This window comes from Rhodococcus sp. TAF43, from assembly GCF_052113525.1.
GTDB lineage: Bacteria > Actinomycetota > Actinomycetes > Mycobacteriales > Mycobacteriaceae > Prescottella.
The window spans coordinates 1-50,029 of sequence record NZ_JBFRDL010000037.1; the positions used below are offsets into that span (position 1 = coordinate 1).

Genomic DNA, 50,029 nt, shown 5'->3' on the forward strand with positions numbered 1-50,029 from the left:
GTCATCCTCTATCGCGAATCCGCCACCTTCCGGCGTACCGTCTTCTGGTGCGCAACGTTCCGGTCGACGATCTCGACACCACCGATCGCGCCGTCCTCGCCATCGGCACCGACTACCCGCCGCGCCACCTGCTGGATTGGCACCGGCACCGCCGCGCCCAGTTCCTCTTCGGCGCCTCCGGCGTCATGCAGGTCGAAACCGATTGCGGCACATGGACCGTACCGCCGGACCGAGCGGTATTGATTCCTCCCCGCACCCGGCATCGCGTCACGATGCTCGACGTCAGTACGCGCAGCCTCTACATCGAGCCTGGGGCGGCGCCCTGGTTTCCCCGGGCGTGCCGAGTCGTCGACGTACGTCCACTCCTGCGGGAACTGCTCCTCGCCGCGGTCGACGTCCCCCTCCGGTACGACCACTTCGGCCGTGACGGCGCACTGATGACCTTGCTCTTGCACGAGATCGCCGACACCGCGCCGCTGCCGCTGGAACTACCGTTACCCGGACACCCCGAACTTCGCGCACTGTGCCAGGCGTTCCTCGACGCCCCCGACATCCACGACCGGAACCAGGCGTGGGCCCACACATTGCACGTCAGCACCCGAACCCTCGATCGGATGTTCTCCTCCGAGACCGGGATGAGTTCGGCGAGTTGGCGTCGACGCGCCTGCGTCCTCGCCGCACTCCCCGAACTGGTAACGGGACGCCCCGTCGCAGCTGTCGCGGCCCGCCTCGGTTACGCCAGCCCGGCGTCGTTCACGGCAATGTTCACCAAGCTGCTCGGCACACCACCGAGCAGCTTCTCTCCCCGATGACGCACTCGCTCGTCAGCGCACACCGGTAGATTGGAACGCGAACGCCACCCGCGAATCATCGATCGCCAGGGAGTTCGCATGTACCACGTTCCCGACATGCAGGGCCGGTACGTCATCGTCACCGGCGCCAACAGCGGCACCGGTAAGGAGGCCACCCGACGGCTGGCCGCGGCGGGCGCCCATGTCGTAATGGCCTGCCGCACTCCGCGCAAGGGCGAGGCCGCGTGCGCGGAGATCATGCACGACCTTCCGCACGCGCAACTGGAGATCCGCCGGATCGACCTGGCCGATCTCGGATCCGTCCGCGAATTTGCCGCCGGTTTCCTCGACGACGGACGCCCCCTCGACCTCCTGGTCAACAACGCCGGGGTCATGTCGCCGCCCGAGCGGTTCGAGACCGTCGACGGATTCGAGCTGCAGTTCGGCACCAACTTCCTGGGCCCGTTCGCCCTGACCAATCTCCTGCTGCCACTGCTGCTCGACGCGCCGGCCCCCCGGGTGGCCACGATGACCAGCGGCACGGCGCACTACGGACGAATCAACTTCCGGGACCTGCACTCCGCACACCGGTACAGCCCGGCGTTGAGTTACGCGCAGTCCAAGCTTGCCGACATGCTGATGGCGCAGTACCTCGCCGGCGTCGCGGTCGAGCGCGGATGGAATCTGCTCAGCACGTATGCGCATCCCGGCTACACCCGCACCAACCTGCAGACCGCGGGCGCGAGCCTGGGCCGGGACCGGGCGCGGCACGGTGTGTTCTCGGGCAGCGACCGCACGATCCTGCCGTCCCAGGATGTCCAGCAGGGCGCCGAACCCCTCCTGTTCGCCGCGACCAGTCCCGATGCCGCCCAGGGCGGGTACTACGGGCCCGGCGGACGAATGGGACTGATCGGCCCGACCCGCCGACTCGACCAGCCCCGCAGCTCGCGTGGCGTCGACCTCGCACCGTCACTGTGGGCGGTGGCCGAAAAGCTCACCGACACAACCCTTCCGTACTAGGGACAATCGACCGGGGGCATCAAGATCAGGAAGCACCTGGCACTCCTCGAGGCCGCCGGCATGGTGGTGAGCGAGAAGCGCGGTCGGGTCCGGTTCTGCCGACTGGGCACCAATCCACTTCGGCAGGAACTCGATTGGATGCTCGGATACCACCGCGAGGTCGAGGCGCGACTGGACCGTCTCGAGGCATTCCTGGAGAACGACGACCCCAACCGAACGGAGAAGGATCGATGACCAGCCAGACATCCGCCACGACTGTCACCAGCCCGGGCGACCGTGGCCTGCACATCGAACGCACGCTGAATGCGCCCCGGGATCGCGTGTGGGCCGCGTACACCGAACCCGAGCTGCTCGCGCAGTGGTGGGGCCGCGGCAACAGGCTCGACATCGAGAAGTGGGAACTCGAGCGGGGCGGGCACTGGCGCTTCGTCGAGCACCACGAGGGCGGGAGCTCCGGCTTCGAGGGGCGCTTCCGCGAGGTCACTCCGAAGGACCGCATCGTGTGGTCGTTCGAATGGGACGGGATGCCTACTCACGTATCCGTCGAGACCATCGATTTCGTCGACCTCGGCGACGGCCGCACGAAGTTGGTGCTGGACTCGATCTTCCTCACGGCGGAGGACCGGGACGGAATGATCGAGTCCGGCATGGAACAGGGCCTCAACGAGAGCTTCGCGGCCCTCGACGCGATGCTCGCCCGCACCGCGTAACGAAATTCATTTGGACGATCGTCCAAATGAATTTCGGGAAAACGCCGTATCCGAGGCGACCCGTGGCCTATATTTCGTTTCGATCACAATCGCTCGACGAAACCTTGGTCAGGGGAGAGTCCGCCATGAACCTCAATCTCATCTCACTGTTCCCGCTGATCGGAACGATCGGGAACCTGCTGAACTTCGGCAGCACCATCGAGTTCAGCTGATCCGATAGTCGACGAACACCCCGGGACGATCCCGGGGTGTTCGTCGTTTCGAGCGGGCTCCCGGCGGCCTGACCGCCATCCGCCGGGTCATCCCAGCGGCAGGTACGTGGGCAGCGTTCGTCCACGGATCAGATCGCCGGGGAGCTCGATGCGTTCGGGTGGACTGTCACCGGTCAATCGGCGTAGAACCTGCCGGGCCGTGGCTGCGGTTATCTGCTCGATCGGCTGCCTCCAGGTGGTCAGCCCCAGAACGGGGCTGGCGAGTTGTCCGATCCCGTCGTATCCGGTGAGAGCAATGTCGTCCGGCACCCGGACGCCGAGCGCAGTGAGTTGTTCCCACGTACTCAGCAGGGTGGGGTCGTTGGGACACATGATGACCGAGACGTCGTCGAGGCAGCGGGCAAGAATATCCGGCTCGGGATGGTCACCCGCGGCCGCCCGAGGGATCGCGACGGTGTCGATGCCCGCCTCGGTCAGGGCCCGCTGCATCCGGGTCGATCGTTGGTGCAGTGTCGTCGAATGCTCCGCGGCCACATGCAGCACCCCGACAGCGCGGTGGCCGGCATGTGCGATCAGCCCCGCCAGGACCTCCGCTCCACGACCGTCGTCGCAGACCGACCCGATCGACGGCGAGGTGCTCGCGCGCCCCATCAGGACGGTCGGGAGGCGCTGAGCCACCGGAACGATCTGCGCCTCGGGCATCCGTCCGGAGGCGATGACGAGGGCTTCGGGCCGCAGTCCGAGCAGTCCGGCCAGCACATCGCCGGGCGTGGTACCGGCCGATGCCGTACCGACCGCGAGGGAGAATCCCGCCTCCTCGAGATGTTCCTGGAGGTGAGCGATCATCTCCCCGTAGAACGACAGCCGCACGGATCGGACGAACACTCCGATGATCTTGGTGTTCTTCGCTTTCAATGCTTGGGCGCGTACATCTTTGATATAGCCGAGCCGGGCCGCGACCGCCTCGACATGCTGCCTGGCATCGTCGGAGACGCCGGGCTGCGCCAGCAGCGCACGGCTGGCCGCCGACTTCGACACCCCCGCTGCGGCCGCGACATCCGCAATGGTGATGCGGTCAGCCATGTCCGGTGCCCGATGCGCCCCGGTCCGCCGGCGTGTAGTCGACGCTCAGTCCGAGATGATCACTCGGCCAGGCGCCCTCACCGTCCGGTTCGCCGATCACCTCGGCGCAAACCACTTCCATTCCGGACGAATGGAACTGGTAGTCGAGGGTGTAGTCGAGCGCCCGCGCCGCCGGGCCGTCCGAACGGAGGTGCGCGGGCGTGTCGCCGACCAGTGGGTTCCTGGCGAGCACCGTCGCCCGGGCGGCCGCGGTGGCGCCGTTCCCGCTGTCCCGAAGCCGGTCCTCGATGATCGCGGCGTACTCGGGGCTGTCGGGGACGAGGTTGAAGTCCCCTCCCAGGATCTCGTGATCCACCGGTTCCATCTTCCGATGCAGGAGATCACCGATCTCGGCCAGCTGCCGCAGCCGCACCGCAGTGGTGGCTTCGATTGCGCCGAAGTCGATTCGAATCCCCGAATCTCGGGCGAACCGCCTGCCGGTCTCGGTCATCTGCCATGCCGACGGGGTGTGGCGCAGATGGGTCGAGCCGACTCTGATCCGCGTCGAGTCCACCTCGAGCACCGCGGTGGTGAGGTAGTAGTTGCGGCCGTCGTCCCCGGCAAGACAATCGACGCGGACCTCCGACGGCTCCCGTGTGGACAGCACGGCGGGGACGCTGACGAGGTCGGCGGCGTCGTCCGGGACGGCGGCGACGTGCATGCCCAGCTCCGCCGCGAGGTCCTCGGCGTGCCGTGGGTTCGATTCCTGCAGGAGGACGACATCCGGGCGGCGGGTCGCCACGGCTGCCGCCAGCAGCCCGACCCGCTGATGGCGGTTCGTGTGCAGGACGTTCCAGGTCACCACGCGCAGTGTGCTCATCGTCAGGACTCTCTCTCTGTGTCGAAACCGGCGTACGAACTCGATGGGTCGAACCGGAGGTAGGTACGGTCGTCGGGGGTCTCGGCGCCCGGTCGGAGCGGCTTGCCCATGGCTGCCAGCTCGCCGATGCAGGCCGGGTCGTGTGCAATGGCGGCGAACAGTTCGCGTTCGGCGCACGCGAGCGTGGCCGCCGGCCCCGGATACCCGTCGCTCGCGAAGACCACGGTTGCGGCGCCGGCGACCGGGAACACCTCGATATGGCAGTCGGGGACGGCACTGCCGTCGAGCACTCCGTAGCCGAAGGCGGCGTCCCGGTTGGCGAGGTGGTGTTGCAGTTCGAGTAACGGCCGGCTCGCCGCCAACCCCGGGTCCTGATCGCGCAGCGCGTCGAGAGACTCGCCGGCCGCCGCATGGGCCGCAACGACTGCCGCTCTGAACAAGGTCATAGCCTGATCCACGCGTTTCTCGCCCGGGACTACCCGGTCGCCGATGCGCAGGTGGATATCGCCGATCCTCCATATCTCGCGGCGCGCCCGCGAGTAGACCGCGGCGACGGCACCGGACGGGCCGGCGTGATCGGGCCGGATGTGTGTGAGCGCCTGACTGATCGTGTCGACGGCACGGCGGGCCGACACGTTCGGCTCCAGCCGGGCGATCTCCCTGGCGACGGTCTCGGCGTAGAGCCGACCGCTCGGGGCCTGTCCCCTGTCGCGCAGCGGGCTCGACATTCCGTCGACGACGGCGGCGAAGTGTTCGGTGACGACGAGAGCGTCCTCGCACGCCGACACGGCACTCTTCGGCGCGATGAACCATTCCTGCGCGTAGGCGTTCTCCCCGGAAAGCTCCACGAGGGCGCAGGGTTCGGCACTCTGAACCCCTCCGACGCAGGGGGTGGGTGCGGGACTCACGGGCACGGGAGGACAGCTCCTGTTCGTCTGGATAGTTGGTGGATCATCGTCGGCCGACCCCACGTCTGGATGCCCGCAGCGCCATGCGATCGGCGAACAGCACGACCACGATCGAGAGCGCCGTGATGGTGACGACGTAGGCGGTGGTCAGGCCCACCAGGTTCGGATCCTGTTCGGCAGCCAGCGTTCCGAGCGTGACACCGAGCGGCTTGTTGTTGATGTTGTAGAGCATCACCGAGACGGTGTACTCGGAGAGGGTGTCGTTGAACCCCAACGCTGCGACCTGCAGGAGCACTGGCGTCAACGCCGGCAGGATCACCGTCAGGAACCTTCTCGTCGGGCTTGCGCCGAGCGACCGGGCCGCGTCGTCGAGCGATGGATCGAGACCGGCGTAGGTGGCGGTGACGAAGCGCGACACCACCGGTAGGAGCAGGACGGTATACGCCAGCGGCAGGATCCAGTACGTGCCGACCAGGACCTGACCGCCGACGAGCGCACTCCCCGCACCGAAGGCGATGAGGAACCCCAACGCGACGAGGATTCCGGGGAGAAAGTACGGCAGGAACATCGTGAGCTGGATGACGTCACCGACGAACCTTCGTCGCGACCGATACGAGAGGTGCGCAGCGACTGTTCCGATGACGAGCGCCAGCGGGATGGCGAGTACGGCGAGTGTGAGTGAATTGACCAGTGGCTCATAGGCGGTCGGGTTCGTGAGCATCCGGACGTAGTGCTCGACCGTGAGCTCGGGACTGATCTCGCCGCGACGGATCGCCTCCACCGGAGCCAGCGACAGCAGCGCCGTCACCACCAGCGGGGCCAGATTGACGATCGCCAGCAGGTACGCGGCCCCATAGGCGAGGAACTTCGTACCCCGACCGCGTAGCCGAATCGGCTCGAACGGCCGCGGCGTCTTGCTCGACATCACGGCACCGCTGCGGCGCTCCTGACGCAGCGCCCACACCAGCAGCACCGTCGTCGCCGCGCCGAGGAGCAGTCCGAGCAGCGCGGCCATGTCCATGCGCCCCAGCCCCGACAGGGACTGGATCATCGGGGCGATCATGGTCAACTCGGCCCCACCGAGGATGGTCGGCGCCGCGAACGATGTGAGAGTCGAGATGAAGGCCATCAGCACCGACGCCAGGATCGTCGGCTTCAGCACCGGAAGCACCACCCGGAACAGAGCCGGAAGCGGCCGCATTCCCAGCGACCGGGCCGCCTCGACCATCGAGAAGTCGACACGCCGGATCGCCGGCCGCAGGAACAGGAAGTGGTACCCGGTCATGGTGAAGGTATGCACGAAGATCACCGCGCCCATCCCGGAGAACCAGTCATCGGGCAGGCCCGGGATCACTGCTTGCAGAGTTCGGGTAATGAGCCCGTTCTCGCCGTACACCATCGCGTATCCGGTCACTGCCGCGATGGATCCGAACACCAGCGGCACCGCGTAGGCGACTGTGAGAAAACCCCTTCCACGGATCGCGAAGGCTTCGAGGAAGAACACCTGAGCAATCCCGACCACGTTCGCCGTGACCGTCGAGATCACCGCGATCACCAGAGTGTCGCGCACGGCACCCACGACCCGGCCCGAGTCGATCAACCTCGACGCGACCTGTCCGACGGATCCGTGGTCCGAGCGCAGTACCGCATCGATCACGCTGAGATTCGGAAAGAACAGGAACGTCACGACGAACCACCCGAACGCGGCGACCGCAGCGGCGAACAACAGTCGCTTCACACGGCGGGTGAGGCCACCGGACCGCGAGGTCGTCGTCGCGGTCGGCGTCGCCGTCGTCCCGGTCATGCCGACAGCTCGATCAGATCGGGCAGGTCGAAACCGCACCGCACTTCGTCACCGACGTGGAGAACCGCGTTGCGGTCCGAGCCGGCGAGCATCGTCAGTCCCTGCCCGCCGATCTCGACGCGGTAGCGCGTCGTCGAGCCGAGGAACGCGGCGTCGGTGACGGTGCCGCCGGCCACGCAGTCGAGCCCGGCTCCGTCGGCAAGCCGCAGCCGCTCGGGACGTAGCGCCAGCTGACCTCCCCGGGCCACGCCGAACAATGCCCTGGTCCCGGATTCGAGCACGTCGATCGAGCCCACGAACTCGCCGACGTAGCGGTTGACCGGCGAGTGGTAGACCGCGTGCGGGCTGTCGACCTGCTCGATGCGGCCGGAGTTCATCACCGCCACCCGGTCTGCCAGCGCCAACGCCTCTTCCTGGTCGTGGGTGACGTACACGGTCGTCACACCCAGCTCGCGGTGCAGGCGCTTGATCTCATCGCGCAACGTGACCCGCAGCCGTGCATCGAGATTCGACAGGGGCTCGTCCATCAGCATCACCGACGGCTTCGTTGCCAGGACCCTGGCGATCGCGACCCGCTGCTGCTGACCCCCCGACAGTTCACTCGGCGTCGCGTTCGCGAACGCGTCCAGTCCCGTCAGTTCAAGGACTTCCGAGGTGCGCGAGACGACCTCGGATCTGGGCAGCCTGTGCACCTTCAACCCGAACTGCACGTTCTGCACCACCGTCAGGTGCGGAAACAGCGCGTAGCTCTGGAACACGAAGCCGATTCCGCGCCGCTCCGGTTCGACCGCGGTGACGTCGCGACCGTCGACGACGATGGAGCCCGACGAGATCGGGACGAATCCCCCGAGGGCCCGGAGCAGCGTCGATTTACCGCACCCGGACGGCCCCAGAAGCGCCACGAACTCGCCACTGCCGACCTCGAGGTCGAGCGGGGGGATCACTGTCTTGTCGCCGTACCGGACCTGTACACCCTTGATACCGATCATCGTCGGACACTCACTCCCCGTTGCACCGGCACCGCTCAGCCGCCGAGAATGTCGAGCTGGATCCGCTCGAGCCACGACGACATTCGCGGCGCCACGACGCCCCAGTCGATGTCCTGCTTGCCGATCTCCGCCAGTGCCGCCTCGGCCTCCGGTAGCTGCGCCAGCGCCTGCGGATTCACCGGGGTGTCGCTGCCGGYCGTCTTCACGAAGTCCGCCTGGACCTCGGCCGACCCGAACCAATCGATGAAGCGCTTCGCCGCATCTGCGCGATCGCTGCCGGCCACCAGACCGATGCCGGTCGACACGAAGGGCGAACCACCCTCGGCATCGACCACACGCAGATCCAGCCCGTTGTCCTTCGCGCCGGTCTCGATGCCGCCGAGCCAGTTCACGACCACCGGCTGTTCTCCGGAGGTGACCCGGTTCCAGTCGAATTTCTGGCCCGATGCGACCGGTACCGCATTCCGCAGAATCCGAGTCAGCAGGTCCCAGCCCGCATCCGTGACCTCACCCGATTCGCGGTCGGTGTGGGGCCACAAGATCCCCGCGACCGCAGCCTGCCCGGTCTGACTCGTCACGCTCGGGAACACGAACTTGTTCGCGAACCGCTCGTCCGCCAGATCCTCCCACTTGCGTGGCGCCTGCGCCGCGTCGAGAGCTGCCGGATTGTACGCCATCACGATCGGAGTCTGAGAGAACAGGGTGAAGGCCCCGGTGCCCGAGTCGAACTCGCCGGGCACCAGATCTCGCCAGACGGGCGAGTAGTCGGCCAGCACACCGGCAGCCCCGATCTGGTTCAGCTGTGCCTCGCCGAGCCCGAGAACGACGTCGGCCTGGGCATTGTTCTTCTCCGCGAGCAGCCGCTCGGTCAGCTCGCCGCCGCCACCGGAGACGAACGAAACATCGAGACCGAGAGCATCTTTGGCGTGAGACGCAATGTACTCACCTCGCGGCCCCTCGCCCTGCGGCGAATAGACCAGGATCGAATCCGCGCTCGATTCCCCTCCACCACCCGACGAACACCCAGCAAGTGCGAGCACACCCGCCAAGGCAGCTGCACCCACTGCCAACACCGACCGCTTCACCATCACACGACCTCACTCTCGGGGACCTCGTTCCGAAAGTGATCGTCAATGGTCGAACCGACACGGCGGTGGCGCGATCGGCACCGCTGAGTGAACAGACGGGAACGTTCCCGGGATCGTTCCCGGGAACGATCCCGGGCCCCTGGTCGACGAACCTTCTAGGTGCCCTTCAGGTTGAGGATCTGCCGCAACTCGTGGCGGATCTCGACGAGATCACGGGCGTCGTCCATGACGACGTCGATGTCCTTGTAGGCGTCGGGGATCTCGTCGATCCATTCGGCGCCGTGCCGGTACTCGATCCCCTGCATGCGCTCGGCCAGGTCCGCCACGGTGAACCGCTTCCGGGCCTGTGTGCGGGAGAACCTGCGGCCGGCGCCGTGCGGGGCGGAGCACAGTCCGGGCTTGCTGCCCTTCCCCCGGACCACGTAGGAGCGGGTGCCCATGGAACCCGGGATGACGGCGTCCACTCCTTCGTGGGCGTTGACCGCGCCCTTGCGAGTGAGCCACACCTTCTCGCCGTAGTGCTCCTCCTGCTCGGTGTAGTTGTGGTGACTGTTTATCCGCTCAGCCTCGACCACCCCCTCACCGATCCACTCCCCCAGTACCGCGCTGTAGCGGTCCATCATCTCGGCCCGGTTCAGGAGCGCGAACCGCTGCGCCCACCGCAGTTCCCGGATGTACGCCCAGAACTCGGGCGCACCCTCCGCGAGGTAGGCGAGGTCCCGGTTGGGCAGCTCGATGTGCCATGTCCGGCACAGCTTCTGGGCGATCGCGATGTGCTTCTGTGCGATCTTGTTGCCCACTCCTCGGCTCCCGGAATGCAGGAACATCCACACCCGATCCTGTTCGTCGAGGCACAGCTCGATGAAGTGGTTGCCGCCACCGAGGGACCCCAACTGCTCACGCCACTTCGGGGAGTGCGACAGGTCCACGCCGTCCTTCGCCGCGCGCTCCTCGAGTTCCGCGATCTTCGGCTCCGCGAACCATTCCCCGAGGGATGCCGTGAGGTTGTAGTTGCCCGGGGACAACGGAATTGCATCCTCGAGCCGCAGGCGGAGTGCATGGAGCGTCCGGCCGCGGGCGCCGGCTCGTTCGATGTCACCGGCGTCGAACTGGGTTCGGGCAGCGATCATTCCGCAGCCGATATCGACGCCGACCGCCGCCGGGATCACCGCGCCGCGGGTCGGGATCACCGTTCCGACCGCGGATCCCTTGCCGCTGTGCGCGTCCGGCATCAGCGCCACGTGCGGGTACACGAACGGCATGGACGCGGTTTCCCGCGCCTGTGCAAGGGCGGTGTCGTCGACGTGGCTGGCAAAGTTCAACAGGTTGTGGCCGTGCTCGGTGGGGGTCACTGTCCTACTCCGGTCGTGGACGATCGCGCGGGGATCGCCCGCGGCGTCGTCCGAATGATTGGTAGTCCCACCGTAGAGCGATTTCGGGACCGGGCAAGCGAATATCCGCGCGACGGCGTTCAATGGATCGGGACCGGCGAGCGCATCCACAGGACGGTGGTAGGCATGACAGGACACGACGACTGGTCTCGCGATCACGGAGCCGCCGCCCTGCGACGCCACGCTCCCGAGGTTGCGTCCACGCTCGACCGTCTGGTCGCCCTCGTCCCACCCATCGGCGACGGCTCCGTCGTCGCGCGGGCCCGCGAGGTGTGCGGGCGGACGCTGTCACTCCCGCCGCTGCCCGCGCCGCCCGTGACCTCCGCACCCGCGAACGCCGACGGGACCACCCAGGTGCCGCTCGAGTTCGCCGAGCAGTTCAGCGCCGACGTGTCCATGATCGACGACGCCATGCGGGGCGCGCTCGCGTCGGCGCTCGGCGACCGGACCGGCACCTTCGTGCAGTCGCTCTACGTCGCCGACTGGGTGCCGCGCGTCCGCGCCGGACTCGACGCGCTGTTCGAGGGCGCCGACGCCGACTGGGGCATCCCGATCGAGTGGGCCACCGAGGGTGAACCGTGGCCGCTGATCCAGCGCACGCTGGTCGACGTCGCCCGGCTCCGCGAACTCGACCCGGTGACCACCGAGGTCGTGCGCCTGTACCAGGCCCGCCAGCACAACTGCCGGCTGTGCAAGTCCCTGCGCAACCGCACCGCACTGCTGGCGGGCGGCGACGAAGCCGTCTACGCCGAGATCGACGACTACCGCAGCGGCGGGCTGTCCCCGCGCCACAAGGCGGGGCTGGGCCTCGCCGAGGGGCTGACCTGGCAGCCCGGCCATCTCGATCCGCAGGCGATCGCGGCTGTGCGCGAACACTTCTCACCCGCCGAGGCGGTGGAGTTGGTGCTCGACACGATGCGCAACTCGTGCAACAAGATCGCGGTGTCGACGGGGACCGATCAGGCCAACATCACCGACGGTGTCGAGATCTACGACGTCAACCCCGACGGCTCGGTGGACTTCGGCCTGGCGCTGCCCGGCTGAGAGACCGGTTACCGCACGGCGCTGACCGGCCATTGCCATGCCCCGCGCGCGGGAGGAAGGTGGGGTAAGGAATGGGGCCGGTGGCGCCCCCGGGCGCCACCTCGAGCAGAAAGAGGTGGATCGTGTACGCACGTTCTACAACTATCCAGGCGCATCCCTCGTTCATCGACGCCGGCATCAAGCACGTCCGCGACACCGTGATGCCGGAACTCGCCGACATCGAAGGCTGCGCCGGACTGTCGCTGCTGGTCGACCGGGACTCCGGGCGCTGCATCGCCACCAGTTCGTGGATGGACGAGGACGCTCTCCGCCAGAGCGAGGGGCCCGTCATGCAGCTTCGCGATCGGGCCGCCGAGGTCTTCCACGGCACCTGGCACRTCGAGCGGTGGGACATCGAGGTCCTGCACCGCGATCATCCGTCCCACCACGGCGCGTGCGTCCGCGCGGCCTGGTTCAAGGTGGAGCCGGGCACGATGGCGCGCGCTGTCGACGTCTACAAGCTGGCGGCATTGCCCGCGCTGGGCGAGGTCGACGGGTTCTGCAGCGCGAGTCTGATGGCCGACCATGCGGCCGGACGCGCGGTGTCCTCGGTGACCTTCGACAGCGTCGAGCAGATGGCGGCCAGCCGCGAGCAGGGCGAGACCATCCGGAACGCAACCCTGAGTGAGGCCCGAGCCGAGGTGCTGGAGGTGTGCGAGTTCGAGCTCGCGATCGCCCACCTGCACGTGCCCGAGATGGTGTGATCACCGAGTCCGCGGATCCGCGCGCCACGTGAAGTGGCGCCCGGTCCTCGGCCGTGCACCGATCACGCGACCTGCAGCACCCCCTGCCGCGACAGGATCGGACGCACCCCCTCACCGAACCAGTACGCCTCCTCGATGTGCGGCTGACCGGACAGCACGAAGTGCTCGACGCCCACCGCCGCGTACTCCTGGATCAGCGACGCCACCTCCGCGTGGCTGCCGACGAGAGCGGTTCCGGCGCCGCCGCGGACCAGCCCGTACCCGGCCCACAGCCCCGGGTACACCTCGAGGTTGCGCAGATCGGCACTCAGGCCGAGCTGACGTCGTTGGCCTTCGGACTCGCTCTGCGCCAGGCGGTTCCGTGCCAGCTCGATCTGCGCGGGATTCATTCGCTCGACCAGCTTGTGTGCTTCGGCCCACGCCTCCTCCGAGGTGTCGCGGGCGATCACGTGCGCGCGGATCCCGAAGCTCAGGGTCCGTCCGTGCAGCGCGGCGCGGCGGCGGACGTCGTCGATCAGGGCGCCCACCCTCGCAGGCGGCTCGGTCCAGGTGAGGTAGGTGTCGACGTGCCGGGCGGCGACGTCCAGGGCAGGCTCGCTGGCCCCACCGAAGAAGATCCCCGGCGCCGGCGACGGCGTGGGGAGTGCCGCCGCACCCTCGACTGTGTAGTGGGTACCCGCGAAGTCGAACGGCGTCCCACTCCACGCACCGCGGACGATCTCGAGGAACTCCCCCGTCCGCTGGTAGCGCTCCGCCTTGGTGAGGAAGTCGCCGAACCGGCGCTGCTCCTCCGCGTCACCGCCCGTGACGATGTTGAGCAGCAACCGACCGCCGGACAACTGCTGGAACGCCGCGGCCTGCTGCGCGGCCAGCGTCGGGGTGATCAACCCGGGCCGGAACGCGACGAGGAACTTGAGCGTGCGGGTCTCCCGGATGAGCGCCGCGGTCGTGATCCACGCATCAGAGCACCACGTGCCGGTCGGCGTGAGCACCGCTTCGAAACCCAACTGCTCCGCAGTCCTGGCGACCAGGGACAGGTAGTCGAGCGACGGCGGACGAAACGCAGACGCGCGCCCCGCGGCCTCCTGCGGGTCGAGCGCGCCGATCACCTCCCGCCCGTCCCCGGAGGTGGGCAGGTACCAATGGAAATGCAGAGTCATGCGGGAATCCCTTCGAGAACGCCGAGATGAGTGAGAACTGTGCTGCGCAGGCCGACCACGTCGGGGTCGGCACGCAGCCGAGGGCGGGGCGCCGAGACCGCGACGTCGTGGGCGATCCGGCCGCCGTCGAGGACGAGCACCCGGTCCGCGAGCAGCACCGCCTCCTCCACGTCGTGGGTGACGAGCAGGACCGCGAAGCCGCGCCGCTTCCACAACCGGATCAGTAACTCGTAGGCGGTGATTCGGGTCAGCGCGTCCAGCGCACCGAACGGTTCGTCGAGGAGCAGCAGCTCGGGCTCGCGGACGAGGGCCCGAGCCAACGACACCCGCTGGGCCTCGCCGCCGGAGAGCGTCAGCGGCCACGCGTCGACACGGTGCGCGAGGTTCACCTCCGCGAGGGCATCGACCGCGCGCTGCCTGCCGTCGGCACCCGGCAGTCCGAGCGAGACGTTGCGGTGCACCCGTTTCCACGGAAGCAACCGCGGCTCCTGGAACGCGACGGCCACCGAACCGTCGACGTCGATGCTGCCGTCGTGTCCGAGGTCGAGCCCGGCGACGGTCCTCAGCAGCGTCGACTTGCCCGAGCCGCTGCGTCCTACGAGCGCGACGATCTCGCCGCGGCGCAGGGTCAGGTCGATGCCGTCGAGGACGACGTCGGAGCCGAAAATGCGTCGCACGCCGCGGGCGGTGACGACGGCGTCGCTCACGCCCCCTGGTACGTCTTGCGCCATGTCAGGAGCCTCCCTTCGAGGGCCCGCACGATCGCGTCGGTTGCGAGACCGAGGAACGCGTACACGAGCAGGCCGAAGATGACGATGTCGATGCGGAAGTAGATGCGGGCGTTGTTGACGAGATACCCGAGCCCGGCGTCCGCGTTGATCTGTTCGGCGACGATCAGCGCCAGCCACGCGACGCCGAGGGACAGCCGCAGCCCGGTGAGCGCCTGCGGCAGTGACCCGGGCAGAACCACATGGACCGCGAGCTGGAACCTGCTGAGCCCCAGCGTCTCCGCGGCCTCGATCAGCTTGCCGTCGATGCTCCGGATGCCGGCGAACAGGTTGAGATACAGCGGGAACATCACCCCGAGCGCCACCAGGAGCACCTTGGGCTCCTCGCCGATCCCGAACCAGATGATGAACAGCGGGATCAGCCCGAGGAACGGCACCGTCCGCAGCATCTGGATGGGCGGATCGATGGCGAGTTCGACGATCCGGGAGAACCCGGCGAGCACGCCGAGCACGACGGCGAGCGCAACCCCGAGCACGACACCGAGGAGCACCCGCTGCACCGACACGGCGAGTGCGTCCTCCAGGCTGCCGTCCGACCACAGTTCCGCGGCCGCCGAGATCACCTGCGCCGGCGAGGCAATCGTCTTGTCCGACACCACTCCGGCGCTGCTGAGTACCTGCCACAGCACCAGCAGTACCAGCGGGGAGATCAGTCGCAGCAGCGGCGTCCACGAACGGCGTCGGCGCGGCGGCGTCGGCGCGGCGGTATCCGCTGCGGCGACGGTCACGACATTCTGCGTCAGGACCGCGGTCATTTCCCGCCCTCCTCGATCTGCGGGTTGAACCGGGCGTCGAAGTACTCACCGGCGACGGGAGCTTGCTTCAGCAGTCCCGCCGAGGCGAACAGGTCGATCAGCTTCTGCTGCTTCGCGATGCGCTGGTCGTCGATCGGAACGTAGGAGCCCTTCGACGTGTCGAACGACGCCGCCGCAACGTCCTGCGGGAGCTTGGTCAGCTTCGCGAAGATCGGCACCCACGCCTCCGGGTGCGCGTCGGCCCACACCTGGGCGCGGGACAACCGCTGGAAGAAGTCGGCCAGCGCCGCCGACTTCGCCGGGTCCGCCAAGGCCTCCGACGCGGCCGAGAAGTAGGACTGGCCGGTGGCGACCTCACTGCCGTCGGCGATCACCTCGGCGCCGGCGGTGTTCGTGCCGATGGTCGCGTAGGGGTTCCACACCGCCCATGCGTCGACCTGGCCGGAGGCGAACGCGCTCAATGCATCTGCGGGGCTGAGGAACTGGAACTGAAAGTCCGATACCGGCAGGTTCGCCTGCTCGAGCAGGCCGAGGACGAGGCCGTGCGAGCTCGAGCCCTGCGTGACCGCGATCTTCTTGCCCTTCAGGTCGGCGATGGACGACGCGGTCGAGTTCGCGGGCACCAGCAGGAAGTCGTTGGCGCCGGTCCGCGCTTGCACCGCGACGATACGGCCGGAATTCCCGGTGGCCTGGGCGAACACCGGCGGCACGTCGCCCGTGCCACCGGCGTCGATCTTGTTGGCGCCCAGCGCTTCCAGTAGCGGCGGTCCCGCCTCGAACGTGGACCACTCGATGCCGTAGTCGAGGCCGTCCAGCTCGCCGGCCGCCTCGAGGAGCGACTGCGTGCTCTTGACCTGGTCACCGATCCGGAGGGTGACATCGGACCGCGGGTTTCCGGCCGTGGCAGACGGTTCCGAGGCACTGGAACTGCTGCAGGCGGTCAGAGCGAGGGATGCGATGACCGCGGCGGCGGTCAGGGAGAAGCGTAGACGCGTCGAACGACGCATGGAAAACCTCCGATACGTACGTGGGGAGTGCACAGACGATCCCGAGCGGTCGTGGACGACCGGCGGGCGAGCAGAGTGACGGCCCCTAGTTCCCGAGGGCCGGCGACATCAACAGGAGCGCGGACAGGGGGCGGCCACGCAGCAGGCCGGAACGGCGTGCCGGTGTGCCCGGGTGTCGACGCTGAATGTCATGCCGCGAATCCTGTGCCCCACCGCTGCGGTCGTCAACGGCTCCCGGGCGGTCACCGACGGCCGGCCCCCGCCTGTGCAGGCGGTTCAAGAGTTTGAATCACTCCAGTTCGATACCCGCCGCGATTGTTGCCATCGGGAGACCGTGTCTTTGCGACAAAACAGAGAATCCGCCGGATATGGCTGCCTATACTCCCGCCATGCTGATCATCGGGATCATCCTGTTCGGGTTGCTTGTCGGCGTCGTCGCCCAGCTCATCATGGGCAGATCCAGGAACGGAATCGACTGGGCTCTGGCCTGCGCCGCCGGCCTCGGCGGTTCGTTGGTAGGCGGCCTGGTCATCAGCCTCCTCGCCGGTGACGGACTCGCACTGCGCCCCAGCGGCATCATCGGCTCCCTCGCCGGCGCCATCATCGTCACGGCCGCCTGGTCGTGGTGGAAGACCCGGGCCGCGTCGTCGGCCAACTGACTCACAGCGGAGAACGGGTGGTTACTGCGATCGGCTCTCGGCCGTTGTCGCAGTAACCACCCGTTGAGCGTCTGGAAGCGGCTCGAGCTCTGGGTTATCGGGGAGACGCCTCGGGTCGGTAGTTCATTCCCGGTGAAGCACCTGCGTCGTGCACCGGAACGCCCCGCCGAAGCTGCGGGTAACCGCGAAGTCGACGTACTCGACGGTGACGCCATATCCCGCGATCGCCCCCCAAGGAACGGCCCTGCTCCGAGGTCGTCGGCCGCACCGTCCGGCACGGCCGGCTGCGGTAGCGCCCACATAGATGCAGCGGCCTCCGAGCGCCCTGTCCGCGAGGATCTCTCGGCTGGCCAGCACCTCGAGCCGGCGGTGCGGCAAGCGCAGACAGCCTTCGATCATCGCGTCCGGGGCACCGAACTGCGATCGGGACACCGCCACCGTGTGCAACGGGGCGAACTCGCTGCGCACCAGGACCCGGCCCGGGCCGTCTTCAACCACAGAAGGATTCGTGACGGTTTCCATCGAGTCCCCTCACATCGCACATCGGGCCAGCCACGCGATGGAGCCTGCGCCGCCGACCCGTCCTGTGCTGCGCGAGCATACGCCGTGCGGGCGCGACCACCGCCCGGATTCGACGCCGAACGGGCGATTGTCGGGATCGTCACTCGACGTCTGTTCCGACAACCGCCCGATCGAGCGCCTAGGGGCTCCCGTTCGCGACCAGACGCCGGACCGACTCGGGTGCCGGCATGTCCGCGCCCACCCACGGTGCCGGGATCGGTTCGCACGCCGACGTCCGCAGCGGAACCACGCCCGCCCATCCGACGGAATCCATGGACGGTTCGGGCGGTGGCGCGTCCCGCACCCTCACCGTCCAGCATCCGGGTTCGATGGGCAGGGCCATCGCCAGGGTCGCCGCGAGTTCCTTCTTCGTGTGAGTCCGCACCTCCGAACTGCGACCGGGGATCAGCGAGTCGGACATCAGGTCCAGGGCGTGCACCGCATCGTCTCCACTGAAGTCGGTGAGGCACCCGCGGACCACGACCGACCGGTAGTTGGCCGTGGAGTCGAACAGGGTGTCCGCCACCACGATCCCGTCGAGCATCGTGACGGAGAACGCGGCAGGCGCACCCGCCGCGACCTGCCGCAGCGCCCCGGCACCCGTCGATCCGTGCAACACGATGCGGTCACTGTCGCGTGCGTAGAGCATGGGCACAACCCACGGCAGTCCGTCCACGGCCGTCGCGAGGGTGCCGACCGCTGCCGCGTCGAGCACCGCGTCGAGATCGCGCCGGTGGTCGCCGGCGAGTTCTGGGTATCTCCTGATCCGATCCATGCAACGAATCGTCCACGATTTCCGGACTACCCAGTAGGTCCAGAACTGCATCGAACAGGCAGACCACTATCCTGACCGTCGTGTCCCGCATCTCCCCCGACATGCACCTTGCGTTGCGACTGCCCGTCAGCACCTCCCCACTGCGACATCGCATTGCGGAGGCGATCGTCGAGCAGATCCGGCTCGGCAGGCTCAGCCCGGGGACGCGCTCCCGTCGACCCGCACACTCGCCGCGGAACTCGCCGTGGCCAGGGCTTCCGTCGTCGACGCGTACGACGAACTCGCGGCGGCCGGCTACGTCGTAGCGCGGCCGGGTTCCGGCACCCGGATTGCCGACGGCGCCGACACCGCGGCCTCCGCGGGCGCCGCGCCGCACGTCCCCACGGCTACGCCGGCGACCGCGCCGCCTCGCGCGCCACGGCAGACCCCGCCGATATGGAATCTCACCCCGGGCCACCCCGACACCGCCCTGATCTCGACCACCGACTGGCGCCGCGCGTGGCGGGCGGCCGCCGCGGCACCCGTCGCGTCCGCGCCGGCGGGCCCCGACGGGCACGCCGAGCTCCGGCTCGCCCTGTCCGGGCACCTGCGCCGCACCCGCGGAATCGTCTCGGAGCCAGATGATTTGATCATCGTGCCGGGCGTGACTTCCGCACTGCGCGCCGTCACCGCGGCGGCCGGGCGCGCCGGACGTGACGTCGCCTTCGAGGAACCCGGCTATGTCGAGGCACGCCGGGTGCTCCAGATGTCCGGCGCCCGTACGCGTTCCGTCGATGTCGACGCCGACGGCCTCGATCCCGGATCACTGCGTGACTCCGACGCGGCCGTGTACTGCACTCCTGCGCATCAGTATCCGATCGGTGCGCGTCTCCCCGCTCCTCGGCGCGCCCGACTCGTCGCGTGGGCAACCGAGGCCGGCAGGCTGCTCATCGAGGACGACTACGACGGCGAGTTCCGCTACGACGTGTCCGCCCTGCCCGCACTGCGCAGCCTGGACGGTGGACGCGACTGCGTCGCCTACATCGGTACGGCCTCGAAGGTGCTCACGCCCTCGCTGCGCCTGACCTGGCTGCTGCCGCCGCGGGGGCTTCGCTAGCCGGTCGCCGAGGCGCTCGCGTTAAGCGGCGAGAGCGTCTGTACCGTAACCGGACTCGCGTTCGCCCGGTTCATCGAGTCGGGCGCCCTGACCCGACACCTTGCCAGGGCGTCCCGCACCTACGCCGCCCGCCGGGGCGCGCTGGTCGGCGCGCTGAAGCGCCACTGCACCGATGCCCGACTGGTCGGCGTCGAGGCGGGACTGCACCTGGTGCTCAGGCTCCCCGACGACACCGACGACACCGCGATCGCGTCGGCCCTCCGCGGTCGCGGCATCACCCTGCCGCCGCTCTCGTCGTTGCGCGCCGACCCGGACGGTCCCCGTGGCCTGGTCTGCGGTTACGCGTGCCTTCCGGAAACCCAGGCGGACAGGGTCGCTACGGCCATCGCGGACGTCGTGCGGCAGCACGTCGGCTGACGCAACCGAACTGAGCAGTCCAGGTGTGAGGCGAGCCCGGAACGGGTACTCCCACCCGGACGGACCCTTCTCGCCCACCTGGAGTTGCCATGATCGTCATCGGCCTGATCATTCTCATCGCGGCAGTGGTCGTCGGTGTTGCCGGCGTCCTCTCCAACGGGGGCGTCGAGCACGCCTTGACCGACGACTTCTCGGTGCTCGGCTACCACGTGACCGGATCCACCGGCGCCCTGTTCCTCTGTGGAATCGTCGTCGGGGCGGTCGGCTTCCTGGGGCTCGGCCTCGTACTCACGGGTGCCCGGCGCGCCTCCAGACGAGGACGGGCCGCACGCAACGAGTTGGAGCAATCGCGCCGCAACGAGGCGGCACTCACCCAGGAACGCGACCAACTCGCCGCCACCGGGACGCAGACAACCACCGCCCGTCACGCCGCGGCGGACACCACCGCGGAAGCCCCCGCCGCCCCCGACAGCGCCCACACCGATGGCGAGCGCAGCTGGAAACACCCGTTCGGAGGAGGACACCAGGGCCCTCCTGCATCCCCCCGCCCGGCGCACTGAGACACGCGGCAACGACGACGGGCGGTTACTGCGGTCGTCTCTCGGCCGTTGTCGCAGCAACCGCCCGTCGTGGGGTGCCTCGTCGCGACCCGCGGCGCGGCCGAGCGATCAGCCGGTGGGATGATGAGCGGGTGCCGATGCCCTCCCCGCTACCCGTCAAGAACGGGGTCGGACCGACGCGGCTGCGCGTCCCGACGTCCGGGCCGTGGGTGACGATCGCGGACTACGTCGTCGCGAGGTTCGACCACCTGGACGCCGACGACCTGTACCGGAGGTTCGACGCCGGCGAGATCGTGGGCGCCGACGGCCGTCCGATCGGTCGCGGAACGACGCTGAGCGCGCATCGGTTCGTCTGGTACTACCGCGACCTGCCGGTGGAGGAACCGGTGCCGTTCCACGAGGAGATCCTGCACGTCGACGACGACCTCGTCGTGATCGACAAGCCGCACTTCCTCCCGACCACCCCGGGCGGGCGCTACCTGCGCGAGTCCGCGCTCGTCCGGTTGCGGACCCGCCTCGACAACCCGGACCTGACGCCGATCCATCGACTCGACCGCGCGACCGCCGGCCTGGTGATGTTCTCGGCGCGCCCCGCGACGCGCGGCGCCTACCAGTCACTGTTCGAGAAGCGGCGGGTCGTGAAGGTCTACGAGGCGGTGTCGGCGCTACCGCCCGGGTGGGACCCGGACGCACCGGCGCTCGCCGGGCGCGCCGTTCCCGTCGTCTACCGCAGCCACATCGAGGCGCGGCGCGGCGAGCTACGGGTCGTCGTCGACGACTCCCGCGAGCCCAACTCCGAGACGCTGATCGAGGTACGTGGCGCCGGCTCGAGCGCCTCCGGACGCGCTGTGCTGCACACGATCCTGCGCCCGCACACCGGAAGGATGCACCAATTGCGGGTGCATCTGGCAGCGCTCGGCATAGGGATCCTGGGCGACAGTTGGTATCCCGAACTGCTGCCCGAGGCGCCGGACGATCATGCCCTCCCACTCCAACTGCTCGCCCGGGAACTGGAATTCACCGATCCGCTGTCGGGGCTGCCGCGGCGGTTCGTCACCCGCCGGACGTTGGATGAGGCGCCCGCGTCGGGGCGTTGACACGCGGCACCGTCTGTCACCACCCGCAGCAATCGTGATGGAACCATTCACGTCCGACCTGCGTCGGACCGAGCAGAGCCAGCGGCGCACCGCTCGGCGAGCGCGTCGTCAGGACATGTGTTCAAAACCGCCCGACAGGTCGGCACTGCCCACTACAGTCGCCGGGACCCACCACGGAACCTCAGGAAGAAGACGGAATGCGCAAGTCCATCGCTGCCGGCGTCGTCGCAGCAGCATCGGTCGGAATCATCCTCGGAGGCACGGGAATCGCCTCCGCAGCATCCAAGACCATCCCCGAAGGGACTGGGATGTATTACGTGAACAAGGACATCCGACCCGGCATCTACTCCACCGAAGGCGCACTCGTCGACGGGGGCCAGACCTGCACCTGGGTACGCGGAACCATGAAAACGCTCCGCATGGAACCGATCGCGTCCGGTAAGACAAAGGGCCCGACCACGGTGAAGATCGAAGAAACCGACGATGTGTTCATCACCTCCGGGTGCGGCGAGTGGACGCAAGATACCCAGCTGGACGGCGGCTTTCTCCATTCCCTGTTCGGCTCGCTCGACGTCGGCTCCCTGGTCGACCCTCTGGTCGGGTCTCTCGAGGTCGGTTCTGCGGCAGGGTCGCTCGGCGGTTCCCTCGCCACCGGTTCCATCATCAACGGATCACTCGCGAACGAATAGACCGGCTCCTGATCGCAGAAACGCGAACAGCTCAGGCGGCCGGCTCGCAGCCGGCCGCCGTGAGGACACCAGGCAACGGACGTACCGGGAATCCACGGCATCCGTTCCGCCACAAGCTGTTCCCGAGCTACTCTGACACCGCGGCAGGTCGGGACAGGTTCCGCTTCGGAGGTTCACGCCTTGCGCTGTGTCCGGCTTCCTAGACCGGTCGTCGCCGGTGCCGTCGCATCGATGGCCGTCCTCGGTGCGCTCGGCACCCCCGCCATGGCGTCGGCCGAACCGCAGCCGCCCCCAGCGACGACAACGGAGTTCCAGGTTCCGGCCAGGTTCGGCACAGCATGCACACTCACTGCCTGGGTTTGCCTACCAACGCTGACGCCCGTCACGCCGTCGGCAACCACCAGTGGACTCGGCGAGGCAACCTTCTCCGCGAGAGTTTCGGCACCGGCCTACGCCTGCCCCGACGTGTCGGTGAGGTGGCTGAATCTGACCACGGGCGCTACCGGAACCACGGCGCTTCGCCGAACGCCCGTCGACTACAGCCGCCCCGTCGCCGCGGACGAATGGTGCCGATACACCCCGGCCACTGCGGTCACCGGCAGCGGCACCCTGACCGCAACAGCCGACACCGACTCGGTCGTCGCCCCGGGAGGCTTCCAGGTTCAGGTCAACCCAGGATTCGGAACCATCAGTGTTCCCTAGAGTTGCGTGGTCATCCCCCGCGCAAACCGACTGTCTCCTTTCCGTCGGACCACGACCGAACAGGGGGCACCAACCCGCAGCAATCGTGAGAGAACCGCTCACCGCCTGCGTGCGTCAAACCACACAGGGCTCCGCTGCGAGCCCCGGACCGGGCCGCGGCCGGTACCGCCGCTCGGGGCAGAAGGACGGGGAGAATTTCCTTGGGAGATCAGCTGGGTGTCGACACCGACGCATTGCGTTCACTCGCTACATCGTTGACGGGCGAGGCCGATCGGATCTCGGGTATCGACCCGTCCGGTCCGATCGACGCTGCCACCGCCGCGATGCCGGGATCGTCGGTCGGAGCGGCCCCCCGCCGCGGCACGGCATCGGGTGCGCACCAGTTCACCTGGTACTACCGCGATCTGCCGGTGGAGGACCCGGTGCGCCTGTCATCAGGTCGGTGTCATACCGGCTCTCGCATCACACTGAAGTGGCGCACCTTCCCGGAAGAACCTGGAAGCTCTTGCACCGGCGACCAGGTACTCAGACCATCCGTACTGTCGGAATAGAGATACTTTCCTTCGGTGTAGGCGTCGACGTAGATCCTCCAGGCACCGTTCGGCAGCTGGATGACGGCTGGGCCCTCCACCAGCGTGCCCCAGTTTCCGGGTGGGACGAAAGAGTAGGGACCGGTCACCGACGAGGCGACCGCGTGCTCGATGACCTTGGTCGTCTCGTTCTTGGTGAACRCATGATATGTCGATCCAACCTTGACCACGGTGGTGTCGATGTGGTCGGCTCCGATCCCGGCGAGAGGAACGGGCAGGCTCCACTGCCGGAGCGAGGGTTCCAGCGCCGTCATCAGATACGGCACGAATCCCCCACCGGTCGACATCGACAGGATGACGTTGACGCGGTCGCCGTCCACGAACCATTCAGGCGCCCACGCCTTGCTGACGAACGGCGACAGCGACGGCCCGTCGGCCGACCCCGCCGACCCGGAGGAGCCGGGCGGGCTCGCCGAACCCGTGCCGTCTCCCGTCCCCGGCATGAGGGCGCAGCAGAACGGGACCGGAAGGTTGCCCATGTGCGTCCAGTTGACGCGGTCACTGCTGCGCGCGAAGCCGATACTCGCCCCGCCGCCCGTCGTGTACGTGACGTAGTACAGCCCGTCCGCGTTCCGGAAGATGCTCGGGTCACGCACAAGTCCTGACGGGGGCCGATACGCCGACGGTTGGACGAGCTGGAACTGGGAGCCGTCCCCCGACTCGAACACATCCATGTCGTGGTCACTGGTGTTACTGAACGCCACCATCGTGTATCGCCAACCCGGCGGCGGTGCGGCCCCGCTGCTCCCCGACGCCGCGACCAACAAGCCTGCGACACACAGCATCACCACCCATAGGGCGGAACAGCTTCGCTTGGCGAATGTCACCTCTGCAGCATCCATGACAGCAGGCGCACCACGCCCAGGTTCGGCCACAGGCCTTAGCAGATCGTTACCGACGACGCGGCGACGCCGCACTGCCGAACACGAGCGAGTGGCCCACATAGGAGGAAACCGGCGCCATTCCACGAGGACATCCTGCACGTCGACTCCCGCGAACCCAGCTCCGAGACGCTGATCGAGGTGTGTGGCACCGGCGTGAGCGCCTCGGGACGTGCTGTGCTGCACACGATCCTGCGCCCGCACGCCGGACGAATGCACCAGCTTCGCGTGTACCTGGCAGCGTCCGGCGTCGGAATCCTCGGCGACAGTTGGTGCCGCGGTGGTTCGTCACCGGACGGACGTTGAGTGAGGCGCTCGTCGAGTTCGGAGATTGACGTCGCCGTTACGTCACACCCGTGAGCGGAGGTCCGCGGCGAGTTGTGTGACGGTTTCGGCCGCGCAGGTGCGGTTGTCGCCGACGCCGCCGGACGCGCCTCGCTTCGCCCAGCCGACGACGTACAGCCCCTCGAGGGGATCGCCGCTCTCGTGGGAGATCACCTGTCCGCGACGGTTGGGCACGACACCGCGGGTGCCGAGCGGGACGCCGTCGATCGGTTTGGTGGTGAATCCGGTGGCGCAGATCGCCGAGTTGGTGTGGAAGGTCCGGCCGGCGTTCGTAGTGACCGCGACGGCGCCGTGCTCGGTCTTCGCCAGGTCGGCCACTTCCTGTCCGAACGACAGGACGATGCGCAGGGGCCCCGCAGCGCCGGTCGCCGCGGCGGGCACGGCGCGGACATCGGTTGAGGGCAGGTGCGACAACGCGTGCAGCAGCGGGCTGTCCGCGGCGGCGCGGGGTGCGCTGCCGGCGCGGTCGATCAGGACCTCGGTGGGCTCGAGGTCGAGAAGCTCGTAGAACGCCGACGGAGTGAAGGCGGCGCCGTCCGGGGCCGACCGCGACAGGATCACCAGTTCGCGGAGCTGTTCGCTCGCGGCCACCCGGTCGCGGGTCTTCGCGACCCAGCGGACGACGTCGAAGGCGACGTTGCCCGCGCCGATCACGACGCATCGGGGTCCGGCAGGTGCGGGCGGCGGGGATGTGCCGCAGTTCTCGGCAACCAGAATGTCGATGGCCTGGTGGATCTCGGCACCGGCACCGGAGGAGCCGATCTGACGCGGCTGCGAGGCCCCGCAGGCGAGGATCACGGCATCGAATCCCCGCCGAAGCTCTTCGATCGAGATATCCACGCCGACTTCGGTTCCGGGAACGATCGTGACGCGGTCGTCGCCGAAGGGCACGTCGAACAGTCGGATCATCTCGCGCACGCCGACATGGTCCGGGGACACACCCCGACGCAACAGGCCCCCGACCGTGTCGTACTGCTCGTAGACGGTGACACGGATCGACGACGATCGCTGCAGGAGTTCGCGGACGGTGTACATCGCGGCAGCACCCGATCCCACGATGGCAACCTCGAGTCGGTCGCGCGGGCCGGCCAGTGGCAGCTCGAAGACCGCGTGCGGGCGGGAGCGCGGTGCGGCGGGGGTCTGCACGAAGTACTCCCTGTTGCGGGCGGCGTACGGGAGTTCGGTCGAGGTCAGCGCGTGCTCGGATTTGATGGCCGAGGCCGGACATGCCTCGACGCATGCGGTGCAGTCGATGCACGAGTCGGGGTCGATGTAGAGCGTCTCGGTGAACGCGTAGCCGTCCTCGCCGGGGGCGGGATGGATGCAGTTCTGCGGGCACACCCGCACACACGAGGCGTCCTTACAGCAATGTCCCAGGATGACGTGGGCCACGACAACTCCTAGTCAGAGAAGGTTCGACTTTCGATAGATCCATCGAGCGCCGGAATTCAGCAGCCCTTCTCTGCTCAGGAACTCCACGAACGGTTCCGCTGCCCTCCGGAACATCATCCGATGGTGTTCGTTGCCGTCGATGTTCGCCTTCACGACATCCCAGTCGAGGCCGAGCTCGTCGTACACCCGGCGATTGATCAGGCTTCTCGCGACGAGGTGCATTCCTGCCGCGATGATCATGGTGCTGACAAATCGCCGGAAGCGGGAGCGTCCGACCAATCGATCGCGGATCTTCCGACGCGCGAACGCCATGTGCCGGGACTCTTCGACGACGTGAATGTAGGCGGACCGGCGGATGGGTGCCGCGACGTCGTCACTGTTCATCCAGTCACGTTGCATGACGTCGAAGATCTCCTCGCCGGCGAGGACGATTCCGTACGCGACTTCGTCCCACACGACGTGGCGGAACAGCCAACCGAAGAAGTCCAGCATCCGGTCGCGCGGATAGAAGTGGGATCCGATGCTCTCGATGGCGTTGGCGAACATCAACGAATGTAGGTTCTCGTCCGCGCATTCGTTGAAGAGGAACTTGATGTCCGGGCGTCCCGGATCCGCGCTGTGGCTCGCCCTCAGCAAAGCCACCTGCAAACCCACTTCGAGCCAGATGCCGATGCCCAGGAACTGCGCGACCTCGCTCCTGGTCAGCCGGACGCGCTCCTCCTCGGACATGCCGTCCCACAGCGGGGTTCCGTAGAGCGGTGACCACTGCGGCGTCATGCCGTGGCGTTCGTCGTCGCCGGGTTCKGGCCGGTACACGAACGGACTCCTCGAATCGAACGACAGTCGCTTGGCAGATTCCAACAGGGTCTCGAATATCGCGTCGCTTTCGGAACCTGCCATCGTGTCCGACTCCTCCGATCACCGTGCCGGTGTGGACACGGGGGTTCCCGGGCTTCCTCGCGTACGGGCATGGAACCACACGTTCGGCGCGCTGTCGCGGCGGAGCGGTCCTTCGAACACCGACGGCTCTTCACCGTCGACACCCGCCGGCCGAGCGTAACCCGGCTCACACACATGCAGACGACAGAACCCGCAGGGCCGCGGAACGAAATGTTCCGAGCCCTGCGGGTTCCAGTGCGTACCGAGGAGTGAAATCAAGCCTCTGACCAGTGGATCTAGACGTTGAAGCGGAACTCCACGACGTCGCCGTCCTGCATGACGTAGTCCTTGCCTTCCATGCGCACCTTGCCGGCGGCCTTGGCGGCGTTCATGGATCCGGTCTCGACGAGGTCGTCGAACGACACGATCTCGGCCTTGATGAAGCCGCGCTCGAAGTCTGTGTGGATGACGCCGGCGGCCTGCGGGGCGGTGTCGCCCTTGTGGATGGTCCAGGCGCGCGCTTCCTTGGGACCGGCGGTGAGGTAGGTCTGCAGGCCGAGGGTGTGGAATCCGGTGCGGGCGAGGGCGTGCAGGCCGGGCTCGGACTGACCGATGGAGTCGAGCATCTCCTGGCGATCTTCCTCGTCCAGCTCGAGCAGTTCCTGCTCCACCTTGGCGTCGAGGAACACGGCGTCGGCGGGCGCGACGGAGGCGCGCAGCTCGGCGACCCTGGCCTCGTCGGTGAGGACGGCCTCGTCGGCGTTGAAGACGTACAGGAAAGGCTTGGTGGTGAGCAGGCTCAGCTCACGCAGCAGCGAGAAGTCGAGCTTGTCCTTGACGCTGAACAGCGTCTTGCCCTCGTCGAGGAACGCTTGAGCCTTGAGCGCCTCGTCGTGCTGCGCCTTGAGTTCCTTGTTCTTGCGCGCTTCCTTGTCCAGACGCGGGAGCGCCTTCTCCAAGGTCTGCATGTCGGCGATGACGAGCTCGGTCTCGATCACCTCGATGTCCGACGCCGGATCGACGCGACCGTCGACATGGACCACGTCGTCGTCGGCGAAGACGCGGACCACCTGGCAGATGGCGTCGGCCTCGCGGATGTTGGCGAGGAACTTGTTGCCCAGGCCCGCGCCCTCGGAGGCGCCCTTGACGATGCCGGCGATGTCGACGAACGACACTGTGGCGGGCAGGATGCGCTCGGAACCGAAGATCTCGGCCAGCTTCTTCAGCCGCTCGTCCGGCAGCTCGACCAGCCCGACGTTGGGCTCGATGGTGGCGAACGGGTAGTTCGCGGCCAGCACATCGTTGTTGGTCAGCGCGTTGAAAAGGGTCGACTTGCCGACGTTGGGGAGGCCGACGATTCCGAGGGTAAGGCTCACGGTATAGGGATTCTACGGCGTCCCGGCACCGCGGCGGTGGTCGGCCACGCTTCGGCCGACCACCGGGTGGGTCAGTAGTTGTACGAGTAGCCGGAGCTGACGTCGTTCGCGGTGACCGCGATCAGGATGATGATGAAGATCACGTACAGCACGATGAGGCCGGCGGCGATGCACAGCGCGATCTTGCCGAGCGCCTTGACGCGGTCCGACRCGTACTGCGCTCCCTGGTAGTCGCCCATCGACCACTTCGGGAAGATGTCGTGCAGGTGTCCGAACGCCGAGAACGCGACCGGCCAGAAGAAGATGAGCGCCGCGACGGCCCAACCGGCGTTCGACGGCGGCAGCGGCGGCTGCCCGCCGTACTGGCCGGGGACCGGCGGCACCGGATACTGCGGCGCGGACGGGTACGGCTGCTGCGGGTAGCCCGGCGCGCCCCCGAACTGCGAGCTCGGGCCCGGGTTGTAGGTCGGCTCGGCCATGGGATCCCCCTGGGTCTGACGACGGTGTGTCGGCAGAGACCGTAACCGAAACCGACGAGTCGGTCAGTCCCCAGGTTTGCGGGCGACGGTTACGGCCCAACCGGCGCCGTCGCGCCACGGCCGCAGATCCCACGTCGCGAAGCGGTGCTCCCGGACCAGGCCCGCGGCGGCGAGGTCGGCGTCGAACTCGTCCACCGTGTACTCGTAGTCGGTCGCGAAGCCCGTCACCAGGATGCCGCCGGGCACGAGGTGGTCGGCGAGCCGCTGGACCACCCGGCGCTCGGTACCGCGGGCGACGAAGATCAGCACGTTGCCGGCCGCGACGACGGCGTCGAACCGCTCCCCCGGCAGGTCGAGCGTCGCCAGATCGGCCTCGTGCACGGTGAGTTCCGAATGCTTCCGGGCCTCCGCCACGAGGATCGGATCCAAGTCGACGGCCGTCACGCGGTGTCCTCGCCTCGCCAGTTCGGCACCGAGTCGCCCTGTGCCGCAACCGGCGTCGAGCACACGCGCGCCACGTGGCAGCATCGCATCGACGGCACGGGCTTCCCCGTGCAGGTCCGTGCCCTCGGCCTCGAGCTGCGCGAAGCGCTCGATGTACTGACGGGAGTCGGACGCGGATCGTTCACGCTGCCAGCGGGTGTCGGCCATGCCGACGAGCCTATTCCGTGTGATCCTGGCCCGATGACCGACCTCGACGACGGCGACTGGCGAGTCCGCGGGCTGACGATGTGCACCGACGCCGACTCGGGTCGTTGGATCACGGACGCCGTCCGGAACTTCGAGTACGACGTCGGCTCACTGGTGCCACCGGTGTTCGAGGCGTACGGGCGAATCTTCCACCCCGCCACCCTCCACACCGGACCGGGGTACGACGACCACATCCCGGTGCGGTGGCACGACGTCGCGGCGGCGAACGGCACCGTCGCGCATCCGGTGATGGAGTGGGGGTCGATCGTCGGGTCCTGGGATCTGGACGGGCCAGCCCGGCCTGTGGGACGACGACCCCGATATCGGATCGTTTCCGGCGCCGCAGGCCCACGCGCTGGCAGCGGTGCTCGCCGGCTTCACCAACTCGCCGGACGCGTGCCGGTTCGCGCTGTGCGAGATCCTCAACGTGCTGGACGTCCCGCCCGGAATCGAACGGCTCGTGATGCCGGCACGACCGATGATCGTGTTCCGGGGACCGCTCGCCGCGGCCGACGCACGGTTCTCGTCCTTCGGCCACGGCGCGAGCCTGTGGTGGCCCGATGACCGGGCGTGGTGCGTCGCGACCGACGTGGACCTCATGAGCACCTACGTCGGCGGCAGCGCCGCGTGCATCCGTGCGGTCCTGGAGTGCCCCGACGTCGAGGCGCTGCCGGTCCTCGACACACAAAGGGTGACGTGGGACAGCGATTCGGTGAATCCGCTGCCCACGCCACCCTCTGGGTGAGTCGGACCTGCTCCTACTGCTTTCCGGGGTCGCCGGGCTTCACAGGGAGCGGGTCCACCAGGACGGGGTCGCCCTGGACGATCTCGGCGAGCTCGGCGTCGATGTCGTCGCCGTCCGCCTCGGCCCGGCGCTGGTCGTCGGCGCTGAAGGTGCGCAGCGCGACCTCCTTGATGAACAGGACCGCGGCGAGGCTGAGCAGCGAGACGATGCCGGAGATCAGGAAGATCCGCGCGGTTGCGTCACCGTAGGAGCCGCGGACGATGTCCGCGACGGGACCGGGCAGCTCGTTGAGGTTCGACAGTCCCGCTCCGGAGCCGCCGCCCGCACCGACGTCGATGCCGACCGCCGCCAGGCCCTTGGTGGTGAGGTCGGCGACATGGCTCGACAGCACCGCGCCGAGGACGGAGACGCCGGCCGCGCCGCCGAGCGAGCGGAAGAACCCGACGGTCGAACTGGCCGAACCGAGATCCTCCGGGCTCACGGTGTTCTGCACCGCCAGCACCAGGTTCTGCATCGTCATGCCCATGCCGACGCCCAACACGAACAGGAAGCTGCCCAGCAGCACCATGTTGGTCTGGTGGTCGATCGTCGAGAGCAGGAAGAAGCCGACCGTCATCATGATCGAGCCGCCGACGATGAAGCCCTTCCAACGGCCGAACTTGGTGATGAGCGAACCCGACACCGCGGACGAGACCATCGAACCGATGACCATCGGCAGCGTCAGCAGACCGGCCGCCGTCGGCGAGTAACCGCGCGCGATCTGGAAGTACTGGCCCAGGAACACCGCGCCACCGAAGAGGGCGATGCCGACCGCGACGCTCGCGAGGGTTGCGAGGGCGGTGGTGCGGTCACGGAACAGCCGCAGCGGGATGATCGGATCCTTCGCCTTGGACTCGGCGAAGACCGCGAGCCCGAGCAGCACCACACCGAGCGCGACGAGGCCGTACGACACTCCCGACGCCCAGTCGAAGTTCTTGCCTGCCAGCGTCACCCAGATCAGCAGGGTGCTCACGCCCGACGCGATCAGCACCGCACCGAGGTAGTCGATGCTGACGTCCTTGCGGACCACGGGCAGGTTGAGGGTGCGCTGGACGAAGACCAACGCGATCACCGCGAGCGGGACGCCGACGAAGAACGTCCAGCGCCAGCCCAGCCAACTGGTGTCGACGATGACGCCACCGATCAGCGGCCCGGCGACCGTCGCGACGGACATCACGGCAGCGATCGGGCCCTGGTAGCGGCCACGCTCACGCGGGCTGAACATGCTCGCGATCACGATGACGACCAGCGCCTGGAGACCGCCGAGTCCGATGCCCTGGATCACACGGAATCCGATGAGCATGCCGACGGACTGCGACAGACCGGCCAGCATCGACCCGATCGTGAAGATCGCGATCGCAAGCTGGACCAGGAGCTTCTTGCTGACCAGGTCGGAGAACTTGCCCCAGATCGGGGTGGTGGCCGTGGAGGCCAGCAGCGTCGCGGTGACGACCCAGGTGTACTGGTCCTGCGTGCCGTGCAGATCGGTGATGATCGTCGGCAGCGCGTTCGAGACGATCGTCGACGACAGGAAGGCGACGAACATGCCGAGCAGCAGGCCCACGAGCGCCTGGATGCGCTGCTTGTGGGTCATCGGCGAATCGGATGACGGATCGAATGTCCCGGTGTCCCGGGTGGCAGATGTGCTCATGCAGAAACCTCACGAGTTGTTCGAGTGACCCCGAAAACAGTTGCGTAAAAAGTGAATTGAATAACTCGACGTCAAAGTGTCGAGATCGCGTCCGGGACCGACATACGCAAACGCGTGAGCCCGTCCACGAGCTGTTGCGCCTCGCCGTCGGTCCAGTCCGAGATCGAGGCCAGCAACCATTCCCTCTGCCGTTCGCGGTGCCGACGTAGAACCGCTTCCCCCTCGTCGGTCAACGCGGGCAGGGTGGCCCGGCGATCGGCGGGATCGGGAACTCGCATCAGGTAGCCGAGATCCTCCGCATGGGCGATGTGCCGACTCAACGTCGAGGGAGTGATCCGCATCCGCTCGGCGAGCACGTTGCAGCGTCTCCCCTGACCGGTGGCGACGTGCGACAGCACCGCCCCCATCGGCTCGGTGAGCATGTCGCCGTCGGATTCGCGGGCCAGCGAGGCGGAGACCTCACGACCACGACGCACGAGATCGCGCAGACTGTCGAGCAGCGCGTCCGCCGTATCCGTGGCGACCATGACCCCTCCCAATTAGTTGAGTAGTACAACTATAGAGCTAATGGTTGTATCGCGCAACTAATATTCGAGTGGTGCTTCAGTCGGAGCAGTCGCCCAGGCGCCGCAGCAGCGTCGCGAGCTGACGGACGTCCTCGGGATCCCATCGCGACAGCCGCTCGTGCCACCGCGCGATGACGGCCTCCCGCGATTCGGTGAGCCTGCCGCGCCCGGGATCGGTGAGCGCGACCAGCCGGGCGCGGGCGTCCTGCGGATCCGGCCGGCGCTCGGCCAGGCCGAGGCGGACGAGAGCGTCGATCTGACGGGTCAGCGTCGACTTCTCGACCCCGAGCTCGGCGACCAGATCCGACATCGGGACCGCGTCGGCGCGGGTGAGGATCACGAGCAGCGGATAGCAGGCCGGGTCGAGTTTCGGATGGATCGCACGGGCCTGCGCACGTGATTGAATCCGTCCACGCCGCCACATGTCGACCAGCTCGGCCTCCAGCTCGGTGATCGGATCCGTGCTCATGTTCGTGGGCATCCCTTCGTGTCGACCGGTGCCGGTGGACACACCGACCGCAACGCCCGACAGGGTACGGCGCGCGTCCGGCGCCTACCATCGCCGCATGGTCCGTTGGTCGATCGTCGTCGGTGTCTGGGTCCTCGGTGCGGCCGCGGCGGTCGCGTCCACAGTCTTCTCGCCATGGTGGCTCGTCGCCACGGTTCCGTTGGTTGCACTCGCGCTCGTCGGGACGTGGGATCTGTTGCAGCGGCGCCACAATGTGCTGCGCAACTACCCCATCCTCGGCCACATGCGCTTCCTCATGGAACACATCCGCCCCGAAATTCAGCAGTACTTCATCGAAACGCCCACCGGCGGAACACCGTTCGACCGCGAGACGCGAGATCTGGTGTACCAGCGCGCGAAGGGCACGTTGGACGAGGAGCCGTTCGGCACCGAGCGGGACGTGCACGCGATCGGCTACGAATTCATGACGCACTCGCTGCGCGCCCGGACCGCACCCGCGGCCACGCCCTCGGTGCGCATCGGCGGCCCCGACTGCGGCCGCCCGTACGACATCGCGCTGCTCAACGTTTCGGCGATGAGCTTCGGGTCGCTGTCGGCGAACGCGATCGAGGCACTCAACGCCGGCGCCGCACGCGGCGGGTTCGCGCACGACACCGGCGAAGGCAGCATCAGCCGCCACCACCGCAAGCACCGCGGCGATCTGATCTGGGAGATCGCGTCCGGCTACTTCGGATGCCGCACCCCCGACGGCCGATTCGATCCCGAACAGTTCGCCGCCAAGGCCGCCGACGACCAGGTCAAGGCGATCTCGATCAAGCTCTCGCAGGGCGCCAAGCCCGGTCTCGGCGGTGTCCTGCCCGGCACCAAGGTGACCGCCGAGATCTCCGAGGCCCGCGGCGTCCCGATCGGGCAGACGGTGATCTCACCGCCCGCGCATCGCGAGTTCGGCACACCGCACGAGCTGATCGACTTCGTCGTGCGTCTGCGCACGCTCTCCGGCGGCAAGCCCGTCGGCTTCAAACTCTGCGTGGGGTCGCGCGTCGAGTTCCTCGCGATCTGCAAGGCCATGCTCGCGCGCGGCGTCACGCCGGACTTCGTGATCGTCGACGGCTCCGAGGGCGGCACCGGCGCCGGCCCCGTCGAGTTCGAGGACAACATGGGCATGCCGCTCACCGAGGGGCTCATGCTGGTGCACAACGCGCTCGTCGGCGTCGGCCTGCGCGACCGCATCAAGATCGGCGCCTCCGGGAAGGTCGCCAGCGGATCCGACATCGTCAAGCGCATCATCCAGGGCGCGGACTTCACCCTCGCGGCCCGCGCGATGATGTTCGCGGTCGGTTGCATCCAGGCGCAGAGCTGCCACACCAACCGGTGTCCGGTCGGCGTCGCCACCCAGGATCCGGCCCGGGCACAGGCTCTCGACGTGCCCGACAAGACGGCGCGGGTCTATCGGTTCCAGAAGGCGACCGTCGCCAGCGCCCAGCAGATGGTCGCGTCGATGGGCCTCGACGGCTTCGACGAGCTGGACCCGTCGATGCTGCACCGCCGGGTCGACGGCGTCACCACCCGCACGTACGACGAGCTCTACGACTGGCTCGAGCCGAAGGAACTGCTCGACCACGCCCGCGAGTCCTGGCGGCGCGACTGGCGCACCGCTGACCCGTCCCGGTTCTGATCGGCGGGTCTACGGGCAGGCGGGCCGGACGATCTGCAGGATCCGGTTGGCCTGATCCTCGGTCGGGACGGTGCCGTCGTTGGTCGCGACCTCGGTGACCTTCGCCACCAGATCCTGGTCGCTCGCGCCCGAGTCGATGGCCGTACACGTCTCCTTGACGATCGACTCGATCGACTCGTCGTCGCGGTCGCTCGACAGGTTCGGGTAGGCCGTCCGGAACGTGGCGGTGAACGCGGTCAGCTTCGCCTGGTCCCAGGCACCGCTGATGCCCGATACCGCGCTCGACGCGGTCGACTCGATGCTCGAGCGCAGCGCCTCGCCCGGTCCAGGCTCCGACGTGGCGGCGGAGCTGATCTTCTCCTTGGTTTCCTGGGATGTGCCGCCGTCGTTGCTGCACGCGGTGATCACGAACACGGCTGTGGTTGCGGCGACAATCGTGGCTGTGGTCTTGCCCGTGGTTTTCCAGATTCTCCCCATGCGCCGGATCCTACGGACGGTTCCGGCGGCGAACTCCGGGTTTCACCGCGTCGTGACCGGATCGATTACTCGAGCCCACTCCGGGAGAAATGCGTAGATTCAACGTCGACCATCACCGTCCGCCGGAAGGACCCTCGACCTGTGAGCGCCAAGAAGACCGCCCAGCCCACCGCGCGCCCGCGCATGCGTGATCGTGGCGAGGTGATCGGGGCCGGCGGATTGTGGCTGGCGAAGTGGTCGCTGTGCATCGCCGCGATCGCCGTCGGAGCGCTGGTGCTGGGCTGGATCCTGCAGAAGCTGTGGGTGATCGTCCTGCCCGTGCTGCTCGCGATCGTCGTCTGCACCGTGCTGTGGCCGCCCACCCGTGCCCTCACCAAGCGCGGCGTGCCCCCGGCCGGCGCGGCAGCGATCACGCTGCTCGTCTTCTTCGGCCTCTTCGGCGGCGTCGTGGCTCTGGTCGTGCCGTCGGTGGTAGACCAGGCCCCGGAACTCGCGAACAAGGCGACCCAGGGCATCCAGCAGGTTCAGGACTGGCTCAAGGGTCCGCCGATCAACCTGCAGGACGAGCAGATCGACACCGCGGTCCACGCCATCACGGCCAAGGTGCAAGAGAGCGGCACCGCGATCGCCTCGGGCGTGTTCAGCGGCGTCACCACCGCCGGATCGATGATCGTCACGCTCGGCCTGGTCCTGGTGCTGGCGTTCTTCTTCGTCAAGGACGGCCCGCGATTCATCCCGTGGCTGCACAGCGTGGGCGGTGGCCGGGCGGGACGGCATCTCGAAGAAGTCCTCGGCCGGATGTGGGACACCCTCGGCGGCTTCATCCGCACCCAGGCCCTCGTGAGCCTCATCGACGCCGTCTTCATCGGCGCGGGACTGCTGATCCTCGGTGTGCCGCTCGCCCCGGTTCTCGCGATCCTCACGTTCATCGGCGGCTTCATCCCGATCGTCGGTGCCTTCGTCGCCGGCGCACTCGCCGTCCTGGTCGCGCTCGTGGCCAACGGCGTGACCACCGCGCTGATCGTGCTCGCCATCATCATCGCGGTCCAGCAGATCGAGGGGAACGTGCTGCAGCCGGTGCTGCAGAGCAAGAGCATGAAGCTGCACGCCGTGATCGTGCTGCTGGCGGTCGCGGCCGGCAGCTCGCTGTTCGGCATCGTCGGCGCATTCCTCGCCGTGCCCGTCGCGGCCGTCGGCGCGGTGGTCATCCGGTACCTCGGTGAGCAGATCGACCACCGCCTCGAGGACGACGCGCTGCTCGACGCCGCCGAGGCGACCGCCGACGGCACCGCCACCGCGAACCCGGAGCCGGCGCCGGAGGAACCGAGCCCGCTCCAACCGGCACTCCCGAGCGGGAACTCCTCGGGGCCGACAGCGGAGTCCGCGCAGAGTTAGCCGGCGATCATCTCGACGGTGGACCCGGTCCGGCCCCGCACCACGTGCAGCCGGCTCGGGATCCGCTGCCGCATCTCGTCCACGTGGCTGACGATGCCGACCACGCGGCCGCCCTCGCGTAGTTCGTCGAGCACACCCATCACCAGGTCGAGGGTGTCGGCGTCGAGGGTGCCGAAGCCCTCGTCGATGAACATCGTGTCGAGCACCACACCGCCGGACTCGGCGGCCACGACGTCGGCGAGACCGAGTGCCAGCGACAGCGACGCGAGGAACGACTCGCCACCCGAGAGCGTCTTCGCCGAGCGGACGACGCCGGTGTAGTCGTCACGGATGTCCAGGCCCAGCCCGCCGCGGCGGCCACGCGAACCGGCCTCGTCGGAGTGCACGAACTCGTAGCGTCCGGCCGACATCCGGCGCAGCCGCACCGACGCCGACACCGCGACCTCCTCGAGCCGAGAGGCCAGGACGTACGACCGCAGCGACATCTTGCGCGAGTTCTGGCCGCGCCCCTCGACGACGTCGGCCAGTCCGGCCAGCTCGTCGTGCTGCGCCAGCACCGGCCCCAGGCCCTTCATCGCGGCCGCGAGTTGGGTCGTCAACCGCTCGACGTTGGTGCGGCGGGTCTCCGCCTCGGCCACCACCGTGGCGGCAACCTCCACCGCCGTCGCGGCCTCGAGCGCCGTCGCTTCCGGCACCGACGGGTCCACCGGGTCGAGGGCCGCGATCGCCTGGACGTCGGGTTCGGACAGCACCGCGTTGGCGGCGACGAGCCGGTCCCGGGCCGCGGTCAGGACCGCATCGATCTGCTCGATCCGCGCCGCGGGCCGCACCGCCGCAAGCGCCTCGGCCAGCGAGGCGAAGCCGGCGTCGGCCGCTGCCGTTTGTGCCCGGTCCGACAGTTCACGTGCGGCGGTGTCGAGCGTGGCGGCGCGATCGCGGGCGTCGAGCAATTCGGCGGCCCAGGTCGCGAGGACATCAAACCGCTCCCGCCGGGCCGGCACGCTCCGATCGGTCCCGGCAGCCTCCACCATCCGGTCGCGCATCCGGCGGACCTGTTCGTCGGCGGACTCGATGCGCGTCTCGAGCGCGGTGCGCTCGTTGTCCACCGCGCGCGACTGTTCTTCCAACTGCACACCGCGGGAACGCAGTTCGTCTACCGCACCGGTCGCCCGCGCGAGCCTGGCCGCTGCGTCCCGCGCGCGCTCGACGTCGGCGGTCGCGACAGCATGCGCCTGCCGCAGCGCGTCACGGTCCCCGTCGCCGCCACGCTGGATCAGCAGATCCGCGGTCCGTTCGAGCTGGGTGACCCGCTCGGTCTCCGCCTCGAACGCGGCGGCGGCCTTCTGTTCGGCGACCCGTGCGGCGTCCTCGTCGGTCTTGGTGACGGTGGAGTCGCCGGGACGCGCGGGCTCGGGATGCTCGACCGAGCCGCAGACCGCACACTTGTCGCCGTCGACCAGTTCCGCGGCGAGCTCGGCAGCCATGCCGGCGATGCGCCGCTCCCGCAGGTCGAGCAATCGGTCCCGAGCGTCCTGGTGGCGGGTCCTGGCGTTCGCGGCGCCCTGGCGTCGTTCGCCCAGGGAGGCGCGGGTCGACATCAACTCGGTCGCCGCGGCCGCGGCGTCCGCGGCGCGGGCGCAGGTCTCCTCCAGGGCCGGCAGTGCCGCCTGCGCATGCTCGGCGGACCGCACCGCCTCCTCCGCCGCGCGCAGTTCCTCCGGCCACTGCACGCGGGCGCTCGCCAGCTCCTGCGCGCGGCGGGACAGCTCGACGCCGCGGCCACGCATCGCCTCCAGATCGCGACCGAGCTGATCGGCGGTCCGGGCCTCCGCGAGCAGGGCGTCCAGGCGGACCACCTCCGCGGTCCAGGCCCGCGCCTGCGCCCGGATCGTGTCCCGGTCCGTCTCGGTCTGCGGCCACGACAGCGGGGCGACCAGACCGGCACCGTCCGCGGATGCGCTCAGGCCGTCGGCGAAGGCACGGGCGCGCGAGACCGCGGTCTCGGCGTCCCGCGCGGCGGACTCGGCATCCGCGGCGACGGCACCAACGGCGGCGGCGCGACGTGCGCGGTCGACCTCGGCGGCGAGTTCGTCACGCTCGGCTGCACCCGACTCGAGCTGCGCCAGTTCGGCATTCGCGCGGGCCCGTCGAAGCTGGAGGTCGTGCACGCGACGTGACTCGGCGGCGGCAGCGCGCGCCTTCTCCTCGACCGTGCGGGTACGTGCGAGTTCCACCGACGCCAGGTCGACCGTCTCGGCGGCCTGCTCCAGCAGTTTCCTCGACCAGCTCAGTGGGTCGCCTTCGGTGCCCACCTCGATGCCCGCGGCGGTCGAGACCCGCGCCAGCAGCAGGTCCACCTGCTTGCGATGCTCCTCGACCCGGGCCGCGCTGGCCCGCCGCCGGTCCACGAACCACTGCTCGACGGACTTGAACCGAATGGTGTCGAACAGTTTCTCGAGCAGCTTGCCGCGGTCCTCGTTGTCGGCCCGCAGGAACTTCGCGAACTCCCCCTGGGGCAGCAGCACCACCTGGAAGAACTGATCCGAGGTCATCCCCAGCAGCCGCTCGACCTCCCGCGCGATGTCGGGGATCCGGGACAGGTTCTCGCCGTTGCCGTCCAACCACTCGAGCGTCGCCTTCGCGTTCTCCGTGATGGTTCCCGCGCCGCGCTTCTTGGCTCGCTGGTACTCGGGCGAGCGGGTGAGGCGCAGCCGGCGTCCCCCGATGGTCGCCTCGAGCCGGACGGTCGGCACCGAGCCCTCCGGCGCATGGTCCGACAGCAGTCGCTTGCCGTCCTTGCGGGCGCCGGGCACCGTGCCGTACAGCGCGAACGCCACCGCGTCGAGGATCGTCGTCTTGCCCGCGCCGGTCTGGCCGTGCAGCAGGAACAGTCCGTCCGAGCCGAGCTCGTCGAAGTCGACCTCGACGGTCCGGGCGAACGGCCCGAACGCGCTCACCTCCAGGTTGTGCAGCCTCACGCCGAGACCTCCATCGCGTCGGCGCGCGGGGCGCCGCCGGACACCGACTCCTCCGGCGCAGTGGAACTGCGCAGCGCCTGCTCGAGCAGGCGCACCTCCCCCACCGTCGCGCCGCTACGGACATCGGAGACGAAGCTCTGCGCCACCTCCAGGTCCGAGCGCCCGCGCACCCGGTCACGGTACTTGAGCTCCGGATTTCCTTCGGGGCGTTGCCATTCCATGTGCACGGCATACGGGAACCGGGTCTGCAGGGCGCGCATCGCGTCGACCGGCCGGAGCGGATCGGTGAGCACCGCGGAGACGTAGTGCTCCTCCGCGGATGCGAACGCCGCGTCACTGAGCAGTTCGTCGAGCGTTCCGACGAGCTGGCTGAGCCCCCGCACGACCGGCAGATCGATCCGCTCCACCGCGGCGAGCCCGTCCGCGTCGACGTCGACCAACCACACCGACTTGCGGTGCGAGCGCTCCCCGAACGAGTACGGCAGCGGCGAGCCGCTGTAGCGGACGTGCTCGGCCAGCGTCTGCGGCGAGTGCAGGTGCCCGAGTGCGACATAGTCGACACCGTCGAACGCGGACGCCGACACCGTCTCGACGCCACCGACCGAGATCGAGCGCTCCGAGCCGGTCGCCTCGCCGCCGACGACGAAGGCGTGGGCGAGCAGCACCGAGCGCAGCCCCGACGCATCCGCTCTGCGCGTATCGAGATCCGCGCGGACGCGGGCCATCGCGACGTCGAGGATGTCGGCGTGCGAACGCGCGTGGGGCGCGTCGAGTTCCACTCGTGTGATCTCGGGCTCGAGGTAGGGGATGCCGTAGAACGCGACCGGGCCGTGCTCGTCGTCGAGCAGCACCGGGGTATCCAACTCCCCCACCCGGGTCAGGAGGTGCAGGCCACCGGCCGCCGCGAACGCCGCACCCGCGCCGAGGCGCACCGGCGAGTCGTGATTACCCGATGTGGCGACAATCACCGCGCCGGCTGCCCGGATCGCCTCGAAGCCCCGGTTGCAGACCGTGACCGCGTCCGCACTCGGGATCGAACGGTCGTACACGTCACCGGGGACGACCACGACGTCGACATCGCGCGCGGTGACCGTCTCCGCGATCGCATCGAGCACCCGCGCCTGGTCGTCGAGCAGGTCGACGCCGTGGAACGTGCGACCGATGTGCCAGTCGGACGTGTGCAGGATCCTCATGCCGCAAGACGGTAGAGCACACCGCCGACACCACGCCGATGTGGACGTGGCAGTCTCGGCTGTGTCACGAGGATGCTCGAGTGCCGGCCGGCAGCCTTCGCATCGGCCGATTTCTCGGCTTCCGACGGTCCCGCCAACGAATCAACCCGACCGTTAGCGACTACTGTCGAAGTGTGTCCGCAACCCAACGTGCTAGATCCGGGGTGCCGCTCGACCAGAGATCGGCCCTCCCCACCATTCCCGGCATACCCGCCTGGGGAGCTGTCGCAGTCGCCGCTGGGTTGACCTTCCTCGGCTTCGCATTCGACGGTATGTCGGGCAACGAGCTGACCTCGACCTTCTCGACGATGTACTTCCTCGGGTGTGTGCTGGCGGTCCTCGCCGTCCGCCAGCGAGGATTGTTCACCGCGGTCGTGCAGCCGCCGCTGCTCCTGTTCGTCGCGGTGCCGATCGGTCAGCAGGTGCTCACCGACAATGCCGGCACCGGACTCAAGGACCTCGCGTTCAACGTCGCGATTCCGCTGGTCAACCGCTTCCCGTTGATGCTGGCCGCCACTGTCGTGGTGGCGCTGATCGCCGGCGCCCGGACGTTCCTCGTCCAGCAGAGCAAGAGTGCACCCGCTCGTTCCCGTGGTCGGCGGACGTCCGCCCGTCCCGCCCGCACCGAGGCGCGCACGGATCGCCGCGACGAGCAGGCCCCCGCCGCCCGCCGTTCGCGCCCCCGCCGTGATGCCCGTGAGCCCGACCGCGAGCCCATCCGTGATCCTCGCGTCTCGCGCCCGTCCCACGACCCAGCCACGGCGCATGCGCCGTCGTACAGCAGCACCTACGCGGGCCCCGACCAGCGTCGCGGACGCGAGGGGTATCACGACCCCGTTCCCCGCGAGCCGATTCGTCACGAGCCGATCCGCCGGGAGCCGGTCTATCGCGACACGGCACGCAGGGAGAACGCGCGTCGCGACAACGTGTACGACGAGCCGATCGCCAGGAACCGCGAGCCCCTCGATCGCGATCCGATCCCGGTCCGCACGGCCCGCCCGGTGGCAGATGCCCCCGCGCACCCGATGCCGCAGGTCCGCTACCGCCAGCGCCGCGAACCCCCGATCGATCAGTAGCCGAAACCGAAAGACCGCCCCGGGACGAAACCTCGTCCCGGGGCGGTCTTCGTTCGTTGGGTGGCCGCTATGCGCGGGCGGCCCGCAGCTCACGCGGCAACGCGAACACGAGCGTCTCGTTGGCGGTGGTCACCGGCTGTACGTCGTCGAAACCGTGCTCGGCGAGCAGGTCGATGACGCCTCGGACCAGGATCTCCGGTACCGAGGCACCCGACGTGATGCCGACCGTGCGGACCCCGTCGAGCCACGCGAGGTCCACCTCACGGGCGTAATCCACCAGATACGCGGCCCGGGCGCCCGCACCGAGCGCGACCTCGACCAGGCGCACCGAGTTCGACGAGTTCCGCGAGCCGACGACGATCACCAGATCGCATTCGGGGGCCATCGCCTTGACCGCGACCTGACGGTTCTGGGTGGCGTAGCAGATGTCGTCGCTCGGCGGATCCTGCAGCTTCGGGAACTTCTGCCGCAGGCGCTCGACGGTCTCCATGGTCTCGTCGACCGACAGCGTCGTCTGCGACAGCCAGATCACCTTGTCCTCGTCGCGAACCGTGATCGAGTCCACCGAGTCGGGACCGTCGACGATCTGCACGTGCTCGGGTGCCTCACCGGCGGTGCCCTCGACCTCCTCGTGACCCTCGTGGCCGATCAGCAGGATGTCGTAGTCGTCGCGGGCGAACCGCTTGGCCTCCTGGTGCACCTTGGTCACCAGCGGGCACGTCGCGTCGATGGTGTGCAGGCTGCGCTCCGCGGCCGCCGCATGCACGGCCGGGGACACCCCGTGTGCGGAGAACACGAGTACCGAGTTCTCGGGCACCTCGTCGGTCTCGTCGACGAAGACGACGCCCCGCTCCGCGAGCGTGTCCACGACGTGCCGGTTGTGCACGATCTCCTTGCGCACGTAGATCGGAGCACCGTGCTTCTCGAGTGCCTTCTCGACCGTCTCGACCGCGCGGTCGACGCCCGCGCAGTAGCCACGCGGCTCGGCGAGAAGGATCCGCTTGCCCGCACCGGCCGCGTCGGAACCCGCAGATCGTGCGATACCCAGATTGAGAGGAACTGCCGAAGACATGACCCCAGCCTACGGGGCAGGTCGTCGCCCACCCCCGCAGCACACGGCCACTCGCCGACGTTCGGTCCCGTCAGCTACCAAATAGCGCCATCGTGAGGCAGGCTGTTTGCATGATCCGTCCCCCGTTCGTGGCGCGCGTCGCCGCCGGAATGGCCATCACGGCCTACGAAGAGGCGCTCAAGCTGCCGTCCACGGCCGTGACACTGCCGATGACCGCGGTCAGCCAGGTCCTGCAGACGACGATGCGGATGCAGCAGTCCATGACTGCGCTCGCGATCAAGGGCGACCAGGCGTTCTGCCTGCTCAACCGAGCCGAGGAGGAACCGTCGTGGGCGGTGTTCGACGAGGACCACACCTCCGACTTCGACACCGACGGTGAAGTCGATGTCGACGACGACCGGCCCGCGGCACCGGGCAGGTTCGCGCTGTACTCGATGACGCCCGCCGACAACGGCGACGCGGGGGAACCGGCGTCGAACCCGGCGGCCCCCACCGCGAAGACGACCCCGGAGAAGACGACCGACGATTCCGACGAGATCCCGGTTCCGGAGATCGCCGAGGAACTCGACTACGCGGCGCTGACGCTCGCCCAACTGCGCTCTCGCCTGCGGTCGCTGTCGGTGGAGGATCTGACGACGCTGCTCGAGTACGAGGAGCGCACCGCGGCCCGGGCGCCGTTCCAGACCATGCTCGCCAACCGCATCACCTCCGCCAAAGCCAAGTGACTTCCGCGCGCCCCGCCTCCGCCGCCAGCGGCCCGTCGCCCAGCACGGCCGAACAGCCCTGGCCGGTCCGGACCGTCTCCACCAAGGTCGCGCAGTGGATCGATCGACTCGGCAGTGTGTGGGTCGAAGGTCAGATCACCCAGATCAACGCCAGGCCGGGGACACGGACCGCGTTTCTCGTCCTGCGCGATCCGTCGGTCGACATGTCGTTGTCGGTGACGTGCTCGCCGCAACTGCTGCGGGACGCCCCCGTACCACTCACCGAGGGCAGCCGGGTGGTGATGTTCGGCAAGCTGTCGTTCTACACCGGCCGCGGCAGCGTCTCGCTGCGGGTGACGGAGATCCGCGCGGTCGGCATCGGCGAACTGCTGGCCCGGATCGAGCGGCTGCGCGCGCTGCTGGCCGCAGAGGGCCTGTTCGACCCGCGGCTCAAGCGTCCGCTGCCGTTCCTGCCCGGCACGATCGGCCTCGTAACCGGACGGGCCAGCGCTGCCGAACGGGACGTGCTCAGCGTTGCCGAGCGCCGCTGGCCGGCCGTGCGGTTCGAGGTTCGCAACACCGCCGTGCAGGGCCCCACCGCGGTGCCGCAGATCATCGAAGCGCTCGAGGAACTGGACCGCGACCCACGCGTGGACGTGATCATCCTCGCCCGCGGCGGCGGCAGCGTCGAGGATCTGCTGCCGTTCTCGGACGAGACGCTGTGCCGCGCGATCGTCAAGTGCACCACCCCGGTGGTGAGCGCGATCGGCCACGAACCGGACAGCCCGCTCAGTGACCACGTCGCCGATCTGCGGGCGGCCACGCCCACCGACGCCGCCAAGCGGGTCGTGCCGGACGCCGTCGCCGAGCAGGCACTGGTGTCCGATCTGCGGCAGCGGAGCGCCGCCGCACTGCGGAACTGGGTGCAGCGCGAGTCTCATCTGGTCGCGCAACTCCGCAGCCGCCCGGTACTCGCCGACCCGCTGCAGGCCGTCGACCGTCGGGCCGAGGAAGTCGAACGGTTGCGTGACGCCGCGCGCCGGGACGTGACGCGCGCGATCGCCACCGAGTCGACCACCGTCGAACATCTCCAGGCCCGACTGACGACCCTCGGGCCGGCCGCGACCCTCGCGCGGGGCTACGCGGTGGTCCAGCGGGTGTTGGGGGACGCCGAACCCGAGGTGCTGCGGTCGGTGGACGACGCGCCGCCGGGAACGCAGATTCGAGTCAGATTGGCAGACGGCGCCGTCCGTGCCGCCGTGATGGGAAGAGAGTCCTGAGCAACCATGAGCAACTCTGATGTCGCCGAACTCGGCTACGAGGCGGCCCGGGACGAACTGGTCGTCGTCGTGAAGACCCTCGAGCTGGGTGGCCTCGACCTGGACGAATCGCTGGCGCTGTGGGAGCGCGGCGAGGCGCTGGCGAAGCGCTGCGAGGAGCATCTCGCCGGTGCCCGCAAGCGGGTCGAGGACGCGCTCGCCCACTCCGACAACGCGGCAGACGCGACCGACGACGACTAGCCGACAGCGGTGTCTGCCGCGAGCCGCGGTCCTAGCGCTGCAACGGCTCGACGCCGCTGATCGCGGTCGCGAGCTGTGTGAAGTCTTCCGCCGGGGCCGGCCCGGTGACAAGCACGCGGGCGTCTCCGAAGTCGGAGATCCAGATCGCCTCGGAGTCACCGTCGTCGAACACGTCCCACGTGCGGCCGCCGATCTGCTCGGTGCCGGTCTGGATGCGCGGCTCCCCGGCGATGAACGGGACCAGTGCCTCGACGGTGGCATCACTCTGGGTCAGCTGGATGTAGCGGCCGACCTCGGTGATGAACCCGATGTTGTTCGAGTCGCCGCCACCGTCACCGGAGACGATGCTCCGGCTGCCCGAGTTCGGGGTCCAGCCCTCGGGGATCTCCGGCTGCCGGATCGGGAACCCGAGCTCGCGGGAGTCGTACTTGAACGCGGCGTCGGCGTCGAAGCTGGGGATCGGACCCGGCTTGGGGCCACCCGGGCTGAACGAGCACTGGCTCGCGATTGCCGCGATCAGCAGACACGCCAGGACGAGCGGGATGAGCGACCACGCCATGTCGTGGCCGTTCTGCAGAATGCGGGGCTTCTTCTCTGGCACGGTGTCCAGTATTCCTGTTCCGCCGTCGAGGTGGCCCAGCAGCCCACTCATCGTGGGGGTTCTGAAAGAATCATCTCGAGATTCGTCCACCGAATCGACGGCACGGCCGCACTGCGGTCGGCCGTCCCATCGTGTCGGCCACCACATCGCGCCGACCGTGACTGCAGCAGGAGGCACTGCCCATGACGGCCAGCACCCCATCGAGTCGCCGCGAGGCCCCCGACCGCAACCTCGCACTCGAGTTGGTGCGCGTCACCGAGGCGGGCGCCCTGGCAGCCGGCCGGTGGGTCGGACGTGGCGACAAGGAGGGTGGCGACGGCGCCGCCGTCGACGCGATGCGTGAACTCGTCTCCTCCGTCTCGATGAACGGCGTCGTCGTCATCGGTGAGGGCGAGAAGGACGAAGCGCCGATGCTGTACAACGGCGAGCACGTCGGCAACGGTGACGGCCCGGACTGCGACTTCGCGGTCGACCCGGTCGACGGCACGACGCTGATGTCGAAGGGCATGCCGAACGCGATCTCCGTGCTCGCGGTCGCCGAGCGCGGCGCGATGTTCGACCCGTCCGCCGTGTTCTACATGGAGAAGATCGCGGTCGGCCCCGAGGCCGCCGACGTCATCGACATCAGCGATCCGATCGCCGAGAACATCAAGCGCGTCGCCAAGATCAAGAAGGCGTCGGTCTCCGACGTCACGGTGTGCATCCTGGATCGTCCGCGCCACGCCGAGCTGATCCAGTCGGTCCGCGACACCGGTGCGCGCATCCGCCTGATCTCCGACGGCGATGTCGCCGGCGCCATCGCCGCGGCCCGCCCCGAGTCCGGCACAGACATGCTCGTCGGCATCGGCGGCACCCCGGAGGGCATCATCGCCGCGGCCGCAATGCGGTGCATGGGCGGTGTCCTGCAGGGCAAGCTGGCCCCGAAGGACGACGAGGAGCGTCAGAAGGCGATCGACGCCGGCCACGACCTGGACCGCGTGCTCGTCACCGAGGACCTCGTCTCCGGCGAGAACGTCTTCTTCTGCGCGACCGGTGTCACCGACGGTGATCTGCTGCGCGGCGTCCGCTACTACGGCGGCGGCGCGTCGACCCAGTCGATCGTCATGCGCTCGAAGTCGGGCACGGTCCGCATGATCGACGCCTACCACCGCCTCGAGAAGCTGAGCGAGTACTCGGCCATCGATTTCCAGGGTGTCGACGGAGCCATCCCGCCGTCGTTCTGACGGGTTCTCCTGCAATACACCAGCTGAAGGGTCCCTTCGTGCGCTGCGAGCGCACGAAGGGACCCTTCGGCCGTTGTGGCGGTGGCAAGCTGGGTCCATGACCGACAGCACCGATCCCCAGTTCCGCATCGAGCACGACACGATGGGCGAGGTCCGCGTCCCGGTCGACGCGCTGTGGCGCGCGCAGACGCAGCGGGCCGTCGAGAACTTCCCGATCTCCGGCCGCGGCCTCGAACGCGCACAGATCCGCGCGATGGGTCTCCTCAAGGCCGCCTGCGCACAGGTCAACAAGGATCTCGGGCTACTCGAACCGCAGAAGGCGGACGCGATCATCGCCGCTGCCGCCGAGATCGCCGACGGTCGCCATGACGACCAGTTCCCGATCGACGTGTTCCAGACCGGCTCGGGCACCAGCTCCAACATGAACGCCAACGAGGTCATCGCGAGCCTCGCCGCGAACGCCGGCGTGACCGTGCACCCCAACGACGACGTCAACATGTCGCAGTCGTCCAACGACACCTTCCCCACCGCCACGCACGTCGCCGCCACCGAGGCCGCCGCCAAGGACCTCGTGCCCGCGCTGGATCACCTGCGGCTCGCCCTGTTCGACAAGGCCACCCAGTGGAAGACGGTGGTCAAGTCCGGCCGTACGCATCTGATGGACGCCGTCCCGGTCACCCTGGGTCAGGAGTTCGGTGGCTATGCCCACCAGATCGAGGCAGGAATCGAGCGAGTGCTCGCGACGCTCCCCCGCCTGGGTGAACTGCCCATCGGCGGCACCGCCGTCGGCACCGGGCTCAATGCGCCCGACAGGTTCGGCCCGCTCGTCGTCGCCGAACTCGTCCGCAGCACCGGGCTGGACGCCCTGACCCCGGCCCGCAACAGTTTCGAGGCGCAGGCCGCCCGCGACGGCCTGGTCGAGGCGTCCGGCGCGCTGCGCACCGTCGCGGTGTCCCTGACGAAGATCGCCAACGACATCCGCTGGATGGGGTCGGGGCCGCTCACCGGTCTCGGCGAGATCCGGCTGCCCGACCTGCAGCCCGGCAGTTCGATCATGCCCGGCAAGGTCAATCCCGTTCTGCCCGAGGCGGTCACACAGGTCGCGGCCCAGGTCGTCGGCAACGACGCCACCGTCGCGTGGGGCGGCGCCGCGGGCGCGTTCGAGCTCAACGTCTACATCCCGGTGATGGCCCGCAACCTGCTCGAGTCGTTCCGGCTGCTGGCCAACGTCTCCCGGCTGTTCGCCGACCGCTGCATCGTCGGATTGGAGGCGAACGAGGAGCACCTGCGCACTCTCGCGGAGTCGTCGCCGTCGATCGTCACCCCACTCAACTCGGCGATCGGCTACGAGGAGGCGGCCGCGGTCGCCAAGCAGGCGCTCGGGGAGAAGAAGACCATCCGCCAGACGGTGATCGACCGCGGACTGATCGGCGACGGGCTGACGGAGGCCGAACTGGATCGGCGGCTCGATGTACTCGCCATGACGAAGGTGGAGCCCACCGAGTAGACCGAGGCCCGCGGATTCCCCCGCGGTGCACGGCGCACCGGCCTACCATCCGACTGGAGAGAAGGGCCCACCATGCGCGTATTCCGTCGCGGTGCACTCGCGGTCGCGGTCGTGTCGGTGCTGGCGACCGCATGCAGTTCCGCTCCGAACGAGAATACGGCGGCGCCTCCGCTGTCCGAGGCCTCGGTGGCCGACGCCGTCGCGCAGCCTCGAGCGACGACGACTGCTGCCGCTCGAACCGTTCCGGGATTCCTACGCCTACACCAACTTCGGACTCACAGCGGCCGTGGGTCACATGAAGGTCGACGGCAAGTACGCCGCGCAGGCGGTGCGCGAGCCCGACGCCCAGTCCCCGGCCGGCGGCGTCAGCTCGTCGGTCACCGATCTCACCGCGTGGCTGAAGATGCTGCTGGCCGACGGGCAGGTCGACGGGAGGCAACTGATTCCCGCCGAGGCGCTGCTGCCGGCGATCTCCCCGCAGAGCGTCTCGTCGCCGCCCACCGGCCCGGACGCGCGCGCCGGCTTCTACGGGTTCGGGTTCAACGTCGGCACGAGCCCCGCCGGACGGGTCACGCTCAGCCACTCCGGGGCCTTCTCGCTGGGCGCCGCCACGAACTTCGTCGCGATCCCCTCCGCCGACGTCGAGATCGCCGCCCTCACCAACGCGGCGCCGGTCGGCGTACCGGAGACTCTCACCGCCGAATTCGCGGATCTGGTGCAGTTCGGCGAGATCCGGGAGGACTGGACGGCGCTGTACAAGGAGAAGTTCTCCGAGTTCGACGCCCCGGAAGGATCGATCTCCAAGGCCACCTTCACCGGGAACACCGTCGTGCTCGAGTCCTTCGACACCGACCACCTCGGCACCTTCACCAGGAGTGCACCATGAACACGACATCGGACGCCGACCGCCGCGACGCTGCCGTCCGAGTGGTCGAGGACTTCTTCTCGGCACTCGCCGACATGGACGTGGACCRCGCCGTCGCACACCTCACGGACGACATCGTCTGGCAGAACCGGACACTGCCGACGCTGCGCGGCCTGCCCGCGGTGACCCGGGCGCTCGCGTTCGCGAATCGCCCGGCGTGCCGATTCGACGCCGTGATGCACCACGTCGCGAGCGACGGCGACACCGTGCTCAGCGACCGCACCGACACGCTCTACATCGGGCCGCTGCGGTCCACGTTCTGGGTGTGCGGGACATTCGAGCTGCGCGACGGCCGGATCGCGCTCTGGCGGGACCGCTTCAGCTGGGGCAACCTCGCCGTCGGCACCGTGACGGCGACGGCCCGCTCCCTCCTTCGGCGGTAGCGATCCGAAGTGCAGCCCTCGACCGGTACCGGCTCGACCGGTGAGTTCGGCGGCAGTGCATGCAGATTCGGACAACCCACTGAATCCTGACGTCTTCGGCCAAATTTCCGATTAACGCTCGAAGTCGGCAATCGCGTCGATATCCTCCGCCGGGCGCGGCTTCACGCGCCGATTCCAACCGTCCGAAGGAGTGTTCGTTGGCAAGGATTGCACGACTTCTCACCGGCGCAGTCGCGTCGGCAGCGGTACTG

49 protein-coding genes and 3 pseudogenes are annotated in these 50,029 nt (G+C 68.6%); 25 read left to right on the forward strand and 27 right to left on the reverse strand.

Annotation, left to right across the window (positions count from 1 at the left end):
- Positions 1-47: 47 nt before the first annotated feature.
- From AB4Z09_RS20130 to AB4Z09_RS20150, 5 genes are all read left to right on the forward strand, one after another.
- Positions 48-812 carry an AraC family transcriptional regulator gene (locus AB4Z09_RS20130; RefSeq protein WP_174909018.1) on the forward strand — a complete coding sequence of 255 codons (765 nt, stop codon included), beginning with the start codon at positions 48-50 and terminating at the stop codon, positions 810-812.
- 78 nt (positions 813-890) lie between these two features.
- Positions 891-1,811, forward strand: a complete 921-nt coding sequence (locus AB4Z09_RS20135; protein WP_114718364.1) for an SDR family oxidoreductase — start codon at positions 891-893, stop codon at positions 1,809-1,811.
- A gap of 66 nt (positions 1,812-1,877) precedes the next feature.
- The gene (locus tag AB4Z09_RS20140; protein ID WP_442240534.1) at positions 1,878-2,045 is read left to right on the forward strand and encodes a hypothetical protein; all 168 of its coding nucleotides are present in this window, start codon (positions 1,878-1,880) and stop codon (positions 2,043-2,045) included.
- Positions 2,042-2,521: an SRPBCC family protein gene (locus AB4Z09_RS20145; protein ID WP_174909014.1), complete on the forward strand. Its 480-nt coding sequence runs from the start codon at positions 2,042-2,044 to the stop codon at positions 2,519-2,521. Before AB4Z09_RS20140 ends, AB4Z09_RS20145 begins: the two co-directional genes overlap by 4 nt.
- Positions 2,522-2,547: 26 nt before the next feature.
- The gene (locus tag AB4Z09_RS20150) at positions 2,548-2,733 is read left to right on the forward strand and encodes a hypothetical protein (protein ID WP_174909012.1); all 186 of its coding nucleotides are present in this window, start codon (positions 2,548-2,550) and stop codon (positions 2,731-2,733) included.
- A gap of 87 nt (positions 2,734-2,820) precedes the next feature.
- Here AB4Z09_RS20150 and AB4Z09_RS20155 read toward each other — a convergent pair whose 3' ends face one another.
- The 7 genes from AB4Z09_RS20155 to AB4Z09_RS20185 all read right to left on the reverse strand — a co-directional run bounded on the left by AB4Z09_RS20155 (position 2,821) and on the right by AB4Z09_RS20185 (position 10,816).
- Positions 2,821-3,816 carry a LacI family DNA-binding transcriptional regulator gene (locus AB4Z09_RS20155; RefSeq protein ID WP_114718361.1) on the reverse strand — a complete coding sequence of 332 codons (996 nt, stop codon included), beginning with the start codon at positions 3,814-3,816 and terminating at the stop codon, positions 2,821-2,823.
- Entirely contained in the window at positions 3,809-4,675 is an 867-nt protein-coding gene (locus AB4Z09_RS20160; RefSeq protein ID WP_442240535.1) for an endonuclease/exonuclease/phosphatase family protein, read from the reverse strand. The genes AB4Z09_RS20155 and AB4Z09_RS20160 overlap by 8 nt, the downstream gene beginning before the upstream one ends.
- Positions 4,676-4,677: 2 nt before the next feature.
- Positions 4,678-5,523, reverse strand: coding sequence for a hypothetical protein (locus AB4Z09_RS20165; RefSeq protein WP_174909009.1), 846 nt, complete (start codon positions 5,521-5,523; stop codon positions 4,678-4,680).
- Positions 5,524-5,626: 103 nt separating this feature from the next.
- Entirely contained in the window at positions 5,627-7,387 is a 1,761-nt protein-coding gene (locus AB4Z09_RS20170) for an ABC transporter permease (protein WP_114718360.1), read from the reverse strand.
- Positions 7,384-8,376: an ABC transporter ATP-binding protein gene (locus tag AB4Z09_RS20175; protein WP_174909007.1), complete on the reverse strand. Its 993-nt coding sequence runs from the start codon at positions 8,374-8,376 to the stop codon at positions 7,384-7,386. The genes AB4Z09_RS20170 and AB4Z09_RS20175 overlap by 4 nt, the downstream gene beginning before the upstream one ends.
- Before the next feature lie 35 nt (positions 8,377-8,411).
- Positions 8,412-9,440 (reverse strand): extracellular solute-binding protein, encoded by a 1,029-nt coding sequence (locus AB4Z09_RS20180; RefSeq protein WP_442240536.1) that lies wholly within the window; start codon positions 9,438-9,440, stop codon positions 8,412-8,414.
- A 179-nt stretch (positions 9,441-9,619) separates the two neighbouring features.
- Positions 9,620-10,816 (reverse strand): RtcB family protein, encoded by a 1,197-nt coding sequence (locus AB4Z09_RS20185; RefSeq protein WP_174909003.1) that lies wholly within the window; start codon positions 10,814-10,816, stop codon positions 9,620-9,622.
- A 165-nt stretch (positions 10,817-10,981) separates the two neighbouring features.
- Here AB4Z09_RS20185 and AB4Z09_RS20190 point away from each other — a divergent pair, with 165 nt between their 5' ends.
- Both AB4Z09_RS20190 and AB4Z09_RS20195 read left to right on the forward strand, forming a co-directional pair.
- Positions 10,982-11,899 (forward strand): carboxymuconolactone decarboxylase family protein, encoded by a 918-nt coding sequence (locus AB4Z09_RS20190; RefSeq protein WP_174909001.1) that lies wholly within the window; start codon positions 10,982-10,984, stop codon positions 11,897-11,899.
- Positions 11,900-11,970: 71 nt separating this feature from the next.
- Positions 11,971-12,642, forward strand: coding sequence for a hypothetical protein (locus AB4Z09_RS20195; protein ID WP_442240537.1), 672 nt, complete (start codon positions 11,971-11,973; stop codon positions 12,640-12,642).
- A 62-nt stretch (positions 12,643-12,704) separates the two neighbouring features.
- Here the strand turns inward: AB4Z09_RS20195 and AB4Z09_RS20200 are convergent, their stop codons facing one another.
- Genes AB4Z09_RS20200 through AB4Z09_RS20215 form a run of 4 tightly spaced genes read right to left on the reverse strand, consistent with a single transcriptional unit; the run spans position 12,705 to position 16,352 of the window.
- Complete coding sequence (locus tag AB4Z09_RS20200; RefSeq protein ID WP_174908999.1) at positions 12,705-13,802, reverse strand: LLM class flavin-dependent oxidoreductase; 1,098 nt, start codon at positions 13,800-13,802, stop codon at positions 12,705-12,707.
- Entirely contained in the window at positions 13,799-14,533 is a 735-nt protein-coding gene (locus AB4Z09_RS20205) for an ABC transporter ATP-binding protein (protein ID WP_174908997.1), read from the reverse strand. Before AB4Z09_RS20205 ends, AB4Z09_RS20200 begins: the two co-directional genes overlap by 4 nt.
- The gene (locus AB4Z09_RS20210) at positions 14,506-15,345 is read right to left on the reverse strand and encodes an ABC transporter permease (RefSeq protein ID WP_442240538.1); all 840 of its coding nucleotides are present in this window, start codon (positions 15,343-15,345) and stop codon (positions 14,506-14,508) included. Before AB4Z09_RS20210 ends, AB4Z09_RS20205 begins: the two co-directional genes overlap by 28 nt.
- Positions 15,342-16,352: an ABC transporter substrate-binding protein gene (locus AB4Z09_RS20215; RefSeq protein ID WP_442240539.1), complete on the reverse strand. Its 1,011-nt coding sequence runs from the start codon at positions 16,350-16,352 to the stop codon at positions 15,342-15,344. The genes AB4Z09_RS20210 and AB4Z09_RS20215 overlap by 4 nt, the downstream gene beginning before the upstream one ends.
- 389 nt (positions 16,353-16,741) lie before the next feature.
- Between AB4Z09_RS20215 and AB4Z09_RS20220 the strand changes: the two genes are divergently transcribed.
- Positions 16,742-17,011 carry a GlsB/YeaQ/YmgE family stress response membrane protein gene (locus AB4Z09_RS20220; protein ID WP_114718351.1) on the forward strand — a complete coding sequence of 90 codons (270 nt, stop codon included), beginning with the start codon at positions 16,742-16,744 and terminating at the stop codon, positions 17,009-17,011.
- A 123-nt stretch (positions 17,012-17,134) separates the two neighbouring features.
- Here AB4Z09_RS20220 and AB4Z09_RS20225 read toward each other — a convergent pair whose 3' ends face one another.
- A complete protein-coding gene (locus AB4Z09_RS20225; protein ID WP_442240540.1) occupies positions 17,135-17,533 on the reverse strand; it encodes a hypothetical protein in 399 nt (132 codons plus the stop codon).
- Between the two features lie 178 nt (positions 17,534-17,711).
- On the reverse strand, positions 17,712-18,347 hold the full coding sequence (locus tag AB4Z09_RS20230) for a pyridoxamine 5'-phosphate oxidase family protein (protein WP_174908991.1): 636 nt from the start codon (positions 18,345-18,347) through the stop codon (positions 17,712-17,714).
- 80 nt (positions 18,348-18,427) lie between these two features.
- Here AB4Z09_RS20230 and pdxR point away from each other — a divergent pair.
- The 5 genes and pseudogenes from pdxR to AB4Z09_RS20255 all read left to right on the forward strand — a co-directional run bounded on the left by pdxR (position 18,428) and on the right by AB4Z09_RS20255 (position 22,908).
- Positions 18,428-19,860 (forward strand): annotated as a pseudogene (pdxR, locus tag AB4Z09_RS20235) (MocR-like pyridoxine biosynthesis transcription factor PdxR).
- 89 nt (positions 19,861-19,949) lie between these two features.
- A complete protein-coding gene (locus tag AB4Z09_RS20240) occupies positions 19,950-20,420 on the forward strand; it encodes a hypothetical protein (RefSeq protein WP_114718348.1) in 471 nt (156 codons plus the stop codon).
- A 137-nt stretch (positions 20,421-20,557) separates the two neighbouring features.
- Positions 20,558-21,517, forward strand: coding sequence for a pseudouridine synthase (locus tag AB4Z09_RS20245; protein ID WP_174914539.1), 960 nt, complete (start codon positions 20,558-20,560; stop codon positions 21,515-21,517).
- Between the two features lie 197 nt (positions 21,518-21,714).
- Positions 21,715-22,206, forward strand: coding sequence for a hypothetical protein (locus tag AB4Z09_RS20250; protein WP_114718346.1), 492 nt, complete (start codon positions 21,715-21,717; stop codon positions 22,204-22,206).
- A gap of 231 nt (positions 22,207-22,437) precedes the next feature.
- A complete protein-coding gene (locus AB4Z09_RS20255) occupies positions 22,438-22,908 on the forward strand; it encodes a hypothetical protein (RefSeq protein WP_442240541.1) in 471 nt (156 codons plus the stop codon).
- 445 nt (positions 22,909-23,353) lie between these two features.
- On the opposite strand, the gene AB4Z09_RS20260 is transcribed toward AB4Z09_RS20255, so the two are convergent.
- Positions 23,354-24,340 carry a glycoside hydrolase family 43 protein gene (locus AB4Z09_RS20260; protein WP_442240542.1) on the reverse strand — a complete coding sequence of 329 codons (987 nt, stop codon included), beginning with the start codon at positions 24,338-24,340 and terminating at the stop codon, positions 23,354-23,356.
- Positions 24,341-24,484: 144 nt separating this feature from the next.
- Here AB4Z09_RS20260 and AB4Z09_RS20265 point away from each other — a divergent pair.
- Positions 24,485-24,652: pseudogene (locus tag AB4Z09_RS20265) on the forward strand (pseudouridine synthase); the annotation flags it as partial.
- A 75-nt stretch (positions 24,653-24,727) separates the two neighbouring features.
- Here the strand turns inward: AB4Z09_RS20265 and AB4Z09_RS20270 are convergent.
- From AB4Z09_RS20270 to AB4Z09_RS20290, 5 genes are all read right to left on the reverse strand, one after another.
- The gene (locus AB4Z09_RS20270) at positions 24,728-26,116 is read right to left on the reverse strand and encodes an FAD-dependent oxidoreductase (RefSeq protein WP_174908987.1); all 1,389 of its coding nucleotides are present in this window, start codon (positions 26,114-26,116) and stop codon (positions 24,728-24,730) included.
- Between the two features lie 12 nt (positions 26,117-26,128).
- Entirely contained in the window at positions 26,129-27,016 is an 888-nt protein-coding gene (locus AB4Z09_RS20275; RefSeq protein WP_174908985.1) for an AurF N-oxygenase family protein, read from the reverse strand.
- Positions 27,017-27,291: 275 nt separating this feature from the next.
- Positions 27,292-28,371: a redox-regulated ATPase YchF gene (gene ychF / locus AB4Z09_RS20280; protein ID WP_174908983.1), complete on the reverse strand. Its 1,080-nt coding sequence runs from the start codon at positions 28,369-28,371 to the stop codon at positions 27,292-27,294.
- Positions 28,372-28,442: 71 nt separating this feature from the next.
- Positions 28,443-28,850 carry a CD225/dispanin family protein gene (locus tag AB4Z09_RS20285; protein ID WP_442240543.1) on the reverse strand — a complete coding sequence of 136 codons (408 nt, stop codon included), beginning with the start codon at positions 28,848-28,850 and terminating at the stop codon, positions 28,443-28,445.
- Between the two features lie 63 nt (positions 28,851-28,913).
- The gene (locus AB4Z09_RS20290) at positions 28,914-29,501 is read right to left on the reverse strand and encodes a class I SAM-dependent methyltransferase (RefSeq protein WP_174908980.1); all 588 of its coding nucleotides are present in this window, start codon (positions 29,499-29,501) and stop codon (positions 28,914-28,916) included.
- 403 nt (positions 29,502-29,904) lie between these two features.
- Between AB4Z09_RS20290 and AB4Z09_RS20295 the strand changes: the two genes are divergently transcribed.
- Positions 29,905-30,285 carry a hypothetical protein gene (locus AB4Z09_RS20295; RefSeq protein WP_254622847.1) on the forward strand — a complete coding sequence of 127 codons (381 nt, stop codon included), beginning with the start codon at positions 29,905-29,907 and terminating at the stop codon, positions 30,283-30,285.
- Positions 30,286-30,298: 13 nt separating this feature from the next.
- Here AB4Z09_RS20295 and AB4Z09_RS20300 read toward each other — a convergent pair whose 3' ends face one another.
- The 3 genes from AB4Z09_RS20300 to AB4Z09_RS20310 form a co-directional block, all read right to left on the reverse strand.
- Positions 30,299-31,975, reverse strand: a complete 1,677-nt coding sequence (locus tag AB4Z09_RS20300) for an MDR family MFS transporter (RefSeq protein WP_114718338.1) — start codon at positions 31,973-31,975, stop codon at positions 30,299-30,301.
- Positions 31,976-32,046: 71 nt separating this feature from the next.
- Positions 32,047-32,502: a MarR family winged helix-turn-helix transcriptional regulator gene (locus AB4Z09_RS20305; protein ID WP_114718337.1), complete on the reverse strand. Its 456-nt coding sequence runs from the start codon at positions 32,500-32,502 to the stop codon at positions 32,047-32,049.
- Positions 32,503-32,578: 76 nt separating this feature from the next.
- Positions 32,579-33,010 (reverse strand): MarR family winged helix-turn-helix transcriptional regulator, encoded by a 432-nt coding sequence (locus AB4Z09_RS20310; RefSeq protein ID WP_174908978.1) that lies wholly within the window; start codon positions 33,008-33,010, stop codon positions 32,579-32,581.
- Positions 33,011-33,107: 97 nt separating this feature from the next.
- Between AB4Z09_RS20310 and AB4Z09_RS20315 the strand changes: the two genes are divergently transcribed.
- Complete coding sequence (locus AB4Z09_RS20315; RefSeq protein WP_442240544.1) at positions 33,108-34,685, forward strand: FMN-binding glutamate synthase family protein; 1,578 nt, start codon at positions 33,108-33,110, stop codon at positions 34,683-34,685.
- A 9-nt stretch (positions 34,686-34,694) separates the two neighbouring features.
- On the opposite strand, the gene AB4Z09_RS20320 is transcribed toward AB4Z09_RS20315, so the two are convergent.
- A complete protein-coding gene (locus AB4Z09_RS20320; protein ID WP_309473061.1) occupies positions 34,695-35,162 on the reverse strand; it encodes a hypothetical protein in 468 nt (155 codons plus the stop codon).
- A 183-nt stretch (positions 35,163-35,345) separates the two neighbouring features.
- Here AB4Z09_RS20320 and AB4Z09_RS20325 point away from each other — a divergent pair, with 183 nt between their 5' ends.
- Positions 35,346-36,557, forward strand: coding sequence for an AI-2E family transporter (locus AB4Z09_RS20325; protein ID WP_254622960.1), 1,212 nt, complete (start codon positions 35,346-35,348; stop codon positions 36,555-36,557).
- Here the strand turns inward: AB4Z09_RS20325 and AB4Z09_RS20330 are convergent.
- Positions 36,554-39,535, reverse strand: coding sequence for an AAA family ATPase (locus tag AB4Z09_RS20330; RefSeq protein ID WP_442240545.1), 2,982 nt, complete (start codon positions 39,533-39,535; stop codon positions 36,554-36,556). The genes AB4Z09_RS20325 and AB4Z09_RS20330 overlap by 4 nt on opposite strands.
- Positions 39,532-40,728 (reverse strand): metallophosphoesterase family protein, encoded by a 1,197-nt coding sequence (locus AB4Z09_RS20335; protein ID WP_174908972.1) that lies wholly within the window; start codon positions 40,726-40,728, stop codon positions 39,532-39,534. The genes AB4Z09_RS20330 and AB4Z09_RS20335 overlap by 4 nt, the downstream gene beginning before the upstream one ends.
- Before the next feature lie 173 nt (positions 40,729-40,901).
- Here AB4Z09_RS20335 and AB4Z09_RS20340 point away from each other — a divergent pair, with 173 nt between their 5' ends.
- Complete coding sequence (locus tag AB4Z09_RS20340) at positions 40,902-41,843, forward strand: DUF6542 domain-containing protein (RefSeq protein ID WP_442240546.1); 942 nt, start codon at positions 40,902-40,904, stop codon at positions 41,841-41,843.
- Positions 41,844-41,910: 67 nt separating this feature from the next.
- On the opposite strand, the gene AB4Z09_RS20345 is transcribed toward AB4Z09_RS20340, so the two are convergent.
- Complete coding sequence (locus tag AB4Z09_RS20345) at positions 41,911-42,915, reverse strand: 4-hydroxy-3-methylbut-2-enyl diphosphate reductase (protein WP_114718332.1); 1,005 nt, start codon at positions 42,913-42,915, stop codon at positions 41,911-41,913.
- A gap of 110 nt (positions 42,916-43,025) precedes the next feature.
- On the opposite strand from AB4Z09_RS20345, the gene AB4Z09_RS20350 reads away from it, so the two are divergent.
- Genes AB4Z09_RS20350 through AB4Z09_RS20360 form a run of 3 tightly spaced genes read left to right on the forward strand, consistent with a single transcriptional unit; the run spans position 43,026 to position 45,139 of the window.
- Positions 43,026-43,640: a lipid droplet-associated protein gene (locus AB4Z09_RS20350; protein ID WP_114718331.1), complete on the forward strand. Its 615-nt coding sequence runs from the start codon at positions 43,026-43,028 to the stop codon at positions 43,638-43,640.
- The gene (xseA, locus tag AB4Z09_RS20355) at positions 43,637-44,899 is read left to right on the forward strand and encodes an exodeoxyribonuclease VII large subunit (protein ID WP_442240547.1); all 1,263 of its coding nucleotides are present in this window, start codon (positions 43,637-43,639) and stop codon (positions 44,897-44,899) included. Before AB4Z09_RS20350 ends, xseA begins: the two co-directional genes overlap by 4 nt.
- A 6-nt stretch (positions 44,900-44,905) precedes the next feature.
- Positions 44,906-45,139 (forward strand): exodeoxyribonuclease VII small subunit, encoded by a 234-nt coding sequence (locus tag AB4Z09_RS20360; RefSeq protein ID WP_114718329.1) that lies wholly within the window; start codon positions 44,906-44,908, stop codon positions 45,137-45,139.
- A 31-nt stretch (positions 45,140-45,170) separates the two neighbouring features.
- On the opposite strand, the gene AB4Z09_RS20365 is transcribed toward AB4Z09_RS20360, so the two are convergent.
- Positions 45,171-45,791 (reverse strand): DUF4245 domain-containing protein, encoded by a 621-nt coding sequence (locus tag AB4Z09_RS20365; protein ID WP_442240548.1) that lies wholly within the window; start codon positions 45,789-45,791, stop codon positions 45,171-45,173.
- Between the two features lie 131 nt (positions 45,792-45,922).
- On the opposite strand from AB4Z09_RS20365, the gene glpX reads away from it, so the two are divergent.
- The 4 genes and pseudogenes from glpX to AB4Z09_RS20385 all read left to right on the forward strand — a co-directional run bounded on the left by glpX (position 45,923) and on the right by AB4Z09_RS20385 (position 49,778).
- Entirely contained in the window at positions 45,923-46,963 is a 1,041-nt protein-coding gene (gene glpX / locus AB4Z09_RS20370; RefSeq protein WP_114718328.1) for a class II fructose-bisphosphatase, read from the forward strand.
- 97 nt (positions 46,964-47,060) lie between these two features.
- A complete protein-coding gene (locus AB4Z09_RS20375) occupies positions 47,061-48,470 on the forward strand; it encodes a class II fumarate hydratase (protein ID WP_442240549.1) in 1,410 nt (469 codons plus the stop codon).
- Positions 48,471-48,678: 208 nt separating this feature from the next.
- Positions 48,679-49,356: pseudogene (locus AB4Z09_RS20380) on the forward strand (serine hydrolase); the annotation flags it as partial.
- Complete coding sequence (locus AB4Z09_RS20385; protein ID WP_442240550.1) at positions 49,353-49,778, forward strand: limonene-1,2-epoxide hydrolase family protein; 426 nt, start codon at positions 49,353-49,355, stop codon at positions 49,776-49,778. The pseudogene AB4Z09_RS20380 and the gene AB4Z09_RS20385, both read left to right, overlap by 4 nt.
- Positions 49,779-50,029 lie beyond the last annotated feature (251 nt).

Coding starts and splice junctions, on each gene's coding strand:
- AB4Z09_RS20135 (WP_114718364.1), top strand. CDS start 891: ATGTACCACGTTCCCGACATGCAGGGCCGGTACGTCATCGTCACCGGC.
- AB4Z09_RS20145 (WP_174909014.1), top strand. CDS start 2,042: ATGACCAGCCAGACATCCGCCACGACTGTCACCAGCCCGGGCGACCGT.
- AB4Z09_RS20150 (WP_174909012.1), top strand. CDS start 2,548: ATGAATTTCGGGAAAACGCCGTATCCGAGGCGACCCGTGGCCTATATT.
- AB4Z09_RS20155 (WP_114718361.1), bottom strand. CDS start 3,816: ATGGCTGACCGCATCACCATTGCGGATGTCGCGGCCGCAGCGGGGGTG.
- AB4Z09_RS20160 (WP_442240535.1), bottom strand. CDS start 4,675: ATGAGCACACTGCGCGTGGTGACCTGGAACGTCCTGCACACGAACCGC.
- AB4Z09_RS20170 (WP_114718360.1), bottom strand. CDS start 7,387: ATGACCGGGACGACGGCGACGCCGACCGCGACGACGACCTCGCGGTCC.
- AB4Z09_RS20175 (WP_174909007.1), bottom strand. CDS start 8,376: ATGATCGGTATCAAGGGTGTACAGGTCCGGTACGGCGACAAGACAGTG.
- AB4Z09_RS20190 (WP_174909001.1), top strand. CDS start 10,982: ATGACAGGACACGACGACTGGTCTCGCGATCACGGAGCCGCCGCCCTG.
- AB4Z09_RS20200 (WP_174908999.1), bottom strand. CDS start 13,802: ATGACTCTGCATTTCCATTGGTACCTGCCCACCTCCGGGGACGGGCGG.
- AB4Z09_RS20205 (WP_174908997.1), bottom strand. CDS start 14,533: ATGGCGCAAGACGTACCAGGGGGCGTGAGCGACGCCGTCGTCACCGCC.
- AB4Z09_RS20210 (WP_442240538.1), bottom strand. CDS start 15,345: ATGACCGCGGTCCTGACGCAGAATGTCGTGACCGTCGCCGCAGCGGAT.
- AB4Z09_RS20215 (WP_442240539.1), bottom strand. CDS start 16,352: ATGCGTCGTTCGACGCGTCTACGCTTCTCCCTGACCGCCGCCGCGGTC.
- AB4Z09_RS20220 (WP_114718351.1), top strand. CDS start 16,742: ATGCTGATCATCGGGATCATCCTGTTCGGGTTGCTTGTCGGCGTCGTC.
- AB4Z09_RS20225 (WP_442240540.1), bottom strand. CDS start 17,533: ATGGAAACCGTCACGAATCCTTCTGTGGTTGAAGACGGCCCGGGCCGG.
- AB4Z09_RS20230 (WP_174908991.1), bottom strand. CDS start 18,347: ATGGATCGGATCAGGAGATACCCAGAACTCGCCGGCGACCACCGGCGC.
- AB4Z09_RS20240 (WP_114718348.1), top strand. CDS start 19,950: ATGATCGTCATCGGCCTGATCATTCTCATCGCGGCAGTGGTCGTCGGT.
- AB4Z09_RS20245 (WP_174914539.1), top strand. CDS start 20,558: ATGCCCTCCCCGCTACCCGTCAAGAACGGGGTCGGACCGACGCGGCTG.
- AB4Z09_RS20250 (WP_114718346.1), top strand. CDS start 21,715: ATGCGCAAGTCCATCGCTGCCGGCGTCGTCGCAGCAGCATCGGTCGGA.
- AB4Z09_RS20255 (WP_442240541.1), top strand. CDS start 22,438: ATGGCCGTCCTCGGTGCGCTCGGCACCCCCGCCATGGCGTCGGCCGAA.
- AB4Z09_RS20290 (WP_174908980.1), bottom strand. CDS start 29,501: ATGGCCGACACCCGCTGGCAGCGTGAACGATCCGCGTCCGACTCCCGT.
- AB4Z09_RS20300 (WP_114718338.1), bottom strand. CDS start 31,975: ATGAGCACATCTGCCACCCGGGACACCGGGACATTCGATCCGTCATCC.
- AB4Z09_RS20305 (WP_114718337.1), bottom strand. CDS start 32,502: ATGGTCGCCACGGATACGGCGGACGCGCTGCTCGACAGTCTGCGCGAT.
- AB4Z09_RS20310 (WP_174908978.1), bottom strand. CDS start 33,010: ATGAGCACGGATCCGATCACCGAGCTGGAGGCCGAGCTGGTCGACATG.
- AB4Z09_RS20315 (WP_442240544.1), top strand. CDS start 33,108: ATGGTCCGTTGGTCGATCGTCGTCGGTGTCTGGGTCCTCGGTGCGGCC.
- AB4Z09_RS20320 (WP_309473061.1), bottom strand. CDS start 35,162: ATGGGGAGAATCTGGAAAACCACGGGCAAGACCACAGCCACGATTGTC.
- AB4Z09_RS20325 (WP_254622960.1), top strand. CDS start 35,346: ATGCGTGATCGTGGCGAGGTGATCGGGGCCGGCGGATTGTGGCTGGCG.
- AB4Z09_RS20335 (WP_174908972.1), bottom strand. CDS start 40,728: ATGAGGATCCTGCACACGTCCGACTGGCACATCGGTCGCACGTTCCAC.
- AB4Z09_RS20345 (WP_114718332.1), bottom strand. CDS start 42,915: ATGTCTTCGGCAGTTCCTCTCAATCTGGGTATCGCACGATCTGCGGGT.
- AB4Z09_RS20350 (WP_114718331.1), top strand. CDS start 43,026: ATGATCCGTCCCCCGTTCGTGGCGCGCGTCGCCGCCGGAATGGCCATC.
- AB4Z09_RS20360 (WP_114718329.1), top strand. CDS start 44,906: ATGAGCAACTCTGATGTCGCCGAACTCGGCTACGAGGCGGCCCGGGAC.
- AB4Z09_RS20365 (WP_442240548.1), bottom strand. CDS start 45,791: ATGAGTGGGCTGCTGGGCCACCTCGACGGCGGAACAGGAATACTGGAC.
- glpX (WP_114718328.1), top strand. CDS start 45,923: ATGACGGCCAGCACCCCATCGAGTCGCCGCGAGGCCCCCGACCGCAAC.
- AB4Z09_RS20375 (WP_442240549.1), top strand. CDS start 47,061: ATGACCGACAGCACCGATCCCCAGTTCCGCATCGAGCACGACACGATG.